Consider the following 57,671-nt stretch of genomic DNA (forward strand, 5'->3'; position numbering starts at 1 on the left):
GCAAACCGACATGACGCTCATCCAAGCCGTCACGGATGCATTACGCATTAAATTAGCGACCGACGACACGACGCTTGTCCTCGGCGAAGATGTCGGGAAAAACGGCGGTGTCTTCCGGGCAACGGACGAACTGCAAGCCGAATTCGGCGAGGACCGTGTCATCGACACCCCACTCAGTGAAGCGGGGATTGTCGGGACCTCGGTTGGACTTGCCGTCAATGGCTTTAAACCGATCGTCGAAATTCAATTTCTCGGGTTCATTTATCCGGCTTATGAACAAATCATGACCCACGTCTCGCGCATTCGGATGCGGACGATGGGACGCTACAGCGTACCGATGGTCATTCGTGCGCCGTATGGTGCCGGAATCCGCGCCCCGGAAATTCATTCGGACAGCACGGAAAGTTTATTCACCTCGATGCCAGGACTCAAGGTCGTCTGCCCTGCGACGCCTTACGATGCCAAAGGACTGTTACTTGCTGCGATCGATGACCCCGATCCCGTTCTGTTCCTCGAATCGATGCGGAGCTATCGCGCTTTCAAGGAACCCGTCCCAAATGAAGCCTATACGATTGAAATCGGTAAAGCGAACATCGTCTCGGAAGGGACCGACGTCACGTTGATTGCCTGGGGTGGAATGGTGCAAGTCGCTCAAAAAGCAGCAGCACAGGCAGAAAAACAAGGTCTCTCTTGTGAAGTGCTCGACCTGCGGACACTTTATCCGCTCGATCAAGAGACGATCGCCGCCTCCGTCCAAAAAACAGGACGGGCCGTCATCGTCCACGAGGCCCACGCGATGGGCGGTCTCGGGACAGACTTGATTGCTTTGATTAATGACACATCCTTCCTCTACTTACGGGCACCGATTGCCCGCGTGACCGGATTTGATGTTCCCGTCCCGTTGTTCGCACTAGAGGATCACTATATTCCGACACCCGCCCGCGTACTTGAAGCGATTACGCGTACGGTCGACTTCTAAGGAGCTGAGTTTATGACTGAAGTGAAACTACATGATGTCGGAGAAGGCATGACGGAAGGTGAAATCGCCCATTATCTCGTCAAAATCGGTGATCATGTGACGCTTGATCAACCGGTTGTCGAAGTGTCGACCGATAAAATGGTCGCTGAACTACCGGCACCGATTTCCGGCGTCATCAAAGACATCTTAATTCCGGTCGGCCAGACCGTCACTGTCGGAACGACACTCCTCCTGATTGAATCCGGTGACGAGGACGCGGCAACACGTGAAACCGTCACCGAGCCATCGCGTCCTGTCGTGAACGCGCGAACACCGCTTGCCATACAGACGCGCCGTGTCCTCGCGACACCGTACACACGAAAAATCGCTCGCGATCACGGAATTGATATCGAACAAGTACCCGCATCGGACCCATCCGGACGCGTTTCGGAAGAGGATGTTCTGCAGTTCGTCACAAGTCGAGAATCCGCGTCACCTGTCCGGCCTGAAGCCGTCACGGCTCCTGAAGCGGTCACACCGCCAGCTACTCCGACGACGTTACCGTTTCGCGGGATCCGCAAACAGATTGCGAAGAAGATGACGCAATCGCTCTTTACGATTCCTCATGTCACGCACTTTGAAGAAATCGACATGACTCGTCTCCTCGCGCTGCGGGCAGAACTAAAAGCGAACGGGACACCGATCAGTGTCAACGCCTTCTTCGTCAAGGCACTTGTCGTTGCCCTAAAAGACTTCCCGGTCTTCAATGCCAAACTGGATGAAGCCAATGATCAAATCATTTTAGAGCAGGAGTACCATATCGGAATCGCGACGGAAACGGAAGACGGCTTAATCGTCCCTGTCGTCCGTCAAGCCGACCAGCTCTCACTCCGCCTGTTACATGAACAACTCGCCGGACTGCACACACGGGCGAAAACAAACGAGTTGCGGGCGGGCGACTTAAAAGCGAGCACGTTCACGATGAGTAATGTCGGGCCGCTCGGCAGTACCGGTGCGACGCCCATCATCAACTACCCGGAGACCGCCCTAATCGCTTTTCATAAAACAAAAAAACGGGCTTGCGTCGATGAAAACGATCAAATCGTCGTCCGCTCGATGATGAACGTCTCGATGTCGTTTGATCACCGCGTCGCGGACGGAGCGACGGCCGTCGCCTTCACGAATCGCTTCGCCGGTCTGATTGAACAACCGACTACTTTATTAATGGAGTTGATTTAAATGGTCGTAGGAGAACTGACACAAGAGCGTGACCTCCTCATTCTCGGAGGTGGACCGGCTGGTTACACAGCTGCGATTCGGGCGAAACAGCTTGGACGCGACGTCACATTGATTGAGCGGGAACGACTCGGTGGAACATGTTTGAACGTCGGATGTATTCCGTCGAAAGTATTGGCGCATGCTGCGCAGGAGCGAACACGTCTCTCACACTTGACGGCACTCGGCTTTTCCATCGAAACGACACATGATTTCGGCCAGTTAGCAAGCTACCGTGACCAAGTCGTGACGAAGCTGCGCCAAGGCGTCGAAGCGCTATGTAAAGCTAACGATATTGAATACGTGACCGGGTCTGCGTCCTTCCTCTCAGACGACCGGATCGGTGTCGAACACGGACATCAGTTCGATACGTACCGTTTTCAGGATGTCGTGATCGCAACCGGCAGCCACAGCATCCGTGAAGAATCATCCGTTCTCTTGAACGCGGAACAACTGTATCAATTACAAGAATTACCGGACAGTCTGATCATCATCGGGAACGATTATATCGCGATTGAAGCAGCGATGAGTTTCCGGGCACTCGGGACAGATGTGACGTTGATTGCTGACGGCTTTGAGCTCGACACAAGTCTCGAAAAAGAATTGAAGCGGACGTTCAAAAAACAAAAAATCACACTTGTCAGCGGCACTGTGACGACGATTACACCGGCGGATACTCATGTCGACGTCACAATCGTCAAGGCTGAACAAGAAAAAACCGTCCAGGCCAGTTACCTCTTCCAGTCGTTGCCACGCGTAGCCAATACACTTGATTTAGGAGTCGATCGGCTTGGTCTGACGTTAAACGAGGATGCAACACTAGTCGTAGATGCGCTTGGTCGAACAAACTTCCCCCATATTTATGCGATTGGGGACATAACACCTGGTCCGCAACTCGCGACGCGGGCAATCCATGAAGCAAAACGGACGGCGGAACATCTCGGTGGCGCTTCACCTGATACGACGATTCCTTACTTCCCGACAATCATCCGCTCACTTCCGCCAATCGCTTCCATCGGCTTGACGGAACAAGCAGCCACTGAAGGCGGGTTCACGGTGCAAGTCGGACAGTTTCCATTGACGGCAAACGGGGCGAGCAGTATCGATGCGGCCAGCGGTTTTATCAAAGTCGTCTCGGACGCGAAGACATCACTGATTTTAGGCATTCATATGATTGGGGACGGTGCCCTTGAACTCGCCGGTACATGTGCGCTTGCCCTTGAAATGGCTGCGAAACAAGAAGATTTACGTTTTCCGGTCCAAGCACACCCGAGTCGCAATGAAGCCTTGACGGAAGCACTCGAAGCACTGGTCGGACAAGCAATCCATCTTCCACCACGTCAACAGGCTGTCTTCTCGAACACGTAACCACACCACTTGTTTTTGAAGGAGCAATGCCCGATGGAACTTTACTTTACGAAACTTGAATGGGAACACCATTGCTTTCCGATTGCTGCGACGTCGGACGGTCTCTGTTATGTCGGTGCGTTTGACGAACCGTCCGAACTCTTTGAAGACTGGAAACGAAAGCATCTTCCACGGGCTGAAGTCTTAATTGACGATTCAAGAATCAATCCGTACCGGGAGCAACTGCTCGGTTATTTGCAGGGAGAGCGGACGGCCTTTACATTGCCACTTCACCCGATCGGGACACCGTTCCAGCTCGATGTCTGGCAAGCATTGCAAGCTGTTCCATACGGAAACACTACAACGTATTCCGAGATCGCAGCGGCCGTCTCACGCCCTCGTGCCATCCGGGCAGTCGGCACGGCAATCGGGAAAAACCGGTTGCTGTTAGTCATCCCCTGTCACCGGATTGTCGGTAAAAATGGTGGTTTGATTGGCTACTGGGGTGGATTGAACATGAAACGCCGCTTGCTTGCCTTAGAGCAAGAAGTCAGTCCGAATTCAATGTAATTGAAAACCCGAGCGACTCCGTTTTCTAACAAGAAGCGGAGCACTCGGGTTTTCTCGTAGACACGGCGTTCATTACGTCGCGGTTGATGAACAATTAGCCTTTTGTTCATATGTTTTTCTCGGTTGAGGCATGAGTCATCGAGATTAAAACAAAATGAAATGGAGACAAGCTAAAAGTCAACGATCAAGCGGTTGTTGATTCTCATGCGAGACTTCGCTTTCCACGGGCGGAAGGCGAGCCTCCTTGTCACTTACGTTCCTCGGGGGTCTCACCTATTCCGCTGTTCCCGCAGGAGTCTCCGTCTCGCATGAGAATCAACGGATGACACCTGCTTCAGCATGTTCTTCATCAAAAGAATATAAAGATGAACAGCGGATGACTCAAACGAGGGACGTCACCCCTCCGATATCAGTTTACATTATTGATTCCAAACTGATATGTCGTCTCCCACTGGTACGTCGCACCCGGTTCGATGAGAATCGATGGAAAACGGGATTCATTGACAGCATTCGGATGAACTTGTGCCTCAAGGCAAAGACCAAGTGACGGACGGGACGGGACACCGCGAACCGTATAGTCGGTCAAAAGTTGTGTTCCCGTATATAAGACGACGACCGGCTGATTCGTCGTCATCTGTAACGTTCGTCCTGATACCGGATCCATGAGTTGCGCTCTCCCTTCGTCTAAGACGAACGGATGATCATAACCGTTCCCGGCATTGAACGTCTCCTCACTTTCCGATTCAGCGCCACTGCGAATCGACCGCCCTGTCCGGAAATCAAGGACCGTTCCGTCGACCGCACGGAATTCACCCGTCGGTAGCAGATCGGATCCGAGCGGTAGATAGGTCGAACTCGGTAACGTCAACTGATGATCCAGAATATCGCGTTGTAAGTTCCCGGACAGGTTCCAGTACGTATGATTCGTCACGTTCAGTGGTGTCGTCTGATCCGTCGTTGCTTCAATCGACAACGTCAATGCTGTCCCGTTTAGCCGGTAGATGACATCCACGGTTACATTTCCGGGATACCCTTCGCAACCATCCGGACTGAGCGTCCGTAAGTGCAACAGCTGTTCCGTTGCTTCGATGACATCAAAGAAGACTTGATCGAAGCCGTGCGTGCCGCCATGTAAGTGATTCGTTCCGTCATTTGCCGCAAGGTGATAGGTTTGTTCAGCAATTGAAAAGCGGGCTTGCCCAATCCGTCCGGCGACCCGGCCGACGATTGCTCCGAAATACGGCGAATGTTCTTTGTACGCGGCCAGTGTATCGAAGCCGAGCACCACACTCTCCATCTTGCCCGAGCGATCTTTGACCCGGACGTCATTGATGATGCCACCGTAATTCCATATCTCGACTTCCATGTCCGGTTGCATCAAGCGGTGCCGAACGAGTCGCGCGTCTTCTGTTTGATGTGTCTCGTACGTCATCGCCGGTCACCTGTCACTTGATGTGTCACCGTCTGCAGGAACCGGTTAAGTCCCGCCTGCCCTGCCTCCGTCTGTTTGAAGACACCGCAGTCTTCGAGTCCACGGACGAATTTTTCGGCCACCGCTTGTTCGACGTAAGCTGTGACCGGTTGACCGGTGTACTGTTGCTTCAACGCTTCTGCCCAAGTCCGGTGTACCGGCAAGACGTCCGTCGTTTCACCGACGATGAACTGTTCGACCTGCTTTAGTTCTTCAAGCAACCGGGCTGGTAAGACCGCAAGTCCCATCACTTCAATCAAGCCGATGTTTTCACGTTTGATGTGGTGGATGTCCGCGTGCGTATGGAAAATGCCATCCGGATGTTCGACAGAGGTCCGGTTGTTTCGTAAGACAAGATCGAGTTCATAGACGCCGTTTCGCATCCGGGCAATCGGTGTCACCGTGTTATGCCGGACGCCGTCTGTCATCGCAATGATTTCCTGCTCCGCGTCACTATACGTCAGCCAGGCTGTATACACATCATCGGCAGCAGCGAGTAACTGGTGACGATCAGGGCTACTCAAGCGGATGACGCTGAGCGGCCAGTGTAACGTTTGCCCACTGACATCCGGTTGTTGCGGCAAGTCGAACCGGCTTTGGATCGTTGCTCGGTCCATCGCGAACTCATAACGCCCGCCTTGGTAATGATCGTGCGTCAAAATCGAACCGCCGACGATTGGTAAATCAGCATTTGACCCTGCAAAATAATGCGGGAATTGATCGACGAACTCCAGTAATCGTTCAAAGGCGTCGCGGTTGATTACCATATCGCGATGCGCCTGCGACAAAATGATGCTATGTTCGTTGTAGTAAACGTATGGCGAATACTGCAATGCCCAATCCTCACCTTGGAGTGTCAACGGAACGATCCGGTGGTTCGCCCGAGCCGGATGATTGCTGCGTCCGGCATAACCGACGTTCTCGACACAAAGCAAACACGTTGGATAGGTCGATGCTGCAACAGGTTCTGTCCGGGCTGCCGCAATTTCGCGTGGATCTTTTTCCGGTTTCGATAAGTTGATTGTAATATCAATTTCCCCGTAAACCGTCGCTGCCTTGTACTGGATGTTTTTCGCAATCCGTTTCGTCTGGATATAATTGCTCGCCTGACTGAGTTGATAGAAATAATCCGTTGCGTGCACCGGATTTTCTTTGTAGAGCTGATTGAACGTCGTCGTGATCGTCGAAGGACGATCGACGAACACATCCATTAATTCAGCTGCGAAACGTTCTTTTTCATCGAGTCGTGCTGCAAGCCGTCCGGACGCAATCATTTCTTCCACCAGCGCCTCGAGGATGTCTGGAATCGGTTCCGCTGTAACAGTCCCTGGATCGGTATAATCCGCCTGACCGACAAGCGCAAGAATTCGATTACGCGCATAGATTTCATCTTCTGCGTCAATCAGATGTTCAGCAATCGCTTGCTCAATCAATCGTTTGATGTGTTCATTCATCGCCTTCACTCTCCTCAATCCATTCTCTCTCTTATGTTGTCTGATAGCCGTTCGGACGGCGTTCGTGCCAGTTCCAGGCATCACGGATGATTTGGTCGATGTCCGTCCGACGCGGTGACCAGTCGAGAACACGTTTTGCTTTTTCTGATCCTGCGATTAACGTACTCGGATCACCGGCACGTCTTGCGACGACTTGTTCCGGAATCGGGTGCCCCGTCACCCGGCGCGCCGCCTCGATGATTTCGCGGACGGAAAATCCGTTGCTCGAACCGAGGTTAAAGACATCACTCGTGTGTCCTTGTTGTAAGTAATCGAGTGCGAGAATATGGGCATCAATCAAATCTTCGACATGAATGTAATCCCGGATGCATGTCCCGTCTGGCGTCGCGTAGTCATCCCCATAAATCGAGATGACAGACCGCTGATTGTTTGCGACTTCAAGGACAAGTGGAACAAGGTGTGTCTCTGGTGTATGGTCCTCTCCGACTTCTCCTGTCGCGCGTGCTCCAGCGACGTTGAAGTAACGTAACGCCACATAACGAAGACCATGTGCTTGTTCGCACCATTTCATCATCTTCTCCATCATCAATTTCGTTTCACCGTACGTATTCGTCGGGTTCGTCATTGCCGTCTCGAGAATCGGCATCGTTTCTTGCTCACCGTATGTCGCAGCCGTCGAAGAGAAGACGATTTGTTTGATATCATGTGCGACCATTGCCTCGAGTAAGACTTCCGTTCCGTAGACGTTATTGTTGAAGTATTTTAATGGTTGTTCCATCGACTCCCCGACCAACGAAAAGGCAGCGAAATGAACGACTTGTTCAATCGTCTCTTTTGTAAAGACACGGTCAAGGAACGACCGGTCGCGAATATCTCCTTCGTATAAACGGGCTTGCGGATGGACCGCCTTTTTGTGACCTGCCTGTAAATGATCAATGACGACGACGTCTTTTCCAGCATCAATCAACTGATAGACCGCATGGGAGCCGATATAGCCGGCCCCACCGACAACTAGTACTGCCATATTAGATGACCTCCCGTTCGACTTCACGCGCTCCGTCTCCGACAGTCGCCGTGTAGAACGTTGCCGGATAACCGATCCGGCTTTCATAGCGTTGTCCGACGGCATCGATGAATCGGTCGACTGTTGACGTTTCAACGATTGCAATCGCACAGCCACCAAAGCCGGCTCCTGTCATCCGTGCCCCAAGGACACCCGGTTGCGCCCAAGCCGCTTCGACCAACGCGTCGAGTTCTTGCCCTGTCACTTCATAATCGTGTTGGAGTGACCGGTGCGACGCATTCATCAATTCTCCGAATTCCTCGAGTTGCCCTGCTTGTAGTGCTTCCAAGGCTTGTAACGTCCGCTCATTTTCAGAAATGGCATGGCGTGCCCGGCGCATCAAGCGTTCGTCGTCGAGTGTGACGGTTTCGAATTCTGCCATCGACCAATCTCCGAGCGTTGCATACGGCCGGACTTGCTGTAACTGTTCGAGCACCTGTTCACACTCCGCACGTCGCTCGTTGTATTTTGAATCGGCGAGTTCACGCCGCTTGTTCGTGTTCATGATGATGATCGTATAGCCCGTCAAGTCGAGCGGTGCATACGTGTAATCAAGCGTTTGGCAGTCAAGGAGTAATCCTGACCCTGCCTGTCCCATCCCGATCGCAAATTGATCCATGATGCCACTGTTGACGCCGATGTAGTGATTTTCGACCTGCTGACCGAACTTCACGAGTTCGACCCGGTCGAGATCCAATTCATATAAACGCTCGAGCATGACACCGATGACGAGTTCGAGTGAAGCAGACGAAGACAACCCTGCTCCGTTCGGAATATCCCCTTTAATCAAGACGTCAAATCCTGACGTGATGGCGTACCCGGCTTCCCGGAGGATGTGCACCATTCCTTTGGCATAATTCGTCCAACCGTCTTGCGGATTATGGGCCAAGTCGTCTAATCCGACTTCGATGATGCCGTCTGCTTCGAAGTTGAGTGAATAGAAACGACACGTTGCATCATCCCGTTTTCGGGCAATCGCATGCGTCCCGAGCGTCAAGGCACATGGAAACACATGACCTCCGTTATAGTCCGTATGCTCTCCAATCAAATTGATACGCCCTGGCGCAAAAAAGCGATGTGTCGCCTGTACATCGAATTGCTCTTCAAAGATTTGTTCTAACGTCTGGTCGGTCATGCGATCGGCTCCTTTTGCTCAATTTGTCTCAATTGATAGATGGGTTGAATTCGTAAACAACGTGCTTCATAGTCCGTCGAATAAGAGAAGTTCAGTCCTTGGTTCATCAAGTAAGCACCGCTCACCTGGCGATCTTCCACTTGATAGAGTCTACTTGCATCTAATCCCGTCAGTTTAAAGCTGTACTGGTGAATGCCATGCTTACGCATCGGTGCAACCGCCAAAATGACTGTCTCAGTTTCAGACGTATACTGCATGATGCTCGCTGTCGTTTGTGAGAATGGACTGAGGCGGTATTGACGTCCGTGCTGAACTGTCGGCCGAATCGTCTTGTATGTCTCAATCCATCCTTTCGCTTCCGCGAGTTCACTTGCCGTCCACTCACTTAAGTTTCCACCGATGCCGAGCGTCCCTTGCATCGAAGAGACGAACCGCGTCGCAAGCGGTAAGTTCCGCCCATTCAACCAGTTCGGACCATCCGTCACCCAGCAACTCATCATTTTTGCATTATAGGCAAACGAGAAGTCATGTTGAATCGTCAACCGGTCAAGCGGGTCCGTGTTGTCACTCGTCCAGACTTGTTCCGTCCGCTCTAAAATCCCGAGATCAATCCGACCTCCGCCACCGGCACACGCTTCGAAGTCGACCGTCGGATGCCCGAGTCGTAGCTCGTCGAAGATTCGATATAAGGCATCGACGTGACGCTTCCAAAGTTCTTTTTGCGCGTCCGGCGTTTGCGACGGGACACCCGGCTCAGAGAATGCCCGATTCATGTCCCACTTGATGTAGTCGATTTCGTGCGACGTCAATAATTCATCCATCATGTCATAAACAAAACGTTCGACTTCCGGTAAACCGAGGTTCAAGACGAACTGGTTTCTCGATGTCGTCCGGACAGCACCCGGAGCATGATAAATCCAGTCCGGATGTGCGCGATATAAATCGGAGTCCGGATTGACCATCTCCGGCTCGACCCAAAGACCGAACTGCATGTTTTTTCCCTTCACATACTCAATCAAAGGGGTCAGACCGTTCGGAAACTTCTTCCGATTGACGACCCAGTCGCCTAATCCCGCTTGATCGGAGTGACGTTCACCGAACCAGCCGTCATCGACGACGAATAGTTCACATCCGATGTCCGCTGCTTGATTGACGAGTGCCCGTTGTCCCTGTTCCGTCACATCGAAATACGTCGCTTCCCATGAGTTATAGAGGACCGGTCGAACGTTTTCACGGTCAGACGCCGGCATGATCACGTGACGCTGGAAGTCATGCGCGCGCGCACTCATTCCGGCGAAGCCGTCCGGAGTATAGCCGATATAAAAGACCGGTGTTATTAGACGTTGTTCAGCGTCAAGCGTCCAGCTGAAGTCAAATCCATTCATCCCACCCGATAGTTGGACGAACCCGAAGGCATCTTGTTCAGCGTGAATCGACCAGTTGCCCGAATAGGCAAAATGGCCGTAAATGACTTCGCCCGTCGTCTCTGTCGCATTGTGTTCAAGCGCGAACCAGGGATTTGCCTGGTGACTCGTCACACCGCGTCGACTTTCAATCGTCTTGCGTCCTGCTGTCAGCGGCGTGATTTGTTTTTGGAATTCGCCCGTCCATGTCCCGGCATAATGATGGAAGTTGAGCGTCGGACGATTTAAAAGTCCCATCGCGAACGACTGCGCCGTCGTCAAACGGACAGGTCTTTCTCCTGCGTTTTCGACGATGAGCGAGCGCCCGATCATATCGTATGCCGCGAAAAGTTCATACCGTACCCCGACGCGCAAATCTTGGAGGGGATCGTGGAGCCATAAGACAAGTGCCGTATCCGACAGCTCTGCTTGCTCGAAAGAAAATTGACTGATTCTTGCTCCGTCTGCCCGTTCTGATTTTAACGTCGGTTCTGTATAGACCATCTCACCGAACGGGATAAAGTCGTACGTCGCGACGCCGTCTGGCGATTCGAATGAACTGTGGGCAAGAACCGCACTCGGTAACGCCGCATAATCTGCTCGATACGGAAGTCGTGCCCCGAAATACGTATGAACGAGCTTCCCATTCGCTCCGATTGTCACGACATGCGCGACATCTTGTCCTTCAATCACGAATCGGTGTTTCGATACTTCAAAGATTGCCATGGTCCTACCTCCTTACGTCGTCAGAATCAGTGTCGCAAGCGGTGCGAGTGTCACTGTTCCACTGTATGTCTCTTGCGTCGTCAGCTCCTGATATGTTCCGTCAAGCGTGACTTGTTTCGTTTCTTTTGTGTCATGGTTCATCAGGAAGACGAAATCGCGTGTTTCCCCGTGACGGCGAACGACTTCGACCTGGTCCGGCACTTCAAGCGTCTCGATTCCTGCTTCTTCAAAGGCTTGCGCGTAAATCGTATCGATCATCGCGTCATCGATCGACGCTCCGATGTACGTGATTGTTCCTTTGTATTGATTTCGCGTGACGGCTGCGACACCATCGTAAAATGTATCGCGATAAACGGCGAGCGGCTCTGCCGTCGTCGGTGTAATGAGATCGCACCAGAGGCGTGCCGTCGACGATTGTCCGTCAAGTCCCTCGACACGGTTTTGCTGGACCGCTTGAAGGGATTCATATTCATCGATTTCAATGCCGGCATACGTGGCAAACTTCCCGGGAAGTGTTTTCGGGATGACATTGTTATGCGGATCCTTGACACCTGTCCGGTACGTAAAGATGACGTGCCCCCCTTGTTCCATGTAATCAATCAATGCTTGATCGAACGTCGGGTTCGTCAGGAAGTACAGCGGCACGATAATCAGTTTGTAGCCGTCAAGCGCATCGCCCGGGAAAACGATGTCCGTCGCAACCTGCTTGCGGACAGCCCCGCCGTAAAAACGGACGAACTCGGTCCGGAAATCAAATGCATCGCTGTGTGGTTGATGCGTCCAGGCCCAAACGTTTTCCTGATCAAAATAGACACCGACATCCGCTCGGTACGTACTGGCATTGATCTCGTCGCCGAACGTATTTAGTTCCGTCATGATCTGTTTGACTTCAGCAAACTTCCGTTTCGGTTTCCCGTCGTGGTCGATGATGCCGTGGCAAAATTCTTCCGTCCCGAACAAGGCTGCCCGGAAGCGGAAATAGACGATCGCTTCCGCGCCGCGCGCAACGGCTTGATACGTCCAGAGACGAATATGACCCGGGCGTGGTAAGTATCCGATTTTGCTCCACCCCTGTGCGCCACTGAGCTGTTCCATGACCCAGAAACCTTTGCCCTGTTTCGACGACCGGCAGAGATCGTGATCGCTCGCCATCTTCTCGAAACGGTTTGGTTCCGGTAACCCGCCCCAGACGGGATAGTTATCAAATGAGACATAGTCAAGATCTTGCGCCATCTGTTGTTGATTCACAGCCATATCGCTGTAGACGAGGTTATGTGTGATAAAGGCATCCGGATGGATATGTTCCCGTAAGACATCGACTTGCAGCTTGTTGTAATAGTTATAGCCGTCGGCACAAAATCGGTCGAAATCGACGAGCAGGGCAGGACTATGCTCTTGGTAAACTTTACGCGGGACGGGAATTTGTTCCCACGCCGTATAGGTTTGACTCCAAAAGACCGTTCCCCATGTCTCGTTTAACACGTCAAGCGTGCCATACCGCTTCTTGAGCCAGACCTGGAAAGCGGCCCGGTCGATAGCACTGTAAGAGCGGTCCGACTTTTCATGACCGTACTCATTATCTGTCTGCCAACCGATGACACGCGGATGTTGCCCGTACCGTTTCGCCATTTCCGTCGTAATCGCGACGGAAAACTTTTGATAGGTCTCACTGTGAACCGTATAGTGACGACGCGCACCAAAGCTGATCGTCACACCGTTTTCGTCGACCGGTAAAATTTCTGGATACTTATGACACATCCAGGCGGGTGGTGTTGCCGTCGGTGTACCGAGGACGATATCGAAGCCCGCGTCACTGAGTCGTGCGACGACGTCATCCCAAAAGTCGAAGTCATAAACCCCTTCTTCCGGTTCCATCATCGTCCACGCAAATTCTGCAATCCGGACGACGTTGACCCCCAGTTCTTTCATCAAACGAAAATCTTCCTCCCACAATTCACGTGGTGTTTGTTCCGGATAATAATCGACTCCTAAATACATATTGCTCCCCCTGACTCAAAAAACAAATTATTTTACTGCACCGGCCGTCATTCCTTTTTGGAAGAAACGTTGGAAGAAGATATAGAAGACCATTGTCGGTAAACTGATTAACACAAGTGAGGCATAGATTTTACCTGGATCGCCGCCGAGTGCATCTTTGAAGAAACTCGGTGCCATCGTGACTGTCTGGTAAGCGGGATCGGTCATGAACGTCAAGACCATCAAGTATTCGTTCCACGAGTTGAGGAACGCATAGATTAATGCTGTCGCAAGTGCCGGTTTCGCGAGTGGCAACATGACTTTGAAGAAGACTTCTAAAATTGTCGCACCGTCGATATAGGCCGCTTCCATCAGTTCGTTCGGCAATTCGTCAAAGTACCCTTTGATGAGCATCAAGCCGAACGGGAGGAAAAATGCAACTTCTGCCCCAATCAATCCCCAATGATTGTTCAGTCCGTCAAATGAACGGAGCGTAAAGAACAAAGGGACGATCATCGAAGCAACCGGTAACATTAAACCGGCGAGGACCATATTGAACATGAGACGCTTTCCTGCGAACTCTAGCTTTGAAAAAGCGAACGCTGCAAACGCAAGAATCGTGATTGAGATGATGATCATGAAGAAAGCAACAAAGAAACTGTTGAAGACGAACGTTGGGAAATTCGGGTTTTGTAACGTCGCGATATAGTTCTCAAATCCATTGACACGTAAGCTTTCCTTGAACATGACAAAGATCGGGAACAGCCAGACGATTGAAGCTAAGGCAAGGACAAGGTTGATCATCCAACGACTCTTTTTAGATTCTACATTCATGGTACGTTCCTCCTTAGTTATCCATTTTCTTTTGTATCCGTAATTGGAAATACGTGATCAGCAACGCGATTGTAAGTAGCACGATGGCGACAGCACTCGAGTAGCCGACTTCCTGTTGGAGCATTGATTTTCGGAATAAGTAGGTCGAGATAAATTCTGTGGACGATCCCGGCCCACCGGCAGTCGTGATCCAGACTAAGTCAAATGTCTTCAGTCCACCGATGACACCGAGGATCGATAACGTGAAGGTCGTGCCCTTTAAGTTCGGGAACACAATGCTCCAAAGGGTCCGGAAGAAACCAGCTCCATCAATTTTCGCAGCTTCGAAAATTTCTTTTTCAATCGTCAACATCGCCATGTAGTACATGACCATCGACGACCCTGTCCACTGGAAGATATTGATGGCGATGACGGAATAAAGCGCGATATCCGGATCGCCGAGCCAATTCTGCTCGAGACTCCCAAGACCGATTGCACGTAAGAATTCGTTGATGTATCCAAATTGGAAATCATAAATTTGTGTGAAAGCTGCCCCAAGGACGACCGGACTCAAAACGACCGGGAAGAAGAAGACCGATTTCATCGCAGTCCGCAGCGGTCCTTGTGTATGCAGGAAGTACGCGAGAACAAGTCCGATTCCAGCCTGGATTGTGACCGTCAAGACGGTGAAGATGAAGGTGTTTTTGAGCGAAAGATAAAAGTCCGGATCTCCGAACATTTCCGCATAGTTTGAAAGCCCGACAAACGCTTTATCAAACGAAATCCCGTCCCATGAGAAAAACGAGTTATAGGCATTGTAGAAAATCCCGTAGTAGATGAAACTGACGACGAAAAGGACGATTGGTGCGACAAATGCCCAACCGACCATATTTTGTTTCATCTTGCCTTTTTTTCTTGGAGCAGGTGAACGTGTCGCTGCTGGTTTTAACGGCTCTGCTTTTGGTTTAATCGGCAATTCCTGACGCTCTGTCTGCATGTTGATTCCTCACTTTCCTCTTTTCCAAAAATCAGGAAGTGATACGCCAGGCGCATCACTTCGCTGTCTACTGCTTATTTCGCCGATTTATCCGCTGTATCTTGAACACGTTGAAGTGCTTCTTTCGGATCTTGACCTGTTGCGATATTTTGAAGTTCCTTCCCGAGGATATCGTTCAATTTCGTATCCCGGATTCCACGGCTCGCGACTGCGTCCGCAAGCGTATCGTTTAACATTTTGTATGATTCTTTTTCGCCTTCCGATGTGAAAGCGGAATCAGAGTCGATTGTGACATCTTTAATTCCTGGTGCCATCTCGAACTCACCCATGTATACTTCTTGTCCTTCACCTTGACTCATGAAGGCGATGAACTCTGCTGCACCTTCTTGTTGTTTCGATTCTTTATTGACACCAAGCGCCATATCGATTGAAGCGATGATTGGTTGTTCTGTTCCGCCTACGAGGTTAGGAAGTGGTGCAAATCCAAGCTCATCGTCAATTTTCCATTTGTCTTTTTTCTCAGCCGTCGTCATCGAGTGTGCTTCCCATGAACCGATGACCCACATCGCAGCTTTTTTATCGAAGAACTGGTTCATCCCGTCATTGTAAGTCGCAAGACCCAGCGCTCCTTCTTGGAAGACTTTATCTTCGAAGAGGTCTTGCCATACTTGTGCTGTTTTGACCATTTCGTCATCTGTCCATTTTGCTTCACCCGACAAGACTTTTTGAATATAACCCGGCGCGACTTGGTGACTGAGGACGTTGTAGACATCGATGTCGATCCAAGCATCTTTTGCTCCGAGCATCAATGGAATGACTTTATCGCCAGACGCTTTGATTTTTTTGACGGCATCGACCGTTTCTTTATAGTTCTTAGGTGGCGTGACACCGTATTTATCAAGCATCGTCTTGTTGTACATCAAGTATGCTTGTCCTGTGAAACCGATTGGGACTGCGTATTGTGTACCGTCAAGTGTCGTCTGTTCAATCCCGAGCTCGACGAATTTATCTTTCCATCCATCTCCGGCTGCTTTATCCATATATGAATCGACCGGTACGACACGATCTTTATACTGCTGAATCATCGGTTCTTTTAAGCCAATGATGTCTGGGCCTTTACCTGACAACATTGCGACTTGAAGTTGCTTTTCATAGTCTTCACTGTACCGTTTGAATTCGACTGAATACTTGTCTTGCGATTTGTTGAACGCATCGACAACGGCTTTCCCAGCTTCAGGTTGTGGTGCCCAGCCCCACCAGGTAATGATTGTTTTACCGTCTTTTGTTGTCGTCTGTTGCTCATCTTCGCCACCACAAGCTGCGAGTAGTGCTGATAATGTAAGAACCGATGCTGCCGCTAAAATCTTCGATTTTTTAAATTTCATCTGATTGATCCCCTTTTTATGTGTAAGTATCATGCGTATTTTTGACCGTGTTGACCTTCCAGTTTCGCTTGTTTGCACCAGTCTTCCATCACCGTTTGGTCGATCGGCATTCCCTGTAGCCGAATCAACACGCGGGCAATCAAACGTAACCGATAATCCAATGTGTCGACTTCGCGAGCGACAAATAAGTAAAACTCTCCGCCAAGTGTTAAGCAGCCTGCCGTCCGCATTTGTTGCATCAATGCGCGTAATTCGATGTATCCGCTCTCATTTTTTCGAACATGCAGTTCTGAGGAACGGATTGTCAATACTCCTTGCACGGATGACATCCGGAATTGAAAAACTCCATCTTGTCGCGGACGGACGAGCACGATGTCTTGGTCCGGTGACCGTTCATCCCCTAGTTGTTGTTCAGTCATCCGCTGCGTTTGACGATCATAGTAAAAGCCGCGGATGGCCCCGTAACGCCCAAAAGCTTCACGATAGGAAACCCACGGATCTTTTGTTTCCATCGGCGCGTTGCCTCCTTCTTTCCGTTTCAGCTCGACTGGTCTTCGCCAGTCCGCATCCACCTCCACCGTTCACATGAACTTAGTAAATTAAATTTATTATCTATCTTTAAAAAGACTATAGCATATGACTTTTATATTTGTAAACGTTTTCATAAATTATTTTTCGGGGTTATCTCGAGATTGCTTGAAGTCCTGATAACTGAGGGCGTGACAAAGCGTCTTTTTCGTTGCTTTCCTCGGGCGAGGCGCAAGCCGTTGCTCCTTGGTCCTAACGGACACGAGCAGGGTCTTGCCTGCCTCTGAAAGTGCGTTAAACACGCACTTTTTCCCGTAGGAGTCAACGAAACGTGACGCTTTTTAAGTAATACCGTGAGAGAAATCCAGGCATGCAGACGATTTGGAGCGCAATCCGTCTTGAATCGCTTTAGACCAATTGCCGCTTTGAAGATGAAGCGAGAAAGGGAAGCGCGAACTGATTGCTTCTCGTTATCGCATTTTCACTCTTCATAAGAGTTTGCCTACAGTCAAAAAAACTACTTCCGTCATATCGATGGAAGTAGTTTATACTTTAAATCGTTTGAAAGACACTATTTGTCGCTAAGGCAGCTGCACTAAGTGCCCCTTGTTTTTCACTCCACGGCACCATCTTCACGTCCGTCTGTCGCGAGGCTGTTGTCAGCGCCGTATGCGCGACCCGTTCTTTAATCTGCTCGACGATGCCCGGTGCGCGTTCAAACATCGGGCCGCCTAGTAAAATCCGTTTCGGGTTCAACAAGTGAATCGTATTCAATACACCAATCCCGATATACTCTCCTGCTCGATGATAGGCGCGCGCCGCTTGTTCGTCTCCTGCCACTAAACGACTCCGCAGTTCCAGTAAGGTTTTTACTTGCGGATCAATGACTTCAAAATCGCGCAACAGTGACTTTTCGCCTGCCAATGCCTCAAGGCAACCACGATTGCCACAAGAACAGATGGGTCCATCTAGATCAAGTCGCATATGTCCGACTTCACCCGTGATGTGGTTTTCCCCATCAATCAACTTTCCATCCAGTACATAGGCGCCTCCAATCCCTTCGCCTGCATAAAGGTAAAAGAATTGATCGACCCCAACCCCCTCGCCAAATAACAATTCGAAGGAAGCGAGCGCACGCACGTCATTCTCGATGAAAACTGGATAGGCAAATCGTTCCTCTAAATGTTTTTTTAGTGCGACATCATGAAGGTGGAACCGAGGGGCAAATAGGATGACACCTGTTTCCGGATTAACCATCCCGTGGACAGAAATCCCGATGCCATGAATCGTCCCGACACCGTTTGTCGCTTCAATCAATTCTTCACACAGTTGACTGACGGCATCAATCATATCGTCACTCGTATCAAAGTGTCCGATTGATTCGACTTCATGGATCGTATTTCCACTCAAGTCGGCGATGACACCGATGAAACGATGACTCGTCGCATCGATTCCGATGACATATTGTTCCGTCGCAACCAATTCAAGCATGATTGGTTTGCGTCCCCCATTCGAAACTCCGAGTTCCCGCTCCGTCACGAGACCATCGGCAATCAACTCACTGACGATGTTCGAGACCGTCGGCTTCGTCAAATTTGTCCGCTGGGCAAGTTCGACCCTCGAAATTGGCTGATGCATTCGAATCAGGCGTAACACAAGTGCCCGATTGTAGGAGCGCATCCATTTTGAATTACGTGGTGTCTCTTTAGTCATGCTTCCCCTCATCCCCTCTAACCTTCTCCTTCCTATCTTCGCACATTTTGTAAGGGATTTCACTGTCTCCTTTTTAACTCATTTTGAAAGAGAAAGAGGCGAGGTTTCACGCTTCATCATACGGCTGCTCGATGACGAGGATTCGGCTACCGTCTGGCTTTTCCGTCAACTCCATTTCAATAATGGCCTGCCCGACTAGCAACACAGCCGGCAATTCTGGGTCCGTCTTCCGAAAAAAGCTGACATGACCTTGATAAACGTCCATATAATCAGCGAATAAAAACGTTCCATTGACATGGATTTCGTCTTGCTTCGGGTTGAATTCAAGTCGCGGGACCCCGAACCATGCTTCTCCGTTCAAATACAACAATGGTTTGTTTCCAATTCCTTCATTGGTGGCTCGGCGCACTTCAATCGCTCCTTTCGTCTCATAATAAAGGCGGTCATCCCCTCGTGTCGCAATGACAATCGGATTGTCTTGATACAGGACGATTTCAAGAATTTCATCCGCCTGTTCGACATAATAACCCGAGTCATCAGCTGTCGCAAAACTAATCGTGTACAGTTGAATCCAGGCGACGACATCTGTTACTTCGACCGGCTTCAAAAATAACGCGGAGACAAGATACGTCCGCTCCGGCATCACGATTAAGTTGACACAGATATCTGCCAATTGAATCGTTCGTACTTGTGTTGAAGGATACATTTCTTCGTAATCTTTCATAAAAATCACTTCATAATAATGCGTCGTCTCCCGGAGCTCTCTCCCAGGTAAACGACGATCAAAGTCGGCAATCTGGATGCGTTTCATGTTGTGCCTCCTCTGCAAAAACCTGTAAGTGTCTCATGCTGATTATTACCCAAAATTTGGTCTCTTTGCACTCCCCTAAAAATCAAAAAATCACCTCCCGATTTTTTCAGGAAGGTGACGCGTCAGATTGTTTTCATTGGAGATACAAGTCGTAGAGAACATAGAGCACTAGCGCAATCACAAAGACGAAAAAGAATTTTCCCGTACCAAAAAAAACACGGTCGCTTGTTTCGTTCCGATTATTTTTATCCGGATACATTATACAACTCCCTTTCTCATCTATCCAATTTTTCTCATATTGAATAGTTTCGCCTTTTGCGGCATCAATTCCTTCCGAACTGACGATTGATTTCTTTAAGATTTCATCCCGTTCGCAAAAAAGACGAGCGTTTCTTCTTCGTCCGTCGTTAACACACGGTCGACCGTTTCTTTGTATAATCGATGCATCTCTGAAATCTTCCCACCTGCTCGCTCCGTCACATCCATCGCCTGACGTAACATCACGACTTCTTGTTCGAACGCTTCGCGGGGCATTGCCTCACCGTGCGACCAAACGTAATACGCCGCATCATACTCCGCGATTGCATCAAGTAACAACGTCATTCGCTCGACCGTATAGTTCCATTTCGCCGAAAAGATATCAGCATACATCGCGTCCCCTAAAAATAAGACACGTTCTTCCGGTATGTAAACAAGCAGACTCCCGGGTGAATGGTCATTTTCGACTTCGCGCAGAATACAATGCACACCCCCTAAGTCGACGACAAGTTCTCCCTCGAATTGAATATTTGGCAATTGTACTGCTATATCACGTGTCGGACCAAACTCGAGCTTGATGGCATCGGCACAAAACGGTATCTCGATTCCCTGCTCGATTCGCGCTTCGAGTGATTCATCTGTCCAGTCATAATCTAGCATCTGTTCAATTCGCGCTACCGTCCGCTTCGTTGCCATCGCCGGAAGGTTCATTTCCTTTAGTCCGAAAATATGATCCCAGTGCCAATGCGTCAATGCCAGTAAATCAGGTTTTTTCAAGCCCTGTCGCTCCACTTCTTCTAAAAACAGTGCCGCATGCCGGCTCGAGTTTCCTGCGTCAATCATCAGACTGCGTTTTGCTCCGACGATCAGCCCTAAAATCGGTCGATCCGTTTCACTGACCGGCGTTTGATACCATACACGATCCGTCAATTGGTTAAATTGTTGCATCTTCATCGCCTCCTGCTTGTAGTATAACGAAAAAGCCCATCCGGATGACGCCCGGATGGACCAGTTCAATGCCTTTACTTCTTATTTTCTTTTTGACGGAAAGGCCACCAGACACCTGAACCGAACGAAACCGTAATCGCCGGGATCAAGAGCGGTAAGACAATCAATCCATACAAGAGAAGACCCGTGATGACAATCGTCGCGATTTGAACGAGACTGAGGACACCGGATGGCATCATCGCACCGAACGTACCGGCGAGGATGATCGCTGCCGTAATGATGACCGAGCCCATTTTTTTCATCGAGATGTACATCGCTTCTTTCGTCTCAAGTCCGTTGATCGTTTCTTCGCGGAAGCGATCAAGGAGGAAGATTGAATAGTCGATGCCAAGTGCGACAAGCATGACAAAGCCAAAGAATGGAACCGCCCAACTGATTCCGTCATACCCCAGTCCGTTGACGAAGATCAACTCTGCGATTGAGACCGACGTATAGTACGTCAGTAACAATGAACCAATCATGAACAGCGGCATGATGAACGAACGGAACATGATTGCGAGGACGATGAACAGACTCACGATCATAATCGCGACCGTCCGCGAAAAGTCCGCTTTTGACGTATCGTTTAAGTCACTATTGATGCTTGAAATACCACCGTAAGCAACTTTTGCCTCTTCGAGTGGCGTATCTTTTAACGTACTCGCAGTCGTTTTTTTAATCGCCGCGACTGTTTCGATCGCTTTTGGCGAATAGGGATCGTCGTTTAAGATGACTTCAAACTTCAATCCTGTTTCGTCATCAATTGCATATCGTTCGATGACCGGTTCAAACTCTTTATTCGTTAACGTCTCTTTCGGAATAAACATTCCGGTCCCGCGAATCGTTTTCGAATCGCCCATCTCAGTCAGAATATCCGCTACATCCGTTAAACCGTCTTCGATTTTTTGAAGACCCTCATTTGCCGAACCGACACCGTCCGCAAGTTGCGTCAAGCCACCACCGAGCTGTCCAGCTTGTGCACCTTGTTGTTCAATTCCTGTCGCCGCTTGCGCAATGCCGGTTTCAATTTGCGTCAATTGTTCCGATAAAGCGGACAACGTCCCGACCGCTTGCGATATGTTTTGTGTCGTTTGCAGCCCTTGACCGACAGCGCCGAGCTGTTGATTGATTTGACCGAGACCATCTGCTGCCTGTTGCAATTGTGTCGCCCCAGCCGTCGCTTCGTCTCCAGCCGGAAGCTGTCCACTAATCGATTGAAGGTTTTTTTCGACTTCCTCTAAACCTTGACCGACTTCACCAAGACCCGTATTGGCATCTTTGACCCCATCTGCAATTTGCGCGAGTTGGCGGTCGACGTATAAATCGGGGATGACCTCACCCGTTGGTCTTGAAATCGACCGAACGGATTTGACACCATCCAATTTGACGAGCTCGCGACTTAACTGCTCCGCATAAGGAAGTGTTTCTTCTGTCACGATGTCTTTATCGTCCTTTAAGATGACGTTGACGGGGAGCGATTCTCCCGCACCAAATCCGTCTGAAATCGCATTTAACCCTTTGACGGTTTCGTATTTTTCTCCAATCTCATCGACTGTATTGAATGAAAGATCGTCATCATACGTAAAGAGCGTCGGGACTGTAATGACGGCGACGATTGCCATCGCGAGCAATGGACGGCGAATCGATAATCCGCCGTAACGTGCCCATAACTTACTATCACGGTGACTCGCTGCACTTTTCGACGGCCAGAATAATTTTTCTTTTAACGTCGCCATGAAGAATGGGACGAGTGTAAACAGGACGAGCAGTAAGACGGCAATCCCGACCGCTACTGCAACCGATGATTTAAAGATCGGGAAATCTGCGAATCCGATTGCCGAGAAACCGACGAGAACGGCAATCCCACTAATCAGCAATGTCCGACCCGCTGTTTTATACGTGTTGACGATTGCCGTTTCGACGTCATGTCCAGCTGTCAGTTCTTCCTTGTAGCGGCTTAACAGTAAGATACAGTAATCTGTCCCAATCCCGAATAAGATCGCGACGAGGAAGATTTGTGTGAAGTTCGAGACCGGGAAACCGAACCAATCAACAAAAAACGCCACAAATGATTGGCTCATCAGGTAGGTTACGCCGACTGCAAGCAGTGGAACGAACGGTGTGACGATCGAACGGAAGACGATAAGCAATAAACCAAAAATCAAACCGACAGTAATTAACTCCGTCCGTTTCAGTCCTTCTTGCGAACTTTTGTTGACGTCTGCATTAATCAGCGATTCACCTGTCAGATAAATCGTCCGGTCGTTCGGAAGGACATCCGCCCGGATTTTTTCCGCGAGCGCTGTAATTTCTTCTTGTGACCCGTCCACTGTAATTGGAACGAGCACCGTTTTTTTATCTTTTGAGACAAGTTGTCCTTCCGTTTCCTCACTTTCAAACGGATTAAGGACACCGGTCACAGGTTTGTCGAGTTTTTCTAAATCCGTCACGATTTGACCGATGTCAGTGCGGTCAGACGCTGAGACCTTGTCCTTTAACGGGATGACGAGCGAAATGGTTTCTTCACTTGCACCAGCTGCCTGTAAAATATCTGCTGCGCGCTGCGAATCTGCATCACTTGCGAGCTGAATCGCTCCAGCATCCTCTGCTTGTTTCGATAAGTTCGGTGCCGCTAAAAATAGACCGACTGTCGCAATCAATAAGACGATTACGATCGGCCAGCGCCACTTGACGATTTGTCGCATGCCTTCTCCACCTCTTCTAGTTCTATTTTTCTCTGCTGATTAATCTTCAATCTTTAAAATCGATTTAACCTTTTTAAACGTTTCGATAAACTGTTGAATTTCATCGTCCTCGACCTTACCGTCAATCAATTGTTCCAAATAGAGATAGATTGCCTGGTTCGATTCCTCGACGACATCGTGTCCTGCTTGCGTCAAAATGATTTGTTTCGTCCGATGATCATCTTCCGCCCGTTCGACTTCCACGAGTCCTTTTTCATTTAACTTTTTCAGACGGTTTGAAATCGCGCTTTTATGGACACCTTGCATGACGGCGATTCGTCCCGAAGCAATCGGTCCGTATTTACCGACGATTTTCAATAAATGAAGTTGCTCTGGAGAATACAAACGCCACACGGGAGATTCAACGGACTTTAATACGCGTTCCGTCCCATGAATCATGACTTCCTCAAACAGAAGGACGGCTTCCCGAAGATTGTCTTTCATTTTAGTTTACCTCCTAAACTGTTAGTGTTAGTTTAGCCCCTCAACTAGCTGACGTCAACTTCAAACTGTCACAATTAGGCAGACAGACCCGAGCAATGTTCGATATGATAAAAGAGAGCTTGATGTTTGCTAGATAAAGGAGGAAGAACGATGACCCTTTTATTTTGGATCGCCCTTGTGATTTGTATCATTGGACTTATTTTTACACTCATGGTCGGACGTAGCCGTAATGAAGAAAGCTACAGTAACAAAACAACTGCTAAAAACATGGTTTGGATGTACTTGATTTTACTACCGGTCATCTTAATCGTGCTTGGTGTATTTTATTACCTGCTGACAAAGTAAACTAAAAAAGATAAGCGGTCCCTTAAGCTACTGCCTTTAAGAGACTGCTTATCTTTTTTGATTAATTTAACGTTTTTGGACGGACGATATAAATGTCGCATTTCGCATAACGGGCAATGTTTTCGGATACACTCCCAATCATGATCCGTTCCATTGCGTTCATGCCGACAGCCCCACAGACAATCAGTCCTGCCCCGACACGCGGTGCAATGACTTTCGGGATCAGCGTCTTCGGTGACCCTGTCTCGATGACGAGCTCGACTGCATCCAACCCGGCTTGATGTGCCTGTTTTTCGTATCGTTCAAGTAATTCTTGTGCATACTCTGTCACGTTTTGGTCAATGAAGCGTTGGTTGGCACGGACATTCGCGAATGTCTGAATGTCGATGACATGTGTGATGACGAGCTTTGCATGATCAATTTTTGCAAACTGGACCGCTTTATCGAATGCCAAGTCTGCTGTCTTTGATCCGTCTACTGCGACCAGAATTGTATGGTAGTGGCTGTCCATCATGATTCACCCTCTCCACTCAAACAAAGGCAACACTCATAATTTATCGTTGTTTTCGTTCTCCAATGCTCTGTTTTCATGATCGAGTTTCCGTTCTGCTTCGATGCCTTCCGGCTCCGTCTCAAGAATACTTTTAGGTGACGGTGTCGGTCGCTCCGCACCTTCTCGATCCGCGAACAAGACGTAAGCACCATGCCGGACACCGACGACATGACGTTCGATTTCCTCGTCCGCTAGACCAAGCGACGTAAATGCCGTTCGGATTTCATCTTCTGTCGCCGGCTTTCCAGTAAAACGCTCGAACAATGTCCGTTTACCCGTAACGAGTTGTGCTGCTGACTGTCCCCGCAACATCGCCATATCGGTTTTATCCTGTAAGACGACGTATAAATCTTCCTCAAGATACCCTTTAAAATGTAAATCTTCAATATCCCGAATCAATTCGGTTTCATTTTCATACGTTCCGATAAATTGTTTTTTCCCCATTTGACTGTGTCCCCCTTTTTAACTTCTATAAGGGATATACCCGAAAAAACGAAAAGCAATGATTCAAACTGTCGGTTTGTTTCAAGAAACTGGTGTTTTTTGTTCTGAAAAAACCTTTTGTCGTCTCCGAAAGACCACTACTGTGACGATTGCGACTGCCACCGTCGCAATAACGGTAATCCATTCCTGTGTTAAAGTGAGACGATCGTTAAAGAACAGCCCACTATAAAACCAAATCATCACTACACCAAACACCCAATCCGAATGGAACCAGCTGAATACTAGTACACCACCGGCAAAAACAATCAGCATGATACTCGTCCAAAGCGAGACACTTAAACCAAACAGTTCCTCAAACCGGAAATCACGTAAAATCCGAAACGGTAAAATTAAGATTTGGACGCTCGACCAGGCTAGAAAGACGGAAAAAGGCGAGCGCATCCAAGGTGAACGGTTCGGATGCTGTTGAATTTTTGAATAGATGAGACAAAGACTTATGAAAGACACTGTCATCAACACGAGTTCCCACGGCGGACCTACAATCGAACTTACTCCGAGTCCAATCATCGTCAAACTGAACCATCCACTTATATCAAGTATCAACGTTCGATCTGCCGGATAAGATCGGACTGGACGGATGCACCAAATCAGGAGTGTCGTATACAGAACACCGACGACAGCATCAACGAATGGTGCCGGCATGATTGCTAACGGTAACTCGGTCGTCATCTTATACCACACGACACGGGCAAATAAAACGAATAAAAACGATAAAAAATTGAGTAAACGAAGTCCCGTCAGTGTCAACATCTCGCGTCCACCTCCTTACCTAGTCTTTTCCCGACGCGACATGCTCGAAAACAAAAAAACTGTCTTCAAGAAACGGATTCAGGTACGATGGAAAGATAAAGGAGCGTTGATCATATGCAACCATTCATCAAGCCCCACCAATATAATTTCATTCGGAATCAAATTGAGTTATTACTTCAACAATTAACGACCGTGAATGACCCCGATGTCCGTGATGCCGTTTTATACAGCGCGACGACAAAAATTTTCGACATCATTCCCATTCTGTCCCCGGAACAAGAGGAACTTTTGATGACGATCCGGAATCAAGCTTCAGAGCAACAGCTGTTCACGTATCTCGATCAAATCCAACCGTTCGTCGAACCATTTCCGACGATCACCCCCGCTGAAATCCAGGCACTTTTTCCAAAGGTAAAAAAACTCCATCTTCCTCCACTCGATACGATTGATTTTTTAATGACGACGTATTTGAGTTGGAATGATACGAGCAACAAAAAGAAATTTTTTGTTTATCCGCTCGACGGGACGTGGATCGGACTCGAGAGCACCTATTTACCAAACATTCAGCACGGAATTTGCAGCCTCTGTAAAACAAACAATGAGGTCGCGCTCGTCTCGGTTCGAACAAATAAATCAGCTGATCACTATCGTGCTGTCGGGAACTACTTATGCATCGATAGCGACCAGTGTAACGCTTCCATCACAGCGATTTCTGATCTTGAAAAATTTTTAACAAATGCTAAATAACAGCAAAAGCGAAGCACCCTGTTTTCGGGAGGCTTCGCTTTTTAATCAGCTTGTAAATAGAATTGATTTTTCCCGCGCCGTTTCGCTTCATACATCGCAATATCCGCTTGTTCAATCAACGTCGTCCGTGACGTCGCATGTGTCGGATAGATTGCGCACCCGATGCTCGCTGTCATGCAGACCGGTGTGTCTTGAAGAATAAAGGGGCGTTCAAACAATTGTACGAGTAATTGTCCACACTCCTCAATCACGTTCGTTTCTTTCACGTCAAATAAAAGGACAACGAATTCATCACCGCCTTGACGGGAAATGACAGTGTTGTGTGGTAATTTTTTCTCAAGACGGCTGGCAATATCGATGATGAGTTGATCGCCGATTTGGTGACCATAGGTGTCATTGATTTGTTTGAAGTGATCCACATCAATAAAATACAGAGCGGCTAACCGTTCGTGTATTTCAGCGCGACGCAGCTCTTCTTTAAAGAGACGGGCAAACAAATACCGGTTCGGCAAATTCGTCAATGCATCGTGATAAGCCATGTGCTCCATTTCTTCGAGCGCTCGCTCCAAGTCCGCCGTCCGCTGGTCGACTTTCGCCTCCAAGTTTTCCCGAAGCCGTTGATTGTCCATGACAATACGAATTTGTCGCGAAATCAACAACGGTGTCGCAATCATCAGCCCGATGGTCAACCCGTTAAAGGTGACGGCTTGGCGCGCCATTGTGATAAATAAAATCAACAAGAAAATATAAGGCGTCACTAAGCGTACCCAATCCAGCACGCGACGATTTAACATGAAATCGACAGACCGCTCATCTGCATTAAATAAAATCGCGGCTCCCCCTACTGTCAACGTCGTCGCGAGCCAAACTGGATCGAGCCACATGGCGGACACCGGGAAGTCCGCCCGATACAACACGACGTACAGAAGGTCGGCTAATAGTTGTAAGTGAAAACCTAATAAGACGAGCAACAACGATCTACTGTTGCCTCGTTTCATCACGCCAAAGAATAAGATGATCATTCCTCCAAGGAGTAACAAATCACCTAGCGGATAGCGAATCAACAGCAAGGTTTCTAAGTCAAATCCGGTCGCATTTTTTAAATAGGGTGTAATCATATAGTGCCAAGATATCGATCCTGCAACGATCAGAATAATTAATTCATCGAATAAGAAAAATCGCAGATTGATTTGAGTACGGCGATTGAATAAAAAATAACAAAACGCAATCAAATAAAAGATAATCTGCAAGCTGAAGACAAAGTCAATCCAGTCGAATGGTCCAAAGCGTTCAGCCCGCTGAATTTGCAAAACCAATTGACCTACTTCACCTGCAATCAAAGCGATATTTCCTAAGAGCAACAGGAAAAAAAGTCGTTGCGTAAAGGGACGAGTGGGATGTTTATAAATCGCCAGTAGGAGCATTGCAGAAGATAAAACAGCACCACCCGTCGTAAATAGACTATTACCGATTCGTGCGAGATCGGAGGACGTTCCTACAATGCCTAACCAGCTAAAATGACTCAAAATCCAAGCAATTATCAAAATATAAATTAATTTTTGTCTCACTTCGTCCTCCTCCCTTCAAATAGTTCTAATGTCCTATCATCTATCGGTCAAAACAATATATTTTTAACCTTCTTTTCTTATTATATTCAAAAAGTTTTTTATTTTCCTCTATTCCGCCTATCGAAGTATTTGGTTTGGTCGACCCTAAAAAATGCTTGCTCGAATGAACGAGCAAGCATTTTAAACTGTAGACAAAGTGCTATCGAGAGACGAAGCATCTTTTTTCGTTGCTTTCCTCGGGCGAGGCGCAAGCCGTTGCTCCTTAGTCCTCACGGACAACGAGCAGGGTCTTGGCTGCCTCTGAAAGTGCGTTAAAAACGCACTTTTCCCGTAGGAGTCAACGAAATGTGACGCTTTTTAGGTAACACCGTGACGGAAAGCCGGGCATGCAGACGGTTTAGAGCGCAATCCGTCTTGACTCGCTTTTAAAGCGAAAAGCAATCGTAAGCGACCCAGCAGCTTTGCTGTAGCGGCGTGACCGATTGCCGCTTTGAAGACGAGGCGAGACAGGCAAGCGTGAACGGATTGCCTCTCGATACCGTATGTTTACGCTTTTTAATAGTTTTTCTACACGCTGAAATGCTTGCTCGAATGAACGAGCAAGCATTTTAGTGTATTTTTAAGATGGAAGTACGCTAGACAATGGAAGTAGAATCGTAAATGTACTGCCTTCGCCTTCTTCAGATTCAACGTGGATCGTTCCATCATGTTCCTTGACGATTTCTTTACAGATTGATAACCCGAGTCCCGTTCCACCGATACGACGCGTATCGGAATTGTCTACGCGATAAAATTTATCAAACAGATGAGCAAACGCATGAGGCGGTATGCCGATCCCTTCGTCAATGACATGAATGATGACATTCTCATCATCCAAGTCCAGAACGACGTCAATTTCTCCACCATCCGGTGAATATTTGATTGCATTATTAATTAAATTACTTAAGAGCTGTTTAATACGATCTTCGTCAGCATGAATGGCTGGCAATTCCTTATTTAAGAGGCGTAGTCGAATCGAGTGGCGTACACTCGACGTCTCATAAATTTCGACGACTTGTTTCGCGACAGTGTACAAATGAAGTGTCGTCTTTTGATAGAGCTGCGCCCCTGATTGCATCCGTTGAACGTCTAAGAAGTCTGTCACTAAGTTTGACAAACGACCTGTTTCGTCATGAATCGTTGCTAAATATTTTTTTTGCTTCATGACATCGATTTCACGGTTCAACATCAACTCCGTAAATCCATAAATGGATGAAAGCGGTGTTCGTAACTCATGGGAGACCGTTGACACGAGTTCTGTTTTCAGGCGATCCGCCTCTGTTTCCCGGGTAATATCACGAATGACAAGAATGACACCTTTCCATCCGCCTTCAATATCAATCCGTTCCGCATACACTTCGAGGTGTGCTGTATTGTTTCGCACATCGAACTGAAACTTATCCGGAGGAACGATGCCTGAGCGAATTAAAGTGACATACTCATCAAATACGTCACGATCGTCGACTACACTTCGCATCACTTCAATCACATAGGACCCGGATGATAAGGTCCGGTCACTCGTGAACTCCGATTGTAATTCCGGAATCAGGTCAAACAGCGGACGGTTGACATACAGTTCGTCATTTCCGTCTTCTAGATAGATGATGGCCTCACGAATCGAGTCTAAAACTTGTTCCGTTTTTTTCTTTTCTTGTTTCATCTCTTCATACGAACGTGTCCGTAACAGAGAGAGCGTCATTTGTTGGGAGAAATCGCGCATATCAAGTAACTGTTGCTTTTTGTAAGGCGACTTGTACCGGACTAAATAAACTGCCGCCATCAACTGACCACTTGCCGGATCATAGATAGGTAGTGCCACTTCGTGTGTACTAAAGCTGTACGGAATGTCCGCTGTTCGGTCGACACGTTTTTCAGATTGAACGATCTTTTTACCTAACAGCATCCGACTTAACACGGACGTATCGTCAGTTCGTAAGGCTTCCAGGTGACTTTGTTTCATGCCATTCGTCGTCGCACCGATGTACATGCCTGCTTCATAAAGAAGAAGCGCTCCGTACTCTGAAGACGTGATATCAATCATTTTCTGGATGATTGACGGATAGGCTTCCATCGTTTCTCGAATGGCTAAGGCTTCTGTCAGTTCACTTCTGAGCTTTAATTTTTCTTCATTTTGTTTCGTTGCCTGGTAGGCTTCCTCTAATTCTTCTTGCTGTGCTTGCAGTTCTTCTTGTTGTGCAAGCAATTCTTCACTTTGCGCTTGCAACTCTTCATTTTTCCCCTGCATCTCATCTTTATGTGCGTTCGTCGTCAGCGCCATTTGATTGAATGAGGCCCGGAGTAGACCGATTTCATCCGGACGTTGTTGTGCCACCTCATCTATTTCAATCGGTTCACTTCGCGTCAATTTTTGATTGTCGTCAATTAAGCGGAATAACTGTTTTGTCATCCGACGAATGAACGGATGAACGAACAATAGAATGAAACTGATTAAAACAAAAATACTTGAAATCCAAATCCATTGTGTATTCGCGACTTCAGTCCGTAATTTTAAAACGGCAGCTTCTTGTTGTTGCTGCAACGTATCACGGTATTCTTCCAGTGCCGATGATGCTTTTTCGATGTCTGGGGTGATATCAATCGATCCGTCTGCCGTTGGTTTGATTTGACCTTGCTCGACGAGACGTTGCGCGATTGGTAACGAAAACAAACTATCACCTTGTAAAAAATCTTCATTGATGCGATTTGCTTTTTTCTCCGTTACGTATGATTGCGTCAGCGGGAACAATGCCCCGTAATATAAATCATACAAGTTCAACATTTGAGCAGCGAATTCTTCTTCTTGATCCGTTTCTGCTCTGCGTCCAAACCAATCCGTCTCACTTTTGATTTCAGTCCGTAAGGCTTCAATCTCATCAAATCGTTCCTGATCTCCAAAAATCACGAATCCGCGTAACCCAAATTGGACGGTCTGCCAATTGTCCCAAAGCGTATCAGCCCGTCTATTTTTCTCACTAATCGTCTCAAGATCACTTCGGGACGATTCAATTCGTGTTTCCATGTAGTCATAAACAAAAAATGATGTCACCGATACTAATAGTAATACTACATAAAACACCGCTAGCAACTGGCGTCCGATTCGTCTCCGAATCCACTTGATCATAGAATATCCCCCTCACCATCCACTCAGGGATGATGCCTTTTTTAAAATGGTTTCAGTTACTTAAAAATAGCATAATCTACCGAAAAATACCTTAAAAATAATCGACTACAAAAAAACCTTCTCCAGATGACTGGAGAAGGTCTGTTCAACAGATTATTTTTTCGCTTTTTTGACCGTGATCGACGTCTTTACACTTGTCTGTTTATGCGCGTTGACAAGATAAACGGAAAGTTTCGTTCCTGCTTTTTGTTTCGCGATTTTTACAGAGAACGTTCCTTTTGACGTGACGGTTCCTTTAGCGATGACTTTCTTTTTCGCATTTTGTACGTAGACGCGTGTTTTTTTCTCACCTGTCCCAGACAGTTTCGTCTGACTACTAGTGATGGCTTTGACTTTTGGTGCCGCAGGTGGTGCCAAAACCGTTACGACAGTTGGTTTACTTGAACGTTTTGCGATATCAAGCACTGTCACGCTGAGGCGTGCTCCAGCTGTTTGTTTTGGTACTTTGACGCTGAACTTACCTTTCGCATCCACCATGCTTGTGGCAATCGTCTTATTCTTAGCGTCCTTCATGACGATTTTTCCACTTGCACTGGCTGTTCCTGTCACTTTCGTCGCGCCTGCGAGTACAGGATTCACTTTCGGTGCAGCAGGTGCTTTCCCAGGCAATACTTCCGTCCGCTCAGATGTAACATCCGTTCCATTCACATAACGAATCGTCAAGACTGTTTCTTTTGCTTGGCGTGGAATTTGAACGGAGAACGTACCAGCTTTTGCTACCGTCGAAGCTAAACGTTTTGTTGACCAGACTTCTACTTTTGTGCCCGTCTTAACAGTCCCGCTGACAACGAGTTGATTGTCATAGACCGGTTTGACTTTTCCTTGTAAATGCAATTGTGAGATGGCACGCAAAATATTGATTTTCCCGTAACCGGATACCGGACTGACGTAGGCCGGAAGTTTTTCTGGCGCTTTACCAGGCGGATACTCGTCTTCCATGTCCTCTTCATCATCCTCGTACCAATCATTCGGATTTTCGAAGGCGAGTGGTTCTGCACTTGTTCGTAAGATGTTTTCGATTTCTTTTGGTTTCAGTGTCCCGTCGAGTGACGCCAAGATGCCGGCGACTGCCGCAACGTGTGGTGTTGCCATACTCGTTCCATCCATGTAGACGGTGTTACCGTCCGGGACGAGACTTGCGATTTTTGATCCTGGTGCTACGACGTCAAGCCCGAAACCGTAGTTCGAATAGTCAGCGACCATCCCGAGTGGATTCGTTGCTCCAACTGAAATGGCATACTCCGAGTTCGCCGGGAACCCGATGTAACTGTCATATTCATTCCCTGACGCCGCGACGACTGTGACGCCGTTGTCCGCTGCGTACTTCATCATGTAAGCCATCGTTCGACTCTCGCCGCCACCGAGGCTCATGTTGATGACTTTTGCTCCGTGATCGACAGCATATTTAATTCCGAGTGCGATGGCATCTGTTTCGCCTTCCCCATTCGCATTCAATACTTTAATCGGGAGGATTTTAGCAGATTGGTGAATTCCGCGAATGCCGTATTCATTTTCGAGTGCTGCCGCGATGACGCCTGAGACGTGTGTCCCGTGACCATTGTCGTCAAGGGCATCTCCTTTTCCATTGACATCGACATAGTTTTTTTCGTTCGCGATGTCGACTTTTCCTTGTAAATCTTTCAGGCGGTAATCGACTCCTGTATCGATGACAGCAATCGTCACCGGAGTCAGTGTTTTGCTGATTGGACTGGCGACGAATTGTTCAAAACCGATACCGACATCCGGTAACTGTTCGACGATCGCATTTTTATTTAACGCCCACTGGTAGTCATAGTTGATGTCCCCTGTTGCGCGGTACGTCTGAATTTTCTCGACATACTCGACGGCAGAAGACCGGCTGAGTGACTGTTTCAATGCCGTCGCGGTTTGACTTTTGACTGTCGGATCTTCCGTGACAATGACGAAGTCGCCCGCTTTACCAAGCGATAAACGCTCAACATCTGTCGCTGGAGTTCCAGCGATCTTCATCGACCGATTCATCTGACCCGGTTTTAATTTAACGATGAACCGTGTTTTTTCTTCTGATTGAATCGTCATTCCGAGTGAACGGAATGTTTCACTCAGCGTGCTTCCACCGAGCGTTGAAATTTCCATTTTTTTCGCATACTGATTGATTTCATTCGCGATGATTTCTGGTGACGCGTCACGTGTTAATTCAAACAGACGATTGACTGCCTGCTGATCGGCTTTTGATAATGTATACGTCGTTCCATTGACGAGCGCCGTCATCGCTGGTTTCAACGTCTTCAAGTCTTCTGCTGCTTGTGTTCGCTTATCTTTATTAAATAAAATCGCTTTGACGACGTAGGGTGACGCTTTGTAATACAGCGACGTTAAGCTACGTCCTTGCTCCGATTGACTCAACACTTGTTTTTGAATCGCGTGCATCAACGCAAGCATCGGCTTTTCTTCAGTCTTTTGCTTCAACGCTTCTTCCGCTGCACAGCTAATATCACTGATTGGTTCGTACTCGACTGCCAGTTTGACATCATTGTATGTCAGTTTAACGTGTGCCGCTTTCGTCGTTTTGCCTTCCTCGATATTCGGATAGTAATCGACTTTTATATAATACGGGCCATCCCAAGCGTAGGGAACCGCCAGTTTCATGGCTTCTTTTTCATTAGGTTCAGCGTAGCTCCGGTAACGATCGAATGTTTCATCTTTCGCTGCCATTTCTTCACTCGGATAGGCGGTCACTTCGATCGATTGATCCGTATCAATTGATAATTCGAAGTGCGATGCTGTTTTTTCGATTCCTGCTTGCTGTTCGACTTTATACCAATATGTATTTTTGTCGTTCGTCCCCGTTTCGAGGACCGTTTCTTGTCCTGCTTTTAATCCGATTGCCTGTCCTATTTCGTCTGCCGCTATCGTTTTCATAGCGAAAGGTCCCACTCCAAGTGTCAGAATGAGGCAGCTCAACATGAGCCAAATCGTCAACTTCTTCACCACTGTTCCTCCTTAAGAAAAATAAATCGTGCTTTTCTCAAGTATAAACAATATTTGGATAAATATGATAATTTTTTCGTTATATTACCTTACAATTTCGAAAGGAAAAATATTCACTTGACCGAACGACTTGGTCCCCCTGCTTTTTTTCAGAAGAAACCCCACCCTTTCGAACGAAAGGATGGGGCGCATATGTTATTTAAATTCAGACAGATACTGACCGTACCCCTCTTTTTCTAAATCTTCCTTCGCAATGAACTGTAGAGCTGCCGAGTTCATGCAGTACCGAAGACCGGTCGGCTCAGGACCATCGTTAAAGACGTGACCGAGATGGGCGTTGCCATGACGACTCCGGACTTCCATCCGCTTCATCCCGAGGGCAAAATCACTTTTTTCAATGATATTCCCAGGCTCGAGTGGTTGACTGAAACTGGGCCATCCTGTTTTCGAGTCGTACTTATCTTTTGATGAGAAGAGCGGTTCACCAGAAATCAGATCGACGTAAATCCCGTCCGCTTTTAAGTCGTGATAGGGATTGTCAAAGGCAGGTTCGGTCCCGTCTTCTTGCGTAACTTTATACTGAATATCGGTCAATTTTGCTTTCTTTTGAGCATCCGTTAACTTGTCATACTTCGGTAAATCGAGTTTCGGTTGATCGGTCCAGTAGCGGTCGATGAACTCATCTCGCCCGGAAGCGGCACGGTAAAACTTATACTTTTTCTCGCTCTTCAAGTAGTAGTCCTGATGATATGCCTCCGCCTCATAAAAAGGACCGGACTCAATCAAAGGTGTGACGATTTTGTCGTCAAAGATGCCGCGGTCTGCCAGGTCTTGTTTTGACTGTTCAGCGATTTGCTTTTGGTCATCGTTTGTATAAAAAATCGCTGTCGTATACGACTCGCCTTGATCGACGAATTGACCGTTCGGATCGGTTGGATCGATTTGGCGCCAGTAGACATCGAGTAACTGTTTGTACGAAATGACAGTCGGGTCAAACGTAATCAAAACGGCTTCCCGGTGACCGGTCGTCTCAGCAGACACTTGATTGTAGGTCGGGTTTTCAACGTCACCGCCGGTATAACCCGAGATGACGGACTTCACGCCCTTCAATTCCTCAAATGGCGGTTCCATACACCAAAAACAGCCCCCTGCTAAAATCGCCGTCTCCTCTTTCGCATAGGTCAGTTCTTTACTTCCGCTCGACTTCGCCTGTTGCTGCTGGAAAACAAAATACCCGCCAATCATGATGGCAAGTAATGCAACGACGGATAGAATCGTCAACATTCGCTTCTTCATCTCCCTTCGCCTCCTTTTTAAAGCATACGTTCCGGGTGAATGGTTAGATGTCTTTTTTCTAATGTACCTTGATTTCACATAGTTTGTCGTTGACCGTGCCTCAAAATTGCACATCTGATGCTGAATGATTATTTAATGAAAAAGTAGGGAATAGCTTTAAGACTAAACACCAGGAGGGGTATCGATGTTTGATTATACAGTTACGACTGAACACTCAACAGAAAAAACCATCACACGTTTGAAAGAGGAGCTCCAAAAAGTTTCATTTGGTGTCCTTTGGGAATTCGATTTAGCAGGAAAATTAGATGAAAAGGGACTCGACTTTGAAGGCGAGTATCATATTCTCGAAGTCTGTAACCCGAAAGAAGCACACCGCGTCCTGTCAGCTGAACGACGTGCGGGTTACTTCCTACCTTGTAAACTGGCTGTCTTTACGGAGAATGGACAAACGAAAATCGGCATGCCACGTCCGACAGCACTGATTGCGCTCGTTGAAGATGAACAATTAAAACAGGTCGCAAAAGAAGTCGAAGATCAATTGCTTCACGTCATCGACGCAAGCAAGTAAGCAAAAAAACGAGCCGGTTTCGTCTTTTGACGATACCGACTCGTTTTTTGTCTGTTTATAAAATATCAAGCCAAATCTTGATTGCTGTCGCGAGAATCAAGACAGCAAGGGTCACTTGTAGGATTTTAGTATTCATCTTTTTCCCGGCGATTGCTCCGAGTGGCGCCGCAATCAGACTGGCAACAACCATGATCGCTGCAGGACCCCAATCGACTTGCCCCGTCGTGATTTTACCGACGGTCGCGCCAATCGAAGAAATGAACGTAATCGCGAGGGACGAAGCGATCGTCATCCGTGTTGGAATTTTTAAGATGACAAGCATGATTGGAACAAGTAAGAAAGCTCCGGCAGCACCGACGATTCCAGCACCAATCCCGACGATGAAGGCAGCACTTGCTGCGATACCTTTATTGAACTTCACTTGATCGAGCGGAATGTCATCGAGCCCTTTTTTCGGAACGAACATCATGACAGCAGCTGTTAACGCTAATATGCCGTAGACGAGATTGATTGTATCTTCCGCTAAGACGTTCGAGCCATATGCGCCGATGAAGCTCCCAATCAAAATCGCTCCACCCATGTTGATGATTAACGATTTGTTCAGGTAACCACCTTTACGATACGCCCAGACGCCGCCAATCGTCGCAAAAAATACTTGAATGGCACTGATTCCTGCGACCTCATGAGCAGAGAACGCCGCAAATCCGAGCAACGGTGGAATATAAAGTAACATCGGATACTTGATGATCGATCCGCCAATTCCTAACATCCCGGAGATGTACGAACCGACGAAACCGATTAAGAAGATGGTAATAATAAAACCGATTTCCATGTGGATCACTCCTTTAAAAAAAGGGGACTGTCAGCAGCCCCCTTAAACTTGAATTACCCTTTTTGAATCCAGAATTTCAATACACTCGCTTCTTCTTCGTGTTTAACGAGCTCATGACCGCCTGAGTTTGCCCAAGCTTGTAAATCATTTTTAGCACCTTTATCCGTTGCATGTACTTCTAAAATTTGTCCTGATTCAAGTCCTGCGATTGCTTTTTTTGTTTTGACGATCGGCATTGGACATGCAAGTCCTTTTGCGTCGAGTACGAGTTCTGATTTCATTGATGAATTCCTCCTAATAGTTGCTTGCTTTAGTTTAGTTTTCGAGCTGATTAACGAACGGCACACCGGTTCGGACCGACTTCCATCTCACGTTGTGTTTCGAGATCTGGTGTCTTCTTACCCATGTTCGTTTCGCGGATTTCTTGATACGCATTTGGTTGCGGCGGCAAGTTCTCTGTCACCATCTTACGGAAGACACTTTCGTCTTCGATGTTCAAACCGTGATTGTTCGCAAGGAGAACATTCAGTTTCTCCGCGACACTGCCATCTGCGTTCAACTCTTCAATCAACATGAAGTGTGCCGGAAGCACGATCAAGTCGTTCGAAAGTTCACGGTACGTCTTGTAAAGCGAGTTTCGTAAGTCACCGACCCAGTCGTCCGCAAGACCTGCGAGGTCAGGGCGACCAATCGAATCGATGAACAGGATATCACCCGTTAAGAGATACCGGTTATCGACGACGAATGATGTCGAACCAATCGTATGTCCCGGGGAATAAAGGGCAAGGACGTCGATTTGTGTATCCCCCACTTGCACATGGCTGCCATCTTCAAGTGCCGCATATTCGAATGTCACATCTGTCGCATCTTTTGGTGGTAACCAATAGGTCGCACCCGTTTTTTCAGCAATTTCACGACCACCTGAAATATGATCGGCATGTAAGTGTGTATCAAACACATGTGTGATTTTGACATGACGTGCTGCTGCATAATCAAGATAGACATCTGTCATCCGTGTTGCATCTACGAGGACCGCTTCGCCCTCCGAGATGATCATGTAAGACAAACATCCTTTTCCGATTCGGACGAACTGAACGACTTCACCACGATCTTGACCCGTCTCATTCAATGTTCCGAGTGAAATCGGTTCGAGGTGCTCGCTCCATGCCTTCATGCCACCTGCTAAATAAGAAACAGTCCGTCCTGCTTCCTCTAACAAATCAGCGACGAAGATAGAAGAACCTTCTTTTGCACAGACGACGAGAACGTCTTGATCCGTCGGCAGTTGATCGAGAATGTCTTCGACACCATCGAGTAAATCAAAGTATGGAACGTTCAAATAATTGAAGTTTTCACCTTCAATTTTCCAGTCCGCGAATGCATCTTCGTTCCGGACGTCTAAGATAAAGAATGGTTGACGGTTAATAACTTTTTGTGTGACTTCTTGAGTCGTCATTGCATGTGCCATCTGTTGTTGTTCCTCCTAAGCGGTTTAGTAATTAAACAGTCGTTGCCGTATCAAACGTCCACTGGCTCATGCCCGGTACGACATTTTGAACCGTGAATCCTTTTGCATCCAGTTGTTGTGATGCGAGATCACTCCGGCTGCCTGTCCGGCAAACGACGTAAATCGTTTTGGTTTTATCGAGTTCATCACTGCGTGTGTCGAGCTCACCGAGCGGAATGTTGATCGCGTTCGGGATATGTGAAAAGGCATATTCTGCTGTTTCACGTACATCGAGAACGAGCACGTCGTCGTTTGAGCGCACTGCTTCAAGTGTCTCGTTATTCACTACTTGTGTGAAAGCAGGAGCTTCCTGATCGTTTCCGGAAGACTTCCGGACGTAATGACGTAACACGTCCCCTTCTTCAATCGTTCCAAGGTACTGATTGCCGGTACTGTTCGCCCAAGCACGTAAATCAGCGGTTGACCCTTTATCGGTTGCCTGCACTTCGATGACTTGACCCGGTTCGAGTGTCTTGATTGATTTTTTCGTACGGACGATCGGCATCGGACAAGCGAGTCCACGTGCGTCAAGTACAACGTCTGTTTTAATTGTCTGCAAAAGTATTCGCTCCTTTTACCTCTAGGGGTATATTTAAGATTAAAATTTTTACTCTGTTTTTCCTTCGTAGGACATCATGCCGCCATCCATGTTGATGACATTGTAGCCTTGTCCTTCGAGATATGTTGTCGCGCGACCGCTGCGTGCACCAGAACGACAAACCATGACGTACTCTTTTTTCTTATCGAGTTCATTCATTTTAAATTCAACGAGACCAAGCGGAATATGATTCGCTCCAGGAATCTTGCCTTCTTTCACTTCGTCGACTTCACGTACGTCGATGATGTTTAAGTGTTCCCCGTTTTCAAGCTTTTCCTGTACTTCTTTAGCGGTTAGTCGTTTCATTTACTTCATCCTCCTTTAGTTTACGTTCAGCGCCACGCATTCATGCCGCCTGATACTTCCGTTACGTTCGGATAACCTGCTTTTTTGAGTTGCTTGACAGCCTGTTTACTTCGCATCCCGCTTTGACAGATCACGATAACTTCCTTGTCTTTCGGAATTTTGTCGAGTTGTGCCGGTAACGTTTGGAGCGGAATGTTTTTGAACCCTTTAATGTGGTTTCCTTTAAATTCGCCCGGTGTCCGGACGTCCAAGTAAAACCGATTACGCTCATTTAATTTACTTTTTAGTTCAGTTGTTGAGATTTTCGCGACACCTTTCGTCGGTACAAACATGCGGTAAGCAAGAAACGCGACGATCAGTAGAAAAACAACGGTTAAGATATCCACTTTGTGATGCCTCCATTCTCTAAGTTAGATGAAGAGATTGACGTTTCCGTTTTCTGCGTCTGCGAGGTATGCTGCAACACCTGCGTATTCAATCCCATCATGCAATTCTTCTTGTTTCAGACCAAGCAAGTCCATTGTCATCGTACAAGCGACAAGCTTCACGTCTTGTTCTTTTGCAAGTTCAATCAAATCCGGAAGTGGCATTGCGTTGTGTTTTTTCATGACGTTTTTGATCATTTTTTGACCGGCACCACCGAAGTTCATTTTCGAAAGTGGCATTTTATCTGCACCGCGTGGCATGAATTTACCAAACATTTTTTCGAGGAACGTTTTATCCGGTTGGATCGGTTCATCTTTACGCATCGCGTTTAATCCCCAGAACGTATGGAAAATCGTGACTTCGTGATCATACGCTGCTGCTCCATTTGCGATGATATATGCTGCCATCACCTTATCGTAATCTCCACTGAACAATACAATCGTTGTTTTTTTAACATCTGACATTTAACTAATTCCTCCGTCTACTTTTACCCATAGGGGTATAAATTATTCTAAAAAATTTTACCGGCTTTTTAAAAGCAATTGAACGGCTTCTGCAACAGCCTGTTCATGATTTTCTTCTGTCTCATCATTTTTGACACAACCGATGAGGTTTTCACTCACAACCAGTCCGATGACACGATCAATCGCGCTACGTGTCGCACTGAGCTGTGTGACGACATCCTTACAAGAAGCATCCTCTTTCATCATACGGACGATGCCATGTAGTTGTCCCTCAATCCGGTTCATTCGATGAATGATTCGATCTTCATATAATTTTTCCATTTGAAGACCACTCTCCTTTTTCGTGTGACGTTCGTCATACCTCGTTGGTACATTTCATACTTTAATACCTATGGGGGTATAAGTCAACGGAAAAGTTTTCTTTTTTTAATTCTGTTTGAATTCTTCCACTACCATCGCCATCCACTTCTCGGAAAGCCGCGTCGGTTGTCCCTTTAACGTCACGAATTGAAAAGTCCGCTTGTGAACCGGATCTTCGTTGTGAAGCCGGTAGTTTGCTGAATCGAGCATCTCTCCCGCCAACCGCTCGGAAATCATCGAAATACCCGTTCCATTTTCAATCAACTGTTTGACGAGACGATTCGAATGGACCGTAATGATACGTTGCGGAACGATATCATTCGTCGCTAACCAGGATTCGAGTGCTGCTCGCCCGGCAGACCCCTCCTCACGGTAAATGAATGTCGCCTCACTGAGGTCAAGTTCTCGTCGACCAATCACCCGGAGGCGATCGAATGTAAACGGCGTTACCTCAATTTGTGGTGCTTCGACAACTCCTTCGACTAGACCTAAATCAATTTCGTAATGAAGCACAGCTTGTTCGACTTGTTCCTGATTCATCAATTTCGCATCAATCACGACTTCCGGATACAGATTTACAAAACGATGGATCATTTTTTCGAGCATCGTTTCATAAATCGTATGTGTCGCAGCAATCTTCAAATGACCGCGGACAAGCCCCTCGAGTTCATCCATCTCTTGATCGAGTCGCTCCACTTGATGCAGGATTTCTTTCGCGTGGCGATAAACCAATTGTCCGGCTTCTGATATTTCAATCGTCTTATTAAAGGAATGCCGGTGAATCAACGCTTGTCCAAAATGCGTTTCTAACCGTTTTAAATGCAGACTGACCGTTGGTTGTGAAATATAGAGTTGTTCTGCTGTCTTCGTAAAGTGTTTCGTTTCGACTAATGAAATAAACGTTCTTAGTTCGTGGAGACGCATTCTTTTCCCTCCTCATTAACCTTTATAATCATTTAGATCAGTATAATCTATTTTCGTAATCAATCATCACGCTGTACAGTAAAGATAGATTAAGAACAAAAGAAAGAAGGGTTTACTGCATGGAATTCATCCTGTTTATACTTTTAGGGTCAACAATTGGTATCTTATCCGGCTTTTTCGGAATCGGCGGAGGGATTATTTTAACTCCTCTCTTATTAATCCTCGGTTATCCACCCAGTACCGCGATCGTCCTCAGTCTGTTATTGACACTCGGTTCGACCGTGACCGGGACGGTATCCCATATGCGTCTGAAAAATTTTAATGTCCGTGATGCGTTAGCCGTCGGATTATCCGGGATCGTCGGTTCTGCCGTCATCACACCGGTCGTCTTTTGGCTCGAACAACGGACCGGAGCCGATGCGATGATTTCTGCCCTCTACATCGTCTTGTTGACGTGGTTTGCGATTCAGTTCTTAAAACCATCGAAACGAAAACCAGTCGAAGGACATATCACACAAGCGAATCTTTATAAATTGATCGTCATCGGATTTGCTGCCGGGATTCTCTCCTCCCTCATGGGGGTCAGTGGTGGCTTCCTGCTTACGCCACTCTTGATGGGATGGGTCCGTTTCCCACTCAAACAAGCCATCGGCACGAGCATCGCCTCGGCGACACTGATCGTCCTCGGCGGTGTCACCAGTTATCTTGCTTCCGGTACCGAAGCTCCGCTTTATCTCGGCATTGCTTTAATCGTCGGTGCGTTTATCGGCTCTCCGATTGGTGCTTCCTTGCTTCATCTGTTCGAAGATCGTTTCGTCCGAAAGAGTCTTGGCATCTTTTACGCCGTCGTCGCCGTCAGTGTCGTCTTGAAAGTCTTAGAGCAGGAAACAGGATCGCTCATCTTGCTCGGCATCTTTACGATTGGGCTATTGCTTCTATTTTTCTATCAAAAAGTAAGAAGTAGACATTCCTAGGACATGAGTCTTTTTGAATCGCGTCCACAGCGAAAACAATCTTCATAACCCTTTACGTGCAAACTAAAGAAACTGCCCTCAGCGGACAGTTTCTTTTTTGATTTTTTCAGGCTTCATGATCTTCGCCTCTTTTTTCTGCCGCATCCGTTCTGCGTTCATCAATCCACCGAGCATCAAAACAACGGAGGATAAATAAAACCAGGTCATCAAGACGATGATTCCTGCGAGCTGACCGTAGAGACGATTGTAACTCCCAAACTCCGCATAGTATGAGAAGACTTCCGATACGACCTGCCAGGCAATCGTCGTAAATAATGCCCCCGGGAGTACTTGACGAATCGTCAAACGGACACTCGGTAAAATGCGATACAACAATACAAAGAACACAAATAGAAACAAGGAACCGAGCCCCCAGCGGAATACAAACCAAATGGACGAATAGTCTGCTGCAACATCCGCGATGAGTGCAAAATGATTGATGAAGCGTCGGGCCAATTTCTCGGCGACCGGAACAAGTAGCGAAAACGGCAAGATGAACATCATCCCAATCGTAAATCCGAAGTCTTGTAATAAGCCCCGCCAAAACGGCACTTTCCTTGTCACCTCGAGGGCATCATTGAGGGACCGGACGAGCGACTGGACAGACATCGAGGCGAGCCAAAAGGCTGCGACGAAGCTAATCGAAGCAAGTTTCAATCCCCCTTCGTCAAAAATCCCTACGACATTTCGGCGAATTAAATCATAGGTTTCCGCTGGTGCGAAAGGACGAATCAAATCAAGGACTTCACCGGAAGTGAATGGTAAAAAAGATACTAATCCGACAACGAATAATAAGAATGGAAATAAGGACAACATCAAATAATAGGCCAGCTGTGCCGACTTATCGAAAAAAGCTTCGCCAAAAAAGCGAATAAAAACCGGTTTGACTAAAGACATGCCATGTTCCTCACTTTCGATTGATTCTCTTATCTATCCCCCTTCCCGCTCCCACTTAATCTGTGAACGTCTTTTGAACGTATCGAAAAACAGGCAATTGCTATGAGTTGGCGCTTCCTCCATTCACCTTGTACACTAGAATAAGAAACTCTGTCGCTTTGGATGAAGAAAGGACTCAAACGCCGTGCAACATTTACTAGACGAAGCAGAACGCTTCTTGACGACTTATATAGAAGAGACACCACATACACAAAATCGTTTGAACGACGTGCGCGAAGAAATTTTACGAACGGGAAACTATACACAAACAACGGACGAATTGACGTTCGGAGCGAAACTTGCTTGGCGTAACAGCAACCGGTGCATCGGACGGCTCTTTTGGGATCAACTGCACGTCATCGATGCCCGTGCGGCGACAACGATCGAAGCGATTCGAGACGCGTTGTTCCACCACATTCGCCACGCCACCAATGAGGGACGGATCCGTTCGACAATCACGATTTTCCATCCGCAACGTGTCCGCGTCCTCAATCATCAACTGATTCGTTACGCCGGCTACGAAACGGCCGACGGCGTACTTGGTGATCCCGCATCCACCGCTTTCACGAAACAATGTCAGGCACTTGGGTGGACGGGACACGGGACCGCCTTTGATATTTTACCGCTGTTGGTTGAACTCGATGGTCAAGTAACACTCCATGAGATTCCACAAGAACTGATTCTTGAAGTTACAATCATCCATCCCGACTATGATTTGTTCGCAGGACGCGACATCAAGTGGTACGCCGTCCCGATGATTTCCGATATGCGTCTTGAAATCGGCGGCATTTCGTACCCATGTGCTCCGTTCAATGGCTGGTATATGGGAACTGAAATTGGAGCCCGTAACCTTGCTGACGCGGACCGTTATAATCTCTTACCGCTTGTCGCTGAACAACTTGGTCTGAACACGTCCCGTGAGCGCGCCTTATGGAAAGACCGGGCCCTCGTCGAACTCAATGTCGCCGTCCTCGAATCCTTCGAGCGGTCCGGAGTGACGATTGTCGATCATCATACGGCGGCCAAACAATTCGCCCGGTTCGAAAAAAATGAAGCCGCTTGCGGTCGCGACGTCACTGGGGAATGGTCGTGGCTCGTTCCACCGATAAGCGGAGCAGCGACACATGTCTTCCATAAAGATTATGACAATGCGTTACAGCGACCGAACTTTTTCCCGAAACAGACGCAAGCCACGGAATGTCCGTTCCACCAGGAGGTGCCGCGGTGAATTACGTCAAATCCATCCGTGATTTAGTCGGACCCACTCCACTGATTTTAGTCGGTGCCGTCGTCCTCGTCATTAAGGAAGGTCAGATTTTACTCGAACAACGAAATGAAGAACAAGCGCGTTTCGGTCTTCCGGGTGGTCTCATGGAATGGGAAGAATCGACGGAAGAGACGGCCCGACGCGAATTATTCGAAGAAACCGGACTCGTCGCAAAGACGCTCAAGCTGCTCGGTGTCTACTCCGGTAAAAATTATGTCACGACACTCGCGAACGGGGATGTCTTTCAAAGTGTCACCCTCGCCTACGTTGCGTCCGATACTTCCGGTACACTCCGTGTCAGTGATGAAAGTGTTGCATTGACGTATGTGTCCCTGACGGACTTACCGGATAACATCGTCGGTTCGCATCTTCTGATGATTCAAGATTATATAGCAAGTATTTCTTCATAAATTCATTCTTAGAGACGAGGCATTTTCCAATGATGAACAAAATTATGCTTATCATGCTGGGTGGCACTGGAATCTTATTCGTAATTTTCGCCATCCTCGTCATGATCAGCTTATGGACATGACAAATAGCCATTCGTTCTATAGTAGTGCTTGCTACTTACGAACGATGGCTATTTTTTTCGTTAACGAATGGCTTTACTCATGACGAATTGCTTTAAATCACGCTGTACCCATCCTTCTGCACGCAATGTTTCCCAGACGAGTGGATTCGTCGACTGCAATTGATACGTCATTCCGCTCAAACGTCGGGTCGCTTCCGTTGCGATGCGTGCGACCTCCGATTCTTCTGTCAAGATGGCAAAAATCGAGTCGTTTGAAGCAGCGATGAATGCTCCATCCAGTTCATAATAGGTGGCCTTTCTATATTTCATCACGCCCGGATCTTGTTGCCAAATGTATTCGCCTTGTTGGGCGTATCTCCGTTCAAATGCCACTTCATCAATCTCAACGAGTGGATTCACCTGGTTCGGTTCATCGCGCTGAAAATAACCGAGTTCATGGTCTTGGCGGTAGCCAAGCTGGTGATACAAATCAATTGCAGGTGTATTACCTTGGATGACTTCAAGCATGAGTCGATCGACTTCCAGCTCTTTCGCATAACTTAGTTGAGCCTCGTATAATGCTTTTGCGATGCCGAGACGGCGATACTGCGGATCTACGCCAAGCCCGCCACACCGCATGACTTGCTCTTTTTTAATTTTCTTGAGGCCGTTCAGCCATAACCCGACAGGTCGTTCTCCATGAAAGGCGACAAACGAGTGTTCCAATTGATTGGCATCTCGCGTCAAAATCCGTTCCTGAAACACTTCAAGTGACAAACCGAGCGGAATCATGTAATCACTGAACCCTTCTTGCATCGCGTTGTAGGCAGATTCTAAATCAGGATTTCTTTTAATATGAATCATATGTAGTCCCTCCTCTTCTCTCTTCAATCGTTCGACTTTTTACAAGATGTTTCCTGCACTTGTTTCCAACAAAAAAATCACCCCCGATGAAATCGAGAGTGATCATGTACTTAATTTAATTTCGAACGGCTTCTTCCGTAACCGAAGTAGACAAGCAAACCAATCGCCGTCCAGATGAAGAACGCAATCCACGTAAAGGTTTGGAGATTCAACATTAACATGATACACGCGAGGACCGATAAAATCGGGAGAACCGGGACGAACGGGACTTTGAACGCCCGTTTTAAGTCCGGACGCGTCCGACGCAAGATGATGACGGCGATTAACGCGAACGCAGCGAGTGTCCCGATGTTAATCAATTCCGCCAACGTACCGAGCGGGACGAATCCAGCAATCAAACCAGAAGCGGTACCGAGAATCCAAGTCGCCTTGACCGGTGTATGCGATTTTTCATTGACGTCCGAGAAAACTTTCGGTAATAATCCATCACGACTCATCGCAAACAACAGACGGACGAGACCAAATGTCATGACAAGAATAACTGTCGTCATCCCGACGATGGCTCCAATCCGGCAACCCAGTTTTGACCTGCGACTTTTAACGCAAGCGAAACCGGACTATCGACACCTTCAAATTGTTTGAACGGGACGATTCCGACCATAATTGCAGAGACGACGATGAACAAGATGACGACGGCGACTTTAACGAGTACCATCACGTTATTGACGCGTTTTGTTTCCTTGATTCCAAGTGACAACAAGAACGTAATGACCATCAAAATTAAGAATGCCGGTAAGTTAAAGAACGTTTCACTGCCAGGTACGGCGCCCGGTGCAGCACGGAGCGCCGTCGGAAGTTCAATGCCGAATTCCGATAACAACGACTGGAAGTAACCTGACCACCCTGTCGCGACGGCACTCGAAGCCAGACCGTATCCTAAAATTAAACACCACCTGATGATCCAGGCAACGAGTTCGCCAATCGTAGCGTAGGTGTATGTATATACACTACCCGAGACAGGAATCATCGAGGAAAATTCGGCATAACAGAGGGCGGCTAACGCACAAACGATGGCTGAAATAATGAATGAGACCGGTAATGCTGGACCTGCGTATAAGGCGCCTGTTCCTATTAAAACGAAAATACCTGTACCAATGATGGCACCGATTCCGAGTAAAAAACTCCTTCGCATACTAGCGAAGGAGTTACACGTTACTTACGGACGATCGTTTGGATGATCAAGATTTGGTCCACGATTTCCATCTGGGTCAATCGGATAATCATCCTGTTGTGCCAAATCATTTTCAGGAAGCGCACCTTTTGGCTTACCGTGCGTCGGTTTCTCATCAGTCGATTCCGTCGAACGGGAAGCACGTGGGGCACGGTCTGGCGTGACATCATTTGCTGCTTTCGAAGCTGCACCTTTAGCCGCTTCTTTCAGGCTTGGCTTAGGAGCTGATGGAGTTCGGTCCGAAGCAAGACTCGACGTATCAAGCTCTGTCTCTTCTGCTTTCTTCTCGAGACGATCAAGGTAGCGCGAAGCATTATCGCGACCACCTAAACCAAAGGCGAGGCCGAAGGCAAGGGCGGCTGCTCCGAGAATCAAGATGAAGGCCGAGTTGACGATCGTCGCTGCGACCCCAAGTTGATCGAGTGCCATGAAGATCGCGAGGGCTAAAATCGCATAACGTGCAACATTCGATAGGACTTTAAGATCAGAACTGCCGAACAAACTATCCATCGCGCGTTTGACCAAGTTACTGACGATAATCCCGATTGCGAGAATGACAATCGCCGTCAAGACACTCGGAAGGAAGGCAAGGACAGCTCGTCCAAGATCGACCATGAAGTTCAGACCAATCAGGTTAAAGGCTTCGACGACGAACAGGACGACGATGATAATCTCAACGAGAGCACCGACGAGTGAAGAAGGTGACATCGACGTATTGTTAGCATCCCAGTTTCCAATTTTCAAGTGACGTGTCAAATTGTTAAAACCGAGTCGGACGAGAAGGTCGGTGACGAATTTTTTTACGAATCGTCCAACATAGACACCGACGAGAATCAAGACGACGCCGATTACAATGTTCGGAATCATTCCGAGGACATCGTTTAGCATGTTGATTGCTGGTGCACTGATTCCTTCGATGTTCAGTTGATCAAGTGCTGAAATCGTGATCGGAATCAAAATCAAGATGAAGACGACTGTCCCGAGAATTGACGAGACCGATTTTGAATCTTTTTGATTGTCTGTCCCGATGTTAAAACGGGAAGCAAATTTATCCGTCCCAATCGCATGAAGGAAGTTCGTCACGATATCGCGGACAATTTTTGCGACCAAGAACCCAACTAGCAAAATAGCTGCTGCTGCGATTAGTCGTGGGATGAAGCTTAAGAACGAGGATAACAGTTGACTGAACGGTTCCGAAACACTGTCAATGTTGAGGGCATCAAGTACACCTGGTAGGAAAATCAATAAAACCAAGTAGAAGACGATATCCCCGGCAATTTTCGGATAGTTCGATAGATCGGCTTGTCCTTGTAACATCTTGTTTGAACGAACCTTTTCGTTCGCCATCAACTTTGTTCCACCTTTGACGATGACCATCCGTAAGACGACGGCAATAATATAGGCGAACAGTAGAACGAGTGCAGCTTTTAAGATGTTCGGAATTGCCGCAAGCAGCGTGCTCATTGTGTCTGCGAGTGGTGCTGCAATGATGCCAAGATTAAGAATGTTGAACACTAAAATTAGTACAAAAACCATTAAGACCCAAAAAATAACTGTTCCAACGACTTTTTCTGGTGTCCATTTCTTTTTCTTCGTTGTCGCTTCAGCTGACTTTTCTGGCATCAACTTCTTGACGACACCTGACTTTTCTAGTGCCTTTTGAATGCCGTTCGCAATTAATTTTGCGATCAGCCAACCAATTAGGAACACAAGTAGTGCACCTAATATGTTACCAAGAACACCGAACATTCCGTTCAGGTTCAGCGAAGTATCGTTCCACATATTGTTCATCCTGTCACACTCCTTTTTTAAAAAATGGATTATCGGCATACCTTTACATCTATCATTTCCCCCTGTTGTGAATGAAGTAAACACGCTTTCAGTCAAATTGACAGACAATTCAAGAAACACTAAAAAACGGATGACCCTCGCGAGAATCATCCGTTTCGACATTGTTTATTTGATTAACGTGACGTTGCCTTTCCGGCGACGGTCTGATCGTGTAAGACGTCTTCAATCGCTGCATACCCGCCATCGATGTTAATGACATTCTTCACACCGAGTGATTGCAGGACGCTGACTGCCATCCGTGACCGGACACCTGATGCACAGTGGACGGCGATCGGTTGGTCACTCGGAAGCTCTTCATGACGTGACGCAAGTTTTCCGAGTAAAATCCGGTGAGCCTGTTCATAATGGCTCTCCTCCCACTCTGTTTTATTTCGGACGTCAAGGACGTAGACGTCACCGGCTTCAGCTGCCGCGATGGCTTTGTCTGCTGTCCAGTCCGGATAACTTTCTGTTAACTGACTCGCTGTCAGTTCTTCGACATCAATCAATGTCACGAAACGATCCAGTCCGATCGATTGTAAATCCGTTTGAATCGTTTCCAGTTGATCCGTTGCTGCGAGAATGGCGATATCCTGATTGAAATCGACTAACCAGCCTGCCCAGGCGACGAATTTCGAATTGTAGGGAATGTTGATTGTCCCCGGTACATGTCCGGCACCAAATGTTTTTCCGTCTCGTGTATCGACGACTTGCATCGTCTTGACGAGTTCTTCCACCGTGTTCGCTTCAGCAAGGCGTGGACGATCAACTTCTGTCGTCACGACAATGCCTTCTTTGTTGACTTTTTTCATCATCGCAAAGTAGTTCGGTGGTTCTGGTTGATCCGTTGTTAATTCTTTAACAAATGCCGCTTCATCCTCCATCCGGAGTGCCCAGTTCGTCACTTTTTCGTAGCCGACCGTCGATGTCGGAACAGCACCGAGGGCTTTCCCGCACGCGCTTCCTGCACCGTGTCCCGGCCAGACTTGTGTGAAGTCAGGCAGTTGTTTGAAGCGTTTCAAGGACTGGAACATTTGCTTCGCACCGAGGGCTGTCGTTCCTTGAATACCGGCTGCTTCTTCCAGTAAATCCGGACGTCCGATATCGCCGACGAAAACGAAGTCACCTGTGAAAATCCCCATCGGAACTGTCTGATCACGATCGTATAAGACAAACGAGATGTGTTCCGGCGTATGACCTGGTGTATGCATGACTTCAAGCGTCACATTCCCGACTTTGAACGTCTCCCCGTCTTTGACGAGACGGGCATCAATCTCTGAAGCAAAACCATACTTCCAAGAAGCATCGCCTTCGTTTGATAGATAAGCTGTCGTTCCGAGACGCTTCGCGAATTCGCGTGTCCCAGAGACGAAATCGGCATGAATGTGTGTTTCCGCCGTCGCCGAAATTCGAAGCCCTTCTTTTTCCGCTTCTTTGAGATACGGTTCGATGTTTCGTGCCGGATCGATGACGATCGCTTCCCCCGTCTTCTGGCACCCTACCATATATGAAGCTTGTGCTAATTTTTCATCATAGAAATAGCGTAATAACATAACGATTCCTCCTTTAGTTGAATGGTCGTACCCGATTGATCGTTGCTTAGCGTGTGACGTTTCCTTCCCAGCTCATCATTCCGCCGTCGACGTTCGTGACGTCGAAGCCTGCTTGTTCCAAATACATCGAAGCATTCATACTCCGTCCACCCGATAAGCAAATGACGTGGAGCGGTTGAGAGGCATCCAGTTCAGCCGTGCGTTCCGTCAATTCAGATAATGGAACATTTTTAGCCTGTTCGATATGACCGCCTGCGTATTCATCCGTTTCGCGGACATCAATCAACTGGATTGATGCATCCGTTTGAAGTGTTTGTTCAAGTTCAGTCGTCGACATGTTTTTCATGAAGTTTCTCTCCTTTTGTTGCCCGTTCGGCAAAATGATTTCTGCTCATAATATACCCCCTGCGGTATTAAAAATCAAGGGAAAGGATTATTCCGACAAAAAAAGCAGCCCCTCTCCTCGAGGAACTGCTTCATTTCTTACGATCCTGTCATACGACTTCTTTTTCGGAAAACTGGCTGTTGTAGAGGTCCGCATAGAAACCATCTGCTTTTAGCAACGCTTCATGCGTTCCTTGTTCAATGACACGCCCTTGATCCATGACGAGGATTAAGTCCGCATCTTTAATCGTCGACAGGCGGTGGGCGATGACGAAACTCGTCCGTCCGTCCATCAAGCGTTGCATCGCCTGCTGGATGAAGATTTCCGTCCGCGTATCGACGCTCGACGTCGCTTCATCCAAAATCATGATCGGTGGATCGGCGAGAACCGCACGGGCAATCGTCAACAATTGTTTTTGCCCTTGTGAGATGTTCGAGGCCTCTTCGTTCAAGACCGTCTCATACCCGTCCGGTAACGTCCGGATGAAGTGATCGGCATGGGCTGCTTTCGCCGCATCGATGATGTCTTCTTCCGATGCTCCGACTTTCCCGTACGCGAGATTATCGCGGATCGTCCCGTTAAAGAGCCACGTATCCTGTAAGACCATCCCGAAGGTCGTCCGTAGGTCTTCCCGGGAGATGTCACGGGTATCGATTCCGTCAATCCGGATCGCACCACCGTTTAATTCATAGAAACGCATCAACAGGTTGATTAAGGTCGTTTTCCCAGCACCGGTCGGACCGACGATCGCGACGGTTTGTCCCGGCCGGACATCGATGTTCATGTCTTCAATCAAGAGGTCTTTTCCGTAACCGAAGTCAACGTGTTCAAACGCGACGGCACCTTTCGCACGCGCGAGATGATGCGTTGTCACTTCTTTGATTTCCTCTTCTTCATCTAACAATTCAAAAACACGTTCTGCTGCTGCGACCGTCGACTGGACGATATTTGCGATGTTCGCCGTCTGCGTGATCGGTTGTGTGAATTGTCGGGTATACGTGATGAAGGCTTGAATGTCCCCGATCGAGATACTGCGTTGCGTCACTAAAATCCCGCCGACGACACTGATCAAGACATAACTGATGTTCCCGATGAACATCATCATCGGCATGATGATGCCGGAAATGAACTGTGCTTTTCGTCCGGCATCATAAAGCTGTTCATTGACGTCGTCAAACTCTGCGACGGCTTTCCGTTCGTGACCGAACGCCTTGACGACCGGATGTCCCGTATACATCTCTTCGACGTGGCCATTCAGCTGACCAAGCGTCCGTTGTTGATCGGCAAAATACTTTTGCGACCGTTTTAAGATCGGACGGATCGCAAAAATCGATAACGGTAACGTCACGAGTGAAATCAGCGTCAAGAGCGGACTGATCGTCAGCATCATGATTAAGATCCCGACGATCGTGACGATTGACGTAATGAACGATGTGACACTTTGTTGGAGCGTACTCCCGATCGTATCGATATCGTTCGTCACCCGGCTGAGCGTTTCCCCGTTCGGTCGTCCGTCATAATACTTCAGCGGCAACCGCTCAAGTTTCTGATTGACGTCCTCCCGTAAGTCATACACCGTTTTTTGGGCGACGCTCGACATGATGTATTGCTGAATGTAACTAAATATACTACTGATGACGTAAAGCCCAGCGAGAAGCAGCAAAATCTGGCCAATCTTCGTAAAGTCGATGGCAGCACCGGGGACCCCTTGGAACTTCGCATACGCCCCTTCGAACAGTTCCGTAATCGCTGTCCCCATGATTTTTGGTCCGGCGATCATAAAGACCGTACTGAGAATCGCGGCGACAAACACAGCAATCAGTGCCGTCCGCCGTGGTTTTAAATAGGCGAGTAACCGACGGAACGTCGCTTTGAAGTCTTTCGGTTTCTCCCCCATCATCATCATGTTTCCACCGCCGGGACCGCCACCCGGTCCACCCGGAGGTCCGCCGGCAGGTCGTTTCGTTGTCTGACTCATGCGATTTCCTCCTCTGACAGTTGGGATTTGACGATTTCTTGATAGACATCGTTTGTTGCGTACAGTTCGTCGTGCGTGCCGATTCCTGCGACGCGCCCTTCTTCAAGAACGATGATTTGATCCGCATCCATGACCGTACTGACACGTTGGGCGACAATCAGAACGGTCGCTTGACGCGTTTCTTCTTTTAATGCTTTTCGGAGTGTTGCGTCCGTCTTGAAGTCGAGGGCGGAGAAGCTGTCATCGAACACATAAAGGTCGGGTTTCCGGACGAGCGCCCGGGCAATCGAAAGCCGTTGTTTTTGGCCACCGGAAACGTTTGATCCGCCTTGTTCAATCACGGAATCGTACCGGTCCGGCATCCGTTCGATGAAGTCGGTCGCTTGGGCGACACGCGCTGCATGTTCGATTTCTTCTAATGATGCATCCTGTTTCCCGAAACGGATGTTGTCCGCAATCGATCCCGTGAACAATAGGGCTTTTTGTGGCACGAAGCCGATTTTCGAACGTAATTCCTCTTGCGGGACGTCACGACTGTCGACGCCGTTGACTTGGATGTTGCCACTCGTTACGTCGTAAAAACGGGGAATCAAATTGACGAGCGTCGATTTCCCGGCACCGGTTCCGCCGATGACAGCGGTGATTTCACCAGGACGTGCTTTGAAGCTGATATCCGACAGCACCGGCGCTTCCGCACCCGGATAGCTGAACGTCACGTGATCGAAGACGAGTGTGCCCGGCTCACGGTCCGCTGAAGCAGTTCCTTCATCAACCATCGTCGGTGTCATCTCAAGAACTTCATTGATCCGTTTCGCCGAGACCGCAGCACGGGGAATCATGACGAACATGACGGATGCCATGACGAGGGCGAACATGATTTGCATGACGTATTGGATGAACGCCATCAAGTCACCGATTTGCATGCCACCGTTATCAATCCGAATCCCTCCGAACCAAATGACGCCGACGACCGTCAAGTTCATCACGAGCATCATTGTCGGCATCAAAAATGCCATGATCTTATTGACCTTAATCGAGACGTCCGTCAGATCCGCATTGGCTTGCGTCAAACGGACTTTTTCTTCTTTCTCCCGGTTGAAGGCACGAATGACACGGATGCCTGTCAAATTCTCACGTAAGACGAGATTTAACCGGTCGAGTCGTTTTTGGACCTGTCCGAATAGCGGCACCCCTTTCCATAAAATCAACAAAATCGAGACAACGAGGACGGGCATCGCGGCGACGATGACGAGCGACAGTTTGGCATCCTTTGAGACCGCCATGATCAGACCACCAATGAACATGATTGGTGCACTGACGACCATCCGTAACATCATGATGACGACTTGTTGGACTTGTGTGATGTCGTTTGTCGTCCGTGTGATCAGCGACGCTGTTCCGACTTGGTCGAACTCTTGCAGTGAAAAACGTTCGACGTGGTTAAAGACTTTCCGGCGAATGTCGCGCCCAAGCCCCATCGCCGCTTTTGATGAATAATAACTTGCGGCAATTGCAGCTGTCGCACCGAGTGCCGTGATGCCCAGCATGACCGCACCAATTTTCCAAATGTAGCCTGTATCCCCGACGACAACGCCTTTATCGATGATGTCTGCCATCAAAGTCGGTAAATACAAATCGGACATCGACTGGGCGAAGACGAGGACCAATACGGCGAGGACCGCCCATTTATAGACTTTTAGATTTTTGAGTAACTTAATCACGTGTACAACCTCCGTTTCCTGGCGGGAGAATCTCTTTCATGCCACGGGCAATGATGTCATGAGTCGCAAGCATCTGCTCGAAGGCTTCCGGATCAATCGTTTCCAAAATTTTCTCGAGGCGTTGTTGCATCCCGGTTTCTTGTTGTTTCATCTCTTGAACGAAACGTTCTCCTTGTTCACTAAGCGACAAAATCACTTCGCGCCGATTTTGTTCGTTCGTCTCGCGGATAATCCAGCCGGACTGCACCAGTCCTTCGATCGATTGACTGAGCGTACTTTTCGGTAAGTGGGTCTGTGCTGCCAAATCTTTTTGGGTAATCGGTCCGCGCGGTGCAATCGTCATTAAACTATGAAATTGCGGCATACTGAGTCCATTTTCCTGTGCCGTCTGATGGGCAAAACGCATCAAGTGACGCTGGATGTTCCAAAACGATCTCATCATCGTTGCCGATCGTAAATTTTCCTGCTGTTCTGTTTCCATGGATTCAACTCCTTTGTTCAATTTCGAATCGTTCCATTTGGAATGATTATCTATGTAAACTAAACTACGCCGATTCATTCGTAAAGTCAACTAAATAACAATGTGAAAATGCACATAATATTTTTAGCAAATTCAAAGAGTGACCACAGATTATGAAGACACAAAAAAACGACCATTTCTCTACCTAGAAATGGTCGTTCTCTATAGTTCACTCCGGCTCCACATGGACATGAATGTCGTAGACGCCATATTCGTCCGTCAACGTATCTTCGACTCGTGTCGCGATATCATGGGCTTGGTGGATGTTGAGTGTCGAATTGACGAGAATCACGACATCGACGACTTCATTATTGCCGTAGTTCCGTCCTTTAATCGACTTGATTCCTTTGACACCTTCGAGGTCAAAAATCACGTCCTCATACATCTTCAGCTTTTGTTCATCAAAGCCGTCCGTCAGTTCGTGGGAAGCTTCCGAGAAAATATCCCATGCCGTTTTACAGATTAAGAAACCGACGATGATCGCCGTCACGATATCAAGCCACGGCATCCCGAACTGGGAACCGATGATTCCGATCGATGCTCCGATACTGACCCAGGCATCCGACCGATTGTCTTTCGCCGCTGCCATGACGGCCTTGCTGTCAATTTCTTCAGACAGTTTGCGGTTATACCGATAGACAAAATACATGACGACTGCCGAACCGATTCCGACATAGGCAGCTACGATATCTGGAGATTCTTGTTTTCCTTCAAATAAACTTGAAATCGTATCAATCAACACTTGGAGACCGACCGCCATCATAATGAAAGAAGCGACCATCGACGCAATCGTCTCACTTTTCCAGTGACCGTATTTGTGATTGTCATCTGCCGGACGACGGGAAATCCGTAATCCGATTAACACAGCAATCGATGCGATGATATCCGTCGTATTGTTCAAACCATCTGCCCGTAAAGCGGCAGAATCCGCTGAATAGCCGACAAGCAGCTTAATTACGGATAATAGGATATAGGCGGCAATGCTAATCATCGCACCGCGTTCGCCCCGTTTTAGATTATCGAATTTTTGTTCGTCCATCATTCCGCCCGCCCCCACTTACTCGCTTAATTCCGAAAACTTATCGTAGCAGTTCAATACAAGTGGGTCTAGAGAAATCATTTTGTTTATAACTAGATAATTAATAAATGACCAATTTTGTTTCTCATAGGCAAACTAACTCAAGCCTTAATATCCCAACATTCTTGAACAGGAAAAACGCTTACATCTCTTGAACAACCAACTTTTTTGCGGAAATTTATTGAACAAAAAAAGCATAATCCGTGCATCTTCGTACCGGAGTCAGTAGACTAAAGACAAACGATCATACTATAGGGGGATTTACACATGAGTAACTACATCAAGAGTGAAGACACGTTCAAAGAGTTAATCGCAAGCGATACACCGGTCATCATCAAGTTCGAAGCCGACTGGTGCCCGGACTGCAAACGGATGGACTACTTCATGCCGGACGTCGAGTCACAGTTTAAAGAACTTCCAATCTATACGATCGATAAAGATGAGTTCCCGGAAATCGCATCCGATAATGTCGTCATGGGAATTCCAAGTTTACTCGTTTTCCAAAACAACGAGAAGCTTGGTCACTTGCATAGCGCCAACGCAAAAACACCAGGAGAAGTGACAGACTTCCTCAAAAAGAACTTCAACTAAACGCATGAAGCCCCACTTTCCATTCAGGAGAGCGGGGCTTTTTTTAGCGTTCGCAGGCGATGCCGTCTTTGTCACGGTCTTTTGACTTATTGAGATTATACGTCGCTAAGCTGACATGTTGGGCGTACTTTGTTTTCTTATAAATGGCTTTTCCATTTTTATCATAACCCGTTCGGTTTTTCAAACCCTTTTTCTT

The 57,671-nt window shown here is 47.7% G+C and carries 52 protein-coding genes and 1 pseudogene (2 of these 53 running past the window's edge); 11 read left to right on the plus strand and 42 right to left on the minus strand.

The features are described 5' to 3' along the window. The 4 genes in view from KNP98_RS09600 to KNP98_RS09615 are tightly spaced (at most 33 nt apart) and all read left to right on the plus strand, a layout consistent with a single transcriptional unit that may run on beyond the window. Positions 1-979, plus strand: partial view of an alpha-ketoacid dehydrogenase subunit beta gene (locus tag KNP98_RS09600; RefSeq protein WP_088836207.1) — the 3' portion only. Its footprint begins 20 nt before the window's first position; the window shows 979 of its 999 coding nt (coding positions 21-999); the start codon falls outside the window, past its left edge; it ends in the stop codon at positions 977-979. Positions 980-991: 12 nt separating this feature from the next. Beyond that, positions 992-2,197 (plus strand): dihydrolipoamide acetyltransferase family protein, encoded by a 1,206-nt coding sequence (locus KNP98_RS09605; protein ID WP_214811285.1) that lies wholly within the window; start codon positions 992-994, stop codon positions 2,195-2,197. Further along, positions 2,198-3,601, plus strand: a complete 1,404-nt coding sequence (locus tag KNP98_RS09610) for a dihydrolipoyl dehydrogenase family protein (protein WP_214811288.1) — start codon at positions 2,198-2,200, stop codon at positions 3,599-3,601. A gap of 33 nt (positions 3,602-3,634) precedes the next feature. After that, positions 3,635-4,150, plus strand: coding sequence for a methylated-DNA--[protein]-cysteine S-methyltransferase (locus KNP98_RS09615; protein WP_088836204.1), 516 nt, complete (start codon positions 3,635-3,637; stop codon positions 4,148-4,150). 409 nt (positions 4,151-4,559) lie between these two features. Here the strand turns inward: KNP98_RS09615 and KNP98_RS09620 are convergent, their stop codons facing one another. The 15 genes from KNP98_RS09620 to KNP98_RS09690 all read right to left on the minus strand — a co-directional run bounded on the left by KNP98_RS09620 (position 4,560) and on the right by KNP98_RS09690 (position 24,059). After that, positions 4,560-5,582: an aldose epimerase family protein gene (locus tag KNP98_RS09620; protein WP_214803369.1), complete on the minus strand. Its 1,023-nt coding sequence runs from the start codon at positions 5,580-5,582 to the stop codon at positions 4,560-4,562. Further along, positions 5,579-7,075: a UDP-glucose--hexose-1-phosphate uridylyltransferase gene (locus KNP98_RS09625; RefSeq protein ID WP_214811291.1), complete on the minus strand. Its 1,497-nt coding sequence runs from the start codon at positions 7,073-7,075 to the stop codon at positions 5,579-5,581. The genes KNP98_RS09620 and KNP98_RS09625 overlap by 4 nt, the downstream gene beginning before the upstream one ends. A 31-nt stretch (positions 7,076-7,106) precedes the next feature. Then, a complete protein-coding gene (galE, locus tag KNP98_RS09630; RefSeq protein WP_088836201.1) occupies positions 7,107-8,099 on the minus strand; it encodes a UDP-glucose 4-epimerase GalE in 993 nt (330 codons plus the stop codon). A gap of 1 nt (position 8,100) precedes the next feature. Continuing rightward, entirely contained in the window at positions 8,101-9,273 is a 1,173-nt protein-coding gene (locus KNP98_RS09635; RefSeq protein WP_214805531.1) for a galactokinase, read from the minus strand. Continuing rightward, positions 9,270-11,402 carry an alpha-galactosidase gene (locus KNP98_RS09640; RefSeq protein WP_214770436.1) on the minus strand — a complete coding sequence of 711 codons (2,133 nt, stop codon included), beginning with the start codon at positions 11,400-11,402 and terminating at the stop codon, positions 9,270-9,272. Before KNP98_RS09640 ends, KNP98_RS09635 begins: the two co-directional genes overlap by 4 nt. A 12-nt stretch (positions 11,403-11,414) precedes the next feature. Then, positions 11,415-13,400: a beta-galactosidase gene (locus tag KNP98_RS09645; protein ID WP_214767235.1), complete on the minus strand. Its 1,986-nt coding sequence runs from the start codon at positions 13,398-13,400 to the stop codon at positions 11,415-11,417. Between the two features lie 27 nt (positions 13,401-13,427). Then, on the minus strand, positions 13,428-14,213 hold the full coding sequence (locus KNP98_RS09650; RefSeq protein WP_088836197.1) for a carbohydrate ABC transporter permease: 786 nt from the start codon (positions 14,211-14,213) through the stop codon (positions 13,428-13,430). Positions 14,214-14,226: 13 nt separating this feature from the next. Continuing rightward, entirely contained in the window at positions 14,227-15,189 is a 963-nt protein-coding gene (locus tag KNP98_RS09655; RefSeq protein WP_088836196.1) for a carbohydrate ABC transporter permease, read from the minus strand. 74 nt (positions 15,190-15,263) lie between these two features. Further along, entirely contained in the window at positions 15,264-16,574 is a 1,311-nt protein-coding gene (locus KNP98_RS09660) for an ABC transporter substrate-binding protein (RefSeq protein WP_088836195.1), read from the minus strand. A gap of 29 nt (positions 16,575-16,603) precedes the next feature. Continuing rightward, a complete protein-coding gene (locus KNP98_RS09665) occupies positions 16,604-17,086 on the minus strand; it encodes a hypothetical protein (RefSeq protein WP_029332520.1) in 483 nt (160 codons plus the stop codon). A gap of 568 nt (positions 17,087-17,654) precedes the next feature. Next, complete coding sequence (locus tag KNP98_RS09670; RefSeq protein ID WP_214767239.1) at positions 17,655-18,815, minus strand: ROK family transcriptional regulator; 1,161 nt, start codon at positions 18,813-18,815, stop codon at positions 17,655-17,657. A gap of 106 nt (positions 18,816-18,921) precedes the next feature. Beyond that, entirely contained in the window at positions 18,922-19,626 is a 705-nt protein-coding gene (locus tag KNP98_RS09675; protein WP_214767241.1) for a hypothetical protein, read from the minus strand. Positions 19,627-19,980: 354 nt separating this feature from the next. Beyond that, positions 19,981-20,832, minus strand: a complete 852-nt coding sequence (locus KNP98_RS09680) for an MBL fold metallo-hydrolase (protein WP_214811294.1) — start codon at positions 20,830-20,832, stop codon at positions 19,981-19,983. A 74-nt stretch (positions 20,833-20,906) separates the two neighbouring features. After that, entirely contained in the window at positions 20,907-23,576 is a 2,670-nt protein-coding gene (locus KNP98_RS09685) for an MMPL family transporter (RefSeq protein WP_214803383.1), read from the minus strand. A gap of 39 nt (positions 23,577-23,615) precedes the next feature. Then, the gene (locus KNP98_RS09690) at positions 23,616-24,059 is read right to left on the minus strand and encodes a MarR family winged helix-turn-helix transcriptional regulator (protein ID WP_029332515.1); all 444 of its coding nucleotides are present in this window, start codon (positions 24,057-24,059) and stop codon (positions 23,616-23,618) included. Between the two features lie 150 nt (positions 24,060-24,209). On the opposite strand from KNP98_RS09690, the gene KNP98_RS09695 reads away from it, so the two are divergent. Next, entirely contained in the window at positions 24,210-24,404 is a 195-nt protein-coding gene (locus KNP98_RS09695; RefSeq protein WP_088836190.1) for a hypothetical protein, read from the plus strand. A 61-nt stretch (positions 24,405-24,465) separates the two neighbouring features. Here KNP98_RS09695 and KNP98_RS09700 read toward each other — a convergent pair whose 3' ends face one another. The 3 genes from KNP98_RS09700 to KNP98_RS09710 all read right to left on the minus strand — a co-directional run bounded on the left by KNP98_RS09700 (position 24,466) and on the right by KNP98_RS09710 (position 26,211). Beyond that, the gene (locus tag KNP98_RS09700; protein ID WP_088838409.1) at positions 24,466-24,915 is read right to left on the minus strand and encodes a universal stress protein; all 450 of its coding nucleotides are present in this window, start codon (positions 24,913-24,915) and stop codon (positions 24,466-24,468) included. 36 nt (positions 24,916-24,951) lie between these two features. Continuing rightward, positions 24,952-25,401: a YflT domain-containing protein gene (locus tag KNP98_RS09705; RefSeq protein ID WP_214767247.1), complete on the minus strand. Its 450-nt coding sequence runs from the start codon at positions 25,399-25,401 to the stop codon at positions 24,952-24,954. An 81-nt stretch (positions 25,402-25,482) separates the two neighbouring features. Next, a complete protein-coding gene (locus KNP98_RS09710; protein WP_214770427.1) occupies positions 25,483-26,211 on the minus strand; it encodes a hypothetical protein in 729 nt (242 codons plus the stop codon). Positions 26,212-26,325: 114 nt separating this feature from the next. On the opposite strand from KNP98_RS09710, the gene KNP98_RS09715 reads away from it, so the two are divergent. Further along, positions 26,326-26,958, plus strand: coding sequence for a FusB/FusC family EF-G-binding protein (locus tag KNP98_RS09715; protein ID WP_214803519.1), 633 nt, complete (start codon positions 26,326-26,328; stop codon positions 26,956-26,958). A 41-nt stretch (positions 26,959-26,999) separates the two neighbouring features. Here KNP98_RS09715 and KNP98_RS09720 read toward each other — a convergent pair whose 3' ends face one another. From KNP98_RS09720 to msrB, 4 genes are all read right to left on the minus strand, one after another. Continuing rightward, positions 27,000-28,526, minus strand: coding sequence for a diguanylate cyclase domain-containing protein (locus KNP98_RS09720; protein WP_353048588.1), 1,527 nt, complete (start codon positions 28,524-28,526; stop codon positions 27,000-27,002). 619 nt (positions 28,527-29,145) lie between these two features. After that, the gene (locus tag KNP98_RS09725; RefSeq protein WP_214803516.1) at positions 29,146-31,686 is read right to left on the minus strand and encodes an ATP-binding protein; all 2,541 of its coding nucleotides are present in this window, start codon (positions 31,684-31,686) and stop codon (positions 29,146-29,148) included. 153 nt (positions 31,687-31,839) lie between these two features. Beyond that, the gene (locus tag KNP98_RS09730) at positions 31,840-34,716 is read right to left on the minus strand and encodes a S8 family peptidase (protein WP_214803513.1); all 2,877 of its coding nucleotides are present in this window, start codon (positions 34,714-34,716) and stop codon (positions 31,840-31,842) included. Between the two features lie 195 nt (positions 34,717-34,911). Further along, a complete protein-coding gene (gene msrB / locus KNP98_RS09735; protein ID WP_214770416.1) occupies positions 34,912-36,012 on the minus strand; it encodes a peptide-methionine (R)-S-oxide reductase MsrB in 1,101 nt (366 codons plus the stop codon). A 184-nt stretch (positions 36,013-36,196) separates the two neighbouring features. Here msrB and KNP98_RS09740 point away from each other — a divergent pair, with 184 nt between their 5' ends. Further along, positions 36,197-36,580 (plus strand): DUF302 domain-containing protein, encoded by a 384-nt coding sequence (locus KNP98_RS09740; protein ID WP_088836183.1) that lies wholly within the window; start codon positions 36,197-36,199, stop codon positions 36,578-36,580. Between the two features lie 55 nt (positions 36,581-36,635). On the opposite strand, the gene KNP98_RS09745 is transcribed toward KNP98_RS09740, so the two are convergent. From KNP98_RS09745 to KNP98_RS09785, 9 genes are all read right to left on the minus strand, one after another. Next, on the minus strand, positions 36,636-37,412 hold the full coding sequence (locus tag KNP98_RS09745) for a sulfite exporter TauE/SafE family protein (RefSeq protein WP_029332504.1): 777 nt from the start codon (positions 37,410-37,412) through the stop codon (positions 36,636-36,638). Positions 37,413-37,465: 53 nt separating this feature from the next. After that, positions 37,466-37,693, minus strand: coding sequence for a sulfurtransferase TusA family protein (locus tag KNP98_RS09750; RefSeq protein ID WP_029332503.1), 228 nt, complete (start codon positions 37,691-37,693; stop codon positions 37,466-37,468). 50 nt (positions 37,694-37,743) lie between these two features. Continuing rightward, a complete protein-coding gene (locus KNP98_RS09755) occupies positions 37,744-38,880 on the minus strand; it encodes an MBL fold metallo-hydrolase (RefSeq protein ID WP_214767259.1) in 1,137 nt (378 codons plus the stop codon). Positions 38,881-38,911: 31 nt separating this feature from the next. Beyond that, positions 38,912-39,478 (minus strand): sulfurtransferase TusA family protein, encoded by a 567-nt coding sequence (locus KNP98_RS09760; protein WP_088836181.1) that lies wholly within the window; start codon positions 39,476-39,478, stop codon positions 38,912-38,914. A 48-nt stretch (positions 39,479-39,526) separates the two neighbouring features. Beyond that, complete coding sequence (locus KNP98_RS09765; protein ID WP_088836180.1) at positions 39,527-39,823, minus strand: rhodanese-like domain-containing protein; 297 nt, start codon at positions 39,821-39,823, stop codon at positions 39,527-39,529. A 26-nt stretch (positions 39,824-39,849) separates the two neighbouring features. Next, complete coding sequence (locus tag KNP98_RS09770) at positions 39,850-40,155, minus strand: rhodanese-like domain-containing protein (RefSeq protein ID WP_214770531.1); 306 nt, start codon at positions 40,153-40,155, stop codon at positions 39,850-39,852. Between the two features lie 78 nt (positions 40,156-40,233). Continuing rightward, entirely contained in the window at positions 40,234-40,713 is a 480-nt protein-coding gene (locus KNP98_RS09775; RefSeq protein WP_088836179.1) for a DsrE/DsrF/DrsH-like family protein, read from the minus strand. A gap of 57 nt (positions 40,714-40,770) precedes the next feature. Next, positions 40,771-41,034 carry a metal-sensitive transcriptional regulator gene (locus KNP98_RS09780; protein WP_029332497.1) on the minus strand — a complete coding sequence of 88 codons (264 nt, stop codon included), beginning with the start codon at positions 41,032-41,034 and terminating at the stop codon, positions 40,771-40,773. A gap of 105 nt (positions 41,035-41,139) precedes the next feature. Then, positions 41,140-41,997: a LysR family transcriptional regulator gene (locus tag KNP98_RS09785; RefSeq protein WP_214808726.1), complete on the minus strand. Its 858-nt coding sequence runs from the start codon at positions 41,995-41,997 to the stop codon at positions 41,140-41,142. Positions 41,998-42,116: 119 nt separating this feature from the next. Here KNP98_RS09785 and KNP98_RS09790 point away from each other — a divergent pair, with 119 nt between their 5' ends. Continuing rightward, on the plus strand, positions 42,117-42,971 hold the full coding sequence (locus tag KNP98_RS09790; protein WP_214770412.1) for a sulfite exporter TauE/SafE family protein: 855 nt from the start codon (positions 42,117-42,119) through the stop codon (positions 42,969-42,971). Positions 42,972-43,049: 78 nt separating this feature from the next. Here the strand turns inward: KNP98_RS09790 and KNP98_RS09795 are convergent, their stop codons facing one another. Continuing rightward, complete coding sequence (locus tag KNP98_RS09795; RefSeq protein ID WP_088836176.1) at positions 43,050-43,907, minus strand: YihY/virulence factor BrkB family protein; 858 nt, start codon at positions 43,905-43,907, stop codon at positions 43,050-43,052. A 184-nt stretch (positions 43,908-44,091) separates the two neighbouring features. Between KNP98_RS09795 and KNP98_RS09800 the strand changes: the two genes are divergently transcribed. Beyond that, positions 44,092-45,174, plus strand: a complete 1,083-nt coding sequence (locus KNP98_RS09800) for a nitric oxide synthase oxygenase (protein ID WP_214811296.1) — start codon at positions 44,092-44,094, stop codon at positions 45,172-45,174. After that, positions 45,171-45,623 carry an NUDIX hydrolase gene (locus KNP98_RS09805; RefSeq protein ID WP_353048589.1) on the plus strand — a complete coding sequence of 151 codons (453 nt, stop codon included), beginning with the start codon at positions 45,171-45,173 and terminating at the stop codon, positions 45,621-45,623. Before KNP98_RS09800 ends, KNP98_RS09805 begins: the two co-directional genes overlap by 4 nt. A 182-nt stretch (positions 45,624-45,805) precedes the next feature. Here the strand turns inward: KNP98_RS09805 and KNP98_RS09810 are convergent, their stop codons facing one another. The 9 genes and pseudogenes from KNP98_RS09810 to KNP98_RS09850 form a co-directional block, all read right to left on the minus strand. Further along, entirely contained in the window at positions 45,806-46,588 is a 783-nt protein-coding gene (locus tag KNP98_RS09810) for a GNAT family N-acetyltransferase (protein ID WP_214811302.1), read from the minus strand. Positions 46,589-46,698: 110 nt separating this feature from the next. Beyond that, a pseudogene (locus tag KNP98_RS09815) lies at positions 46,699-47,765 on the minus strand (amino acid permease); the annotation flags it as partial. A gap of 39 nt (positions 47,766-47,804) precedes the next feature. Continuing rightward, complete coding sequence (locus KNP98_RS09820; RefSeq protein ID WP_214811305.1) at positions 47,805-49,610, minus strand: mechanosensitive ion channel; 1,806 nt, start codon at positions 49,608-49,610, stop codon at positions 47,805-47,807. A 173-nt stretch (positions 49,611-49,783) separates the two neighbouring features. Beyond that, the gene (locus KNP98_RS09825) at positions 49,784-51,202 is read right to left on the minus strand and encodes an MBL fold metallo-hydrolase (RefSeq protein ID WP_214811308.1); all 1,419 of its coding nucleotides are present in this window, start codon (positions 51,200-51,202) and stop codon (positions 49,784-49,786) included. Between the two features lie 46 nt (positions 51,203-51,248). Next, positions 51,249-51,548, minus strand: a complete 300-nt coding sequence (locus tag KNP98_RS09830; RefSeq protein ID WP_088836170.1) for a rhodanese-like domain-containing protein — start codon at positions 51,546-51,548, stop codon at positions 51,249-51,251. Between the two features lie 148 nt (positions 51,549-51,696). Further along, positions 51,697-53,565 (minus strand): ABC transporter ATP-binding protein, encoded by a 1,869-nt coding sequence (locus tag KNP98_RS09835; RefSeq protein WP_214811311.1) that lies wholly within the window; start codon positions 53,563-53,565, stop codon positions 51,697-51,699. After that, positions 53,562-55,286: an ABC transporter ATP-binding protein gene (locus KNP98_RS09840; protein WP_214811314.1), complete on the minus strand. Its 1,725-nt coding sequence runs from the start codon at positions 55,284-55,286 to the stop codon at positions 53,562-53,564. The genes KNP98_RS09835 and KNP98_RS09840 overlap by 4 nt, the downstream gene beginning before the upstream one ends. After that, positions 55,279-55,767 (minus strand): MarR family winged helix-turn-helix transcriptional regulator, encoded by a 489-nt coding sequence (locus KNP98_RS09845; protein WP_214805559.1) that lies wholly within the window; start codon positions 55,765-55,767, stop codon positions 55,279-55,281. The genes KNP98_RS09840 and KNP98_RS09845 overlap by 8 nt, the downstream gene beginning before the upstream one ends. Before the next feature lie 208 nt (positions 55,768-55,975). Then, positions 55,976-56,845, minus strand: a complete 870-nt coding sequence (locus KNP98_RS09850; RefSeq protein WP_088838402.1) for a cation diffusion facilitator family transporter — start codon at positions 56,843-56,845, stop codon at positions 55,976-55,978. Positions 56,846-57,151: 306 nt separating this feature from the next. Here KNP98_RS09850 and KNP98_RS09855 point away from each other — a divergent pair, with 306 nt between their 5' ends. Further along, the gene (locus tag KNP98_RS09855; RefSeq protein WP_029332472.1) at positions 57,152-57,475 is read left to right on the plus strand and encodes a thioredoxin family protein; all 324 of its coding nucleotides are present in this window, start codon (positions 57,152-57,154) and stop codon (positions 57,473-57,475) included. A 43-nt stretch (positions 57,476-57,518) separates the two neighbouring features. Here the strand turns inward: KNP98_RS09855 and KNP98_RS09860 are convergent, their stop codons facing one another. After that, positions 57,519-57,671, minus strand: the 3' portion of a protein-coding gene (locus KNP98_RS09860; protein ID WP_088836165.1) for an excalibur calcium-binding domain-containing protein. The gene runs 147 nt beyond the window's last position; only the last 153 of its 300 coding nucleotides appear in the window; its start codon lies beyond the right edge, outside the window; its stop codon occupies positions 57,519-57,521.

It is taken from the genome of Exiguobacterium sp. s127, assembly GCF_018618695.1.
Classification (GTDB): Bacteria; Bacillota; Bacilli; order Exiguobacteriales; family Exiguobacteriaceae; genus Exiguobacterium_A; species Exiguobacterium_A oxidotolerans.

Coding starts and splice junctions, on each gene's coding strand:
- KNP98_RS09605 (WP_214811285.1), top strand. CDS start 992: ATGACTGAAGTGAAACTACATGATGTCGGAGAAGGCATGACGGAAGGT.
- KNP98_RS09610 (WP_214811288.1), top strand. CDS start 2,198: ATGGTCGTAGGAGAACTGACACAAGAGCGTGACCTCCTCATTCTCGGA.
- KNP98_RS09615 (WP_088836204.1), top strand. CDS start 3,635: ATGGAACTTTACTTTACGAAACTTGAATGGGAACACCATTGCTTTCCG.
- KNP98_RS09620 (WP_214803369.1), bottom strand. CDS start 5,582: ATGACGTACGAGACACATCAAACAGAAGACGCGCGACTCGTTCGGCAC.
- KNP98_RS09625 (WP_214811291.1), bottom strand. CDS start 7,075: ATGAATGAACACATCAAACGATTGATTGAGCAAGCGATTGCTGAACAT.
- galE (WP_088836201.1), bottom strand. CDS start 8,099: ATGGCAGTACTAGTTGTCGGTGGGGCCGGCTATATCGGCTCCCATGCG.
- KNP98_RS09635 (WP_214805531.1), bottom strand. CDS start 9,273: ATGACCGACCAGACGTTAGAACAAATCTTTGAAGAGCAATTCGATGTA.
- KNP98_RS09640 (WP_214770436.1), bottom strand. CDS start 11,402: ATGGCAATCTTTGAAGTATCGAAACACCGATTCGTGATTGAAGGACAA.
- KNP98_RS09645 (WP_214767235.1), bottom strand. CDS start 13,400: ATGTATTTAGGAGTCGATTATTATCCGGAACAAACACCACGTGAATTG.
- KNP98_RS09650 (WP_088836197.1), bottom strand. CDS start 14,213: ATGAATGTAGAATCTAAAAAGAGTCGTTGGATGATCAACCTTGTCCTT.
- KNP98_RS09655 (WP_088836196.1), bottom strand. CDS start 15,189: ATGCAGACAGAGCGTCAGGAATTGCCGATTAAACCAAAAGCAGAGCCG.
- KNP98_RS09660 (WP_088836195.1), bottom strand. CDS start 16,574: ATGAAATTTAAAAAATCGAAGATTTTAGCGGCAGCATCGGTTCTTACA.
- KNP98_RS09665 (WP_029332520.1), bottom strand. CDS start 17,086: ATGGAAACAAAAGATCCGTGGGTTTCCTATCGTGAAGCTTTTGGGCGT.
- KNP98_RS09670 (WP_214767239.1), bottom strand. CDS start 18,815: ATGACTAAAGAGACACCACGTAATTCAAAATGGATGCGCTCCTACAAT.
- KNP98_RS09675 (WP_214767241.1), bottom strand. CDS start 19,626: ATGAAACGCATCCAGATTGCCGACTTTGATCGTCGTTTACCTGGGAGA.
- KNP98_RS09680 (WP_214811294.1), bottom strand. CDS start 20,832: ATGCAACAATTTAACCAATTGACGGATCGTGTATGGTATCAAACGCCG.
- KNP98_RS09685 (WP_214803383.1), bottom strand. CDS start 23,576: ATGCGACAAATCGTCAAGTGGCGCTGGCCGATCGTAATCGTCTTATTG.
- KNP98_RS09690 (WP_029332515.1), bottom strand. CDS start 24,059: ATGAAAGACAATCTTCGGGAAGCCGTCCTTCTGTTTGAGGAAGTCATG.
- KNP98_RS09695 (WP_088836190.1), top strand. CDS start 24,210: ATGACCCTTTTATTTTGGATCGCCCTTGTGATTTGTATCATTGGACTT.
- KNP98_RS09700 (WP_088838409.1), bottom strand. CDS start 24,915: ATGGACAGCCACTACCATACAATTCTGGTCGCAGTAGACGGATCAAAG.
- KNP98_RS09705 (WP_214767247.1), bottom strand. CDS start 25,401: ATGGGGAAAAAACAATTTATCGGAACGTATGAAAATGAAACCGAATTG.
- KNP98_RS09710 (WP_214770427.1), bottom strand. CDS start 26,211: ATGTTGACACTGACGGGACTTCGTTTACTCAATTTTTTATCGTTTTTA.
- KNP98_RS09715 (WP_214803519.1), top strand. CDS start 26,326: ATGCAACCATTCATCAAGCCCCACCAATATAATTTCATTCGGAATCAA.
- KNP98_RS09725 (WP_214803516.1), bottom strand. CDS start 31,686: ATGATCAAGTGGATTCGGAGACGAATCGGACGCCAGTTGCTAGCGGTG.
- msrB (WP_214770416.1), bottom strand. CDS start 36,012: ATGAAGAAGCGAATGTTGACGATTCTATCCGTCGTTGCATTACTTGCC.
- KNP98_RS09740 (WP_088836183.1), top strand. CDS start 36,197: ATGTTTGATTATACAGTTACGACTGAACACTCAACAGAAAAAACCATC.
- KNP98_RS09745 (WP_029332504.1), bottom strand. CDS start 37,412: ATGGAAATCGGTTTTATTATTACCATCTTCTTAATCGGTTTCGTCGGT.
- KNP98_RS09750 (WP_029332503.1), bottom strand. CDS start 37,693: ATGAAATCAGAACTCGTACTCGACGCAAAAGGACTTGCATGTCCAATG.
- KNP98_RS09755 (WP_214767259.1), bottom strand. CDS start 38,880: ATGGCACATGCAATGACGACTCAAGAAGTCACACAAAAAGTTATTAAC.
- KNP98_RS09765 (WP_088836180.1), bottom strand. CDS start 39,823: ATGAAACGACTAACCGCTAAAGAAGTACAGGAAAAGCTTGAAAACGGG.
- KNP98_RS09770 (WP_214770531.1), bottom strand. CDS start 40,155: ATGTTTGTACCGACGAAAGGTGTCGCGAAAATCTCAACAACTGAACTA.
- KNP98_RS09775 (WP_088836179.1), bottom strand. CDS start 40,713: ATGTCAGATGTTAAAAAAACAACGATTGTATTGTTCAGTGGAGATTAC.
- KNP98_RS09780 (WP_029332497.1), bottom strand. CDS start 41,034: ATGGAAAAATTATATGAAGATCGAATCATTCATCGAATGAACCGGATT.
- KNP98_RS09785 (WP_214808726.1), bottom strand. CDS start 41,997: ATGCGTCTCCACGAACTAAGAACGTTTATTTCATTAGTCGAAACGAAA.
- KNP98_RS09790 (WP_214770412.1), top strand. CDS start 42,117: ATGGAATTCATCCTGTTTATACTTTTAGGGTCAACAATTGGTATCTTA.
- KNP98_RS09795 (WP_088836176.1), bottom strand. CDS start 43,907: ATGTCTTTAGTCAAACCGGTTTTTATTCGCTTTTTTGGCGAAGCTTTT.
- KNP98_RS09810 (WP_214811302.1), bottom strand. CDS start 46,588: ATGATTCATATTAAAAGAAATCCTGATTTAGAATCTGCCTACAACGCG.
- KNP98_RS09820 (WP_214811305.1), bottom strand. CDS start 49,610: ATGAACAATATGTGGAACGATACTTCGCTGAACCTGAACGGAATGTTC.
- KNP98_RS09825 (WP_214811308.1), bottom strand. CDS start 51,202: ATGTTATTACGCTATTTCTATGATGAAAAATTAGCACAAGCTTCATAT.
- KNP98_RS09830 (WP_088836170.1), bottom strand. CDS start 51,548: ATGAAAAACATGTCGACGACTGAACTTGAACAAACACTTCAAACGGAT.
- KNP98_RS09835 (WP_214811311.1), bottom strand. CDS start 53,565: ATGAGTCAGACAACGAAACGACCTGCCGGCGGACCTCCGGGTGGACCG.
- KNP98_RS09845 (WP_214805559.1), bottom strand. CDS start 55,767: ATGGAAACAGAACAGCAGGAAAATTTACGATCGGCAACGATGATGAGA.
- KNP98_RS09850 (WP_088838402.1), bottom strand. CDS start 56,845: ATGGACGAACAAAAATTCGATAATCTAAAACGGGGCGAACGCGGTGCG.
- KNP98_RS09855 (WP_029332472.1), top strand. CDS start 57,152: ATGAGTAACTACATCAAGAGTGAAGACACGTTCAAAGAGTTAATCGCA.